Below are 57147 nucleotides of genomic sequence, written 5' to 3'. Positions count from 1 at the left end.
CCGTGGCCCGAATTGGCGAACTCGAAGCTGACATCCTCGAAGCGGACGTGGCCGGTGACGTTGGTCAACTCGCGCAATCCGTCGGGCTCGGCGGTCTCGGCAGCCGAATCCTCGAGGCGATAGAACTCCTCGAGCTTGGCACGAGCCTCGGAAATCTGAGTGGTGAAGGCCGACATCTGGTCGAGACGGGCGATCAGCATTCCGGCAAAGCCGGTGAAGGCAACGACATCGCCGACGCGGAGCTGGCCACGGGTGACGAGATAAGCGCCGATCGAGAGCACGATCATCATCGAGATGGTCGACGACAGACGGTTCAGCGCATTGGCGATCGCCCACCAGTCGAGCACCGGGTTCTGCGCGTCGAGCAGATCCTTCACATAGCGCTTCAGCGTCGCGGTCTCGTGGCCGATGCGATTGTAGCTCTGCAGCACGGCGACATTGCTGACGCTGTCGGTCACGTGGGCAAACACGGTGTGGTAGTGGCGTTCGACGGCAGTCTGCCCCGACTTGGTGCGGCGCATGACGATGCGTCCAATGCCAACGTAAAGAACGCCCAGGCCAAGCAGCACGACGGACATGCGGATGTCCATGGACAGCGCGGTTGGGACCAGCAGCACCAGCGCGATGGCCGTCGAGAGATGCACGCGCATGAATTCGAGCCACAGGCTGAACAGGGTCTCGACCGCGCGCAGCAGCGTGTGAAGGGAATTGGATGTGCCGCGCTGATGGTGCCAGGCAAGCGGCATGGTGATGACGCGCTCGAAGGACTGGCACAGCACTTCGGAGCGGCGGGCGTGGGCGAAGCGGTCGGCGCCGCGCGCCACCAGCACGAAGGCGACGACGTTGAAGGCACCAAGAGCGGCCCAGACGGCGAGCGTCGAAAACACCGCGCCTTTTTCGGAGATGGCACCGATCACCCGGCCCAGCAGGATGGGCTCAAGGATCGCGATCGCCGCGAGCGCGACGTTGGCGCCGCAAATCAGCGCAACGCGCTTCTTGTCGGACGCCAGATAACCCAGCGCTCTAAAGTAGATCTGCAGAAGTGACACTTCAGCTACTCCGCCAAACTCTTGTCTGTGCTCAATGCCCGAATTGTGCACCGCACCATTTTCTGACACGTATCGGTTAACGTGTCGCGAAACAATGCGTCGTCTATCGCTTCCGTTCCCATTTAGCGAACAAAAGATGACGACGGTACGAAATCTGACGTGATCACCTAACGGTTTGAGATAAAAGGTGAAATGTCAGGCTTGCGGCAAAATAATGGCACCTGCCTCACGCTGCCACATTTTTAATCACAAGCTGCTTGCTTAGGCTGCCCTAAAGGAAGGCGCGCGATCGGGCGCGAGAGGCCGCGCCAAGTAAAAAGGGCGTCGGCCGCGCACCCCGAAAGATGCGCGGCCGACGAACCAAACCTTTGATTTTACGCAGGTATCCTGACGACGACCTCGGTCTTGTCGCCGGCTTTCGGCTCGAAAGAGGCCGATTTTTTCTTCGAACCATCGACTTCTAGCGAGATCGACTTGGTCTTTTTGTCGCGGATAACACGAAGCTTGATCTCGCCGTCGAACATCTTGAGCGTCGCGGCGTAGCCGTCCCAGTGCCCGGGCAGCTTCGGCCTAAACGTGATCTCCTTGCCGCGCCGCTCGATGCCGAGAATGCCCTCCACCGCGGCGCGGTAAAGCCAGCCGGCCGAGCCCGTGTACCAGGTCCAGCCGCCGCGGCCGCCCTTGCCTTCGCCGGCATAGATGTCGGCGGCCACGACATAGGGTTCCACGCGATAGCGCTCGGCCGCCGCCTCGTCCGAAGCGTGGTTGACCGGGTTCAGCATCGAGAAGCAGCGATAAGCCTCGTCGGTGCGGCCCATTTCAGCCAGCGCGATGACGAACCAGGTCGCGGCATGGGTGTATTGGCCGCCATTCTCGCGCACCCCCGGCGGATAGCTCTTGATATAGCCGGGATCCTTCTCGCTTTTCGAGAAGGGCGGAGTGAACAGCTTGACGATCTTGAGCTCGTCATCGACCAGCATCTTGGTCGCCTGTTCCATAGCCGTCGTCGAACGGGCAGGATCGCCCTCGCCCGACAGCACGCTCCAGGACTGGGCGATGGAATCGATCCTGCACTCGTCCGAATTATGCGAGCCGAGCGGCGTGCCGTCGTCGAAGCTGCCGCGCCGGTACCACTGGCCGTCCCAGGCGGTGCTTTCCAGGGCCCGTTTCAGCGCGTCCGCATGCTTGGTCCAGGCCTGCGCCCGCTTGGTGTCGCCCTGCCCTTTGGCGACAGGCGCGAAGTCGGTGAGCGTCTTCAGCAGGAACCAGCCCAGCCACACGCTCTCGCCCTTGCCGCCCTCGCCGACACGGTTCATGCCGTCGTTCCAGTCGCCGCCAAGGATGAGCGGCAGGCCGGCGGGGCTGCTGCGCTTGATCGCGAGATCGAGCGCCCGCGCGCAATGTTCATAGAGCGGCGCGGTGTTCTTGGTGATCTCAGGCGTGAAGAACGCGTCATGCTCGCCCTCGCCGAGCTGCTGCCCGTCGATGAAGGGCAACTGCTCCTTGAGGATGCCGGCGTCGCCCGTCACCTCGATGTAGCGGGCCGTCGCATGCGCCAGCCAGACTACGTCGTCCGAGATCATCGTGCGCACCCCGGCATCGGTGCGCGGCAGCCACCAATGCTGCACGTCGCCTTCCGGGAATTGCCGGCGCGCCGCGTTGAGGATCTGGTCGCGCGCCAGCTTCGAGTCATGCGCCAAAAGCGAGAGCGTGTCCTGCAACTGGTCGCGGAAGCCGAACGCGCCGCTCGCCTGGTAGAAGGCCGACCGCGCGCGGATGCGGCAGGCCAGGCTCTGGTAAGGCAGCCAATGGTTGACCATGGCGTTCATCGCTTCGTCGGGCGTCTCGACCTGGATGGTGTCGAGGAAGCCGCGCCAGACGCGCTCGTTATCGGCCAGGCGCTGATCGAAATCCTTGCCGCGATGGGTCTGCACCAGCGCGCTTGCCTCGGCGGGCGTGGCCGCGTCGCCAAGCAGCCAGAGCAGCGTGACGTCGTCGCCGCCCGGAATGTCGATATCGCTGGCGACAACCGCGCAAGGGTCGTCGCCGGCCTCGATACGGCCCGAAAGCGCAAGCCCGCCAAGCACGGACTGCGGATATTCGGTCGTGCCGTGCCTGCCGATGAACTCGCTGCGGTCGGCGGTTACCGAATGGACAGGATGGCTGGCTGCCAGGAAGGCGACACGCTCGCCGAAGTCGAGGCCATAGGGATTCTGCGCCAGCATGGCGCCGGTGGCGGCGTCGCGCGACGGCACGATGGTCGCCGCCGTGCGCGAGCGATGGCCGCCCAGCACCCATTCGGCATAGGCGTAAATGCGCAACCGCGTCGGCGCCGGGCCGGCATTCTGGATGCGCAGCCGGGTGATCTTCACGGGATCGGTGGGATCGACCACCTGCGTCAGGTCCATCGACAGCGAACCGCGCTTGGAGCGGAAGGTCGAGAAGCCCTGGCCGTGCCAGGTCTCATAGGTCATCGATGGATCGCGAACCGTCGCAGCCATCGGCGAGAAGGCCTTGCCGCTCAATTGGTCGAAAATATAGAAGCCTTCGCCTGGCCGGTTCGACACTGGGTCGTTCGACCACGGCGTCAGCTGGTAGTCGCGGCTGTTGCGGCTCCAGGTGAAGCCGGCGCCTTCGGCCGAGACGTGGAAGCCGAACGAGGCGTTGGAGATGACGTTGATCCAGGGCTGCGGCGTCGAACGCCGGCCGGTCAGCCGCGTCACATAGTGGCGGCCGTCGCCGTCGAAGCCGCCAAAGCCGTTCCAGAGGCTGAGACCGCTGCCGTCGGCGGCGATATCGGCTCCGCTTCGGCTTGCCGGCACCGGCAAGGGGAGCGGCGGAACGGGCTCGCGCGGCGTGCCGCCCTCGGCCTGCATCAAGGCGTCGCGGGCCTGGAGCGCCGCCGTCTCGGCACGTTCGAGCTGATCGAAGATCGTGCCGTTGCGGGTGTGCAGCACGACCCGTGCCACCGACAGCAAGGTCTTGTAGGTCGGCTCGTCCATCAGGTCGCGGCGCACCGCGAAGATGTGCTGGCGGGGCCCGAGCTCACGGCCGCGCAGGCGGCTGTTCTCGCACAGCGTCTCCACCGCGCGCTGCAGGTCTTGCACATAGGACGAGGCCTGCTCGTTGACGACGACGAAGTCGATCATCATGCCCCGCGCCCGCATATATTCCTGGAAGCGGAGCGCCTGGGCGACGATCTCGAGATCGGCGACGTCGCCGATGCGCACGAGGAAGATCGGGAAATCGCCGGAGATGCTGGTCGGCCACAGGCTCGACTGGCGGCCGAGGCCCGACGCTATGGATTCCGCCGGCAGGCGCAGGAACGGATCGGGATAGATCAAATAGCGCGCCAGCTTCTGCACATTGGCGGCGTCGGTGAGGCTGAGCCCCAGATGGCGCGTCTGCACCTGGCTGCGCGTCCAGGCAAGCATGGCCTGGCGGGCGAAGCTCTCCTGGTGGTCGAGACGGGCGATCGCCTCGTCGAGCTCGCCGCGATTGGCGCCGACGGCGGTCCAGAAGGTCAGCGATATCTTCTTGTTGGCCGGAACGCGCACCTGGCGGCGCAGCGCCGCTACCGGGTCGAGGGTGAAGCCCTGGCTGCCCGAAAGCCTGACGCCGGGGTCGAAGGCGACGGCATCGGCGATGGTGCGGCCACGGCCGATGAAGGCGCGCCGGTCGGTCTCGGCCTCGGCATCGCGCGACGGGCCGGACGGGTCGGTGACGAAATGCACCATGGTGAGGTCGGGATCGTTGTTGTCGCGCTTGCGCCTTGTGGCGAAGATCGCGCTGTTGTTCGGCGCGATCTCGGTCTCGACGAACATCTTGGAGAACGCCGGATGCGCGTTGTCCGACGTCTCGTTGCCGAGCACCAGCTCGGCGAAGGAGGTCACTTCGATGTGCCGGTCGGTGGCGCCGTCATTGTAGAGCGTGATGCGGCGGCCTTCGCCATTGCCTTCTGAAATGACGATGCATTCGACTTCCGAACGCAGCGAACCCACCGTCTTGGTGAAGCTCGCCTTGTCGTCGCCAAACAGCGTCTGGACGCGCTCGCCCTCGGCGCGCTTCGGCTCCGCGGTGGCGGACCACCAGTCGCCGGTCGCCGCGTCGCGCAGGAAGATATAGGAACCGAGGCGATCCTCGCTCGGATCCGGCTGCCAGCGGGTGACGGCAAGCTCGCCGAAGCGGCTGTAGCCGGACCCGGTGGCGGTGACCATGACTGAATAGCGGCCGTTGGACATGACGTTGGTCGCCCGCAGCGCCTTGATCGGGTCGAGCACGACACGGCTGTCCGGGCTCTCGGCCTCGGTCTCGTCCTTGGAGCGCTCGTCGGCTTCCGTCCTGACCGTCGCCGTCGGAATGTCGCGCGGCGCCTTCTCCTGCAGCAGAAGCTCGGCCGATTCGATCACCGGGTCACTGTGGAAACGCTCGCGCAGCCGGCCCTCGAAAATTGCGTCGGCTACCGCCGCGATCGTCATGCCGGAATGGTGCGCCATATAGTTCTGCACCACAGCGTGGTCGGTGCCTTCGGGCACGCGTTGCGGCGTGAAATCGACCGCGTCGTAGAAGCCGTGGCGGCCGAGCGCGCCGATCGAACGTAGCCGCTGCAGGTTCTGCACCGCCTCGCGCGGATTGAACTGTGCGGCCAGGATCGTCGCGTAGGGCGCAATCACGGTGTTCTGGCCAAGGCCGCGCTTCAGGCCGAGCCCGGGCACGCCGAAATTGGTGTACTGATAGGTGAGCTCGCGGTCGCGGGCGTTGTAGGCCGCTTCCGAAATGCCCCAGGGCACGTTCTTGGAACGCGCATACTGGATCTGGCGCTTGATGATGAGCTTGCTGGTCTGGTTGAGGATCGAACCCTGCGGCTCCTTCATCACCAGCGGCGGCATCAGATACTCGAACATCGAGCCCGACCAGGACATCAGCGCCCCTTGGAAGCCGATCTCGACGATCGGCCGTCCCAGACGGAACCAGTGCTCGGTCGGCAGGTCACCCTTGGCGATGGCGAACAGGCTGGTGAGCCGCGCCTCGGAAGCAAGCAGGTCGTAGCAGCTCTCGTCGAGTTGGCGCTCCTCGACGCGGTAACCGATCGAGAGCAGCTTGCGCTCCTGCCGCATCAGGAAGGAGAAATCCATCTCGAAGGCGTAGCGGCGACAGCGCTCGCGCAAGGCGAGCAGCTTGGCGCGCAGAGCGGCAACCGCGCTGTCGTCATTGTGCGAGTCGTGCACATGCGCCTCGCAGGTAGCTTCCAGCCTGGCCGCCCAATCGGCGATGACATCGCTCTTCGGCGATGCCGCCTCGGTGTGGATGGCGGTGGCGAGCTTGCGGATTTCGCCGGCCAGCACCGCAAGGTTGATGGTGCGGATCGACGCCATCTCGGGCTGCGCCTTGATGGTCGCCACCGCGCGGCGCATGCCGTCGAGACGGTCGGCAAGGCGCTGGCGCAGCGGCCGCAGCTGCCGGCGGTCGTCCGGCAGCTCGTCCAGGCTCTCGTCAAGGATAGTGACGGTGTCGATGATGCCTTCGAAATCGCCTTGCAGATGCACGGAAGGCGCTTCGGCCCATTCGGCGCAGGACGCCGCCACGGCGACGAGATGTCCAGCGAGATTGCCGCTGTCGACCGCTGAGATGTAGAGCGGATAGAGCGGCTTCAGCGTCGTCGTATCATACCAGTTATAGAGATGGCCGCGATCGCGCGGCATGTTCTCGATGGTCGTCATCGTGGCGTCGATGCGGGTGATGGCGTCCGACAGGCTGATCCAGCCGAAATCGCGCGCCGACACCACCGAGAGCAGATAGACGCCGATATTGGTCGGCGAGGTGCGCGGCGCCACAACCGGCGCCGGGCTTTCCTGGAAATTATCCGGCGGAAGGTGATGCTGCTCGGCCGTCACGAAGGTCTCGAAATAGTGCCAGGTGCGGCGCGCGAAGGTGCGCAGCGCGTGGATGTCGGCGGTCAAGATGCGCAGCCTGTCCTCGGTCTCGGCCGAGCGGCTGATCCAGCAGGCGACGGCGGGCGAAGCGATCCAGAAGATGGCGAAGAAGAATGCGACGAAGGCGCCGGTGGAATCGGCCAGCACGGGAATGGCGAGGCCGACGACGCCGATGATCACCGCGCCGTACATCATGCCGTAATAGGCGCCGAGATCGTTGCCGCCCTTGGCGGCTTGCGAGGCGGTGCGCCATTCCAAAAGATTTTGCCGGCTGACGAAGAGCCGATAGATGGTGCGGATGATGGCATCGCCCATCATCCAGGCGAGATGCGCCATCAAAAGCACTTTCAATGCCACGAGCGCGGTGCCGAACACGGTATCGCGGGCCAAGGCGGAGAAATGGCCCCGCGGCGTCTGGTCGCCGCTCTTCGGCAGGATGCCGTTCACGATGTCGAAGGTCGGCGCCATGAACAGGCTGAGGATCATAAGAGCCTGCCACTGCGCCGCCTGGGTGAAGGGCAGCAGCGTCCAGCCGGCAACGCAGGCCATGACCCAGAAGATCGGGGTGACCGAGCGGCGCAGATTGTCGACCATCTTCCAGCGCGACAGCGCAGGCACGCCGGAGCGCGGGTCGAAGATGTAGCCGAGCAGCTGCCAGTCGCCGCGCGCCCAGCGGTGGTGGCGCGAGGCGTCGACCGAGTAGCGGGTCGGATAGTCCTCGACCAGCTCGACGTCGGTGACCAGCGCGGCGCGCGCCAGCGCGCCTTCGAGCAGGTCGTGGCTGAGGATGGTGTTTTCGTCAATGCGGTTCTTCAGCGCCGCCTCGAAAGCGTCGATATGGTAGAGGCCCTTGCCGGTGAAGGAGCCGTCGCCGAAGACGTCCTGGTAGAGGTCGGAGACCGCGAAGACATAGGGGTCGAGGCCGCGATTGGCAGAGAAGACGCGCTGGAAGAAGGAGGCGTCGTCGCCGCTGGTGAGCGAAGCGGTGATGCGCGGCTGCAGGATGGTGTAGCCGGCGGTGACGATGCGCTTGACCGGATCGAAATGCGGGCGGTTCAGGGGATGGGCGAGCTTGCCGACCAGGTCCGAAACCGCGTCGCGCGTGGTGCGCGTGTCGGCGTCGAGCGTCATCACATAGACGACGTTTTCCGGCAGCGGCACGTCGAGCGGCAGGAAGGTGGTATCGCTGTCGCCGCGCAAAAGAAGGTTCAGCTCATGCAGCTTGCCGCGCTTGCGCTCCCAGCCCATCCAGCAGCCCTGCGCCTGGTTGTAGAGCCGGCGGCGATGCAAGAGGTAGAAGCGCGGCGAACCTTCGGACGGATAGCGGGCGTTGAGCCTGGCGATCTCGTCGCGGGCATATTGCAGGATCTCGATGTCGGCGACGTCGATCTCGGTCTTGGAATCCGGCCAGTCGGACAACAGCGCGAAACGGATCTCGTCCGCCGTGTTGGCGAGGTGGTGCACCTCGATGTTGCGGATGTTTTCCTCCACGTCGTCGCGCGAGCCGATCAGCGAAGGCACCACGACCAGGGTGCGCGATTCGGCCGGAATGCCGTGTTTGTTGTAATCGTAGCCGACAAGCCTGGTCGGTTTCAGGAACAGCGCCACCACGGTGTTGAAGAAAGCCAGCGCGCCTTCGCTGGCCGGAACGGCAAACAGCGCCAGCATCAGCGTGATCGATTCCACCGACAGGCCGAGATTGGCGAGCGCTTTGCCCGACAGCACCAGCAGCAGCGCCGTCAACAGGAAAACCGGCACGACGATGCCCAGCCAGCCGGCGCTGGCAAAGCCTCGTTTGAAGGTCACATAGAAAGGCGGCCGGTAGCCGATCGCCCTTTCCAGCTCCTGCCGGCGCGGGCCGACCAGGAAGAAGCCGACATCGGTGTGCACGGCGGGGTCCGCTGTTTCCGGCACGCCGGACGCATCGGTGAGGCCGGGCGTGTGGCCGGCAAGCTCGATCGCCTTTTCGGCGACGCGGTACTCGGAAAGATGCGAGCGGCGCGCCAGCTGTTCGATCGCGGTGCGGTACTGGTCGCGCGAGAAGAAATCGAGGTTGGCGAAATCGGTCTTGTCGCGCAGCAGCGTGTCGATGCGGCTGACACCCTCGAACCAGACCGTCCAGTCGACGTCGTTGATGAGGCGGAGACCGCGAATGATGTTGCCGGTGGTGACATTGCCCGAGGACAGCGTCTGATGCTCGGAGATGATGATCTCCTCGGCGTCGGAGCCGGTCTTTTCGAGCTCGCCTTCCAGCCATTCCAGCGCGCGGCCGGCGTTCTGCGATCCATCGCGCAGGCGGTAGAGCAGCTGGGTGGCGAAGGTGGTGTCCTGCGCATGCGCGCTGTAGTTGGACAGAATCCTGGTGCGGTCGGCATTGTCGTCGGTCGCCAGAACCCGGTCGGCGACCTCGTTGGCGGTCTGGCGCATCTGCCTGGTGCGCTCGACGCGCACTGCGATGCGGCGCAGGTTCTCGATCAGCACGAAGCGCAGCAGCGACGGCAGCGCCCAGAGCTCGCCGATCTTCATCGGCTCGACCGACTGGAAACCCTCGACGATCGCCTTGAACATGTTGGCCGAGACGGAGCTGTCGGAATGCTCGACATAGCTCCAGGCAACGACGAAGGCGCGTGGCAGCACCGTGCCGTCGCCGAGCGTGAGCGTCGGCAACTGCCGGTAGAAGCGGCGCGGCAGGTCGCGCTTGACCTGGAAGATGGTCTCCTCGACGAGGTAATTGTTGTCCAGCAGCCATTGTGCGGCCGGCGTGATGGTCTCGCCCTTGGCCTGCGCCGCATTGGTCGAGCGGTAGACTTCGAGAATTTTCTTGGCGCTATCGCGGATGCGTGCCTGGAACTCGAACGGGGCGAGGCCGAACAATTCCTTGACCTCGCCCTTGGCGAGCGCGACGCCCAAGCCACGCAGCCGGTCCTCAGGCAGGAAATTGGAGCGTATCGGCGCGTCCGTCGCCGCCGGGAAGCCGGCGCTTGTCTGTTCGATCTTATTGGGATTGGTCTGAATGTTCATTGAAAATTCCGTAAGCGGGGGCGCAATGCGGCGTCACCGCCACGGCAATGGCCCTAAAACCGGTTCAATTGCAATTGGTTGCATCACTGATCGGCCGAAAGTTTGTTTTGCGCACCACAACCGGGGCGTGCCCTTTCGACAGCTCGTGGGCGAACGCCCCTCGCTCTCCGCCCCGGTTGGATCAGGGCAAGGATTCGGGCTTTTTCGTGGTACATGCAAGGGGCCGGGCGATAATTCGCCCAAGCCGCGATCATGTTTGGCAACAGCCGTTAATGGTTGGCGGCGAGGCGGTGGAGCCCGATCACGAAAAGCAGGCCCCGCCCCTTAGGCTGAAGCCGCAATTCCGGGCTGTCGCGGTCGAGGATCAGCGTGTCGAGCGGTCCGAGGCTCGGCCCATCGTGCGTGAGGAGCGTGGCGCCGGCACCGACGGCAAGAACGAGCGTGGTGTCGGCGCGCGGCGCAATCCGAATCTCGGTTGTGAAAGACCGGCGCTCGACCTCATGGGCCATGCGGCCACGCCGGGTCATGATGTTGAGATCGGTGATCGGGCCGCCGATCAGCGCTGCGCCAGTCGGCACATCGCCCGGAAAGGCGAGCGGCGCCGAGGCCATGGTCAACCGCGCCGGCGCCTGGCCGGCAATGTCGAGAATGATCCCCTCGCCTTCCAGCACCGACAGTGTTCGATTTATGCCTGCGAAGCTTGAGAACGGGCCGCTCGTCTCGACCCGGGCCATCGAGACGCGCCAGTCGAAATCCTCGAGCCCGGCGCCGCCGGGCGAAACGGCGATTTCGGTCGTCGTGCCGCCGCCATTCTTCCACGGCATGACGCGGTAATCGGCGGCGCGAAGGATGTGCATTTGGCTCAGACGCGGACGATTTCAAGTCGATTCGACCTGAAATCATCCGGCTCTGTCTTTTTGGTGAGGAGCATGATGTTGTCCGAAAACCGCTTCACACTTTTCGGCATCATGCTCTAGCCCAGGATGCCCAGCAGGTTCAGTTGGTGCTCCTTGGCGCACTGGACGGCGATGTCGTAGCCGGCATCGGCATGGCGCATGACGCCGGTCGCCGGATCGTTCCACAACACGCGCTCCAGGCGCTTTGCCGCGTCAGCCGTGCCGTCGGCGACGATGACCATGCCGGCATGCTGCGAGAAGCCCATGCCGACGCCGCCGCCATGGTGCAGCGACACCCAGGTCGCGCCCGACGCGGTGTTGAGCAGCGCGTTGAGCAGCGGCCAGTCGGAAACGGCGTCGGAGCCGTCCTTCATCGCTTCGGTCTCGCGATTCGGCGAGGCGACCGAGCCGGAATCGAGATGGTCGCGGCCGATGACGACAGGCGCCTTAAGCTCGCCCTTGGCCACCATCTCATTAAAAGCGAGGCCGAGGCGATGGCGATCACCGAGACCGACCCAGCAGATGCGCGCCGGCAATCCCTGGAACGAGATGCGCTCGCGCGCCATGTCCAACCAGTTGTGGAGATGCGTATTACCGGGAGTGAGCTCGCGCACCTTGGCGTCGGTCTTGTAGATATCTTCCGGATCACCCGAGAGAGCGGCCCAGCGGAACGGGCCGATGCCACGGCAGAACAGCGGCCGGATATAGGCCGGCACGAAGCCCGGGAATGCAAAGGCGTTCTCGAAACCCTCGTCCTTGGCGACCTGGCGGATGTTGTTGCCGTAGTCGAGCGTCGGCACGCCGGCGTTCCAGAATGCCACCATCGCCTCGACATGCTCGCGCATCGAGGCGCGGGCGGCCTTTTCGACGGCCTTCGGGTCCGAGATGCGCTTCTCGCGCCACTCGGCCATCGTCCAGCCCTTCGGCAGATAGCCGTTGATCGGGTCATGCGCCGAGGTCTGGTCGGTGAGGATGTCGGGGCGGATGCCGCGCCTGAATATCTCCGGCACGATCTCGGCGGCGTTGCCGAGAAGCCCGACCGATTTTGCTTCGCCGGCCTTGGTCCAGCGATTGATCATGTCCATCGCTTCGTCGAGCGTCTCGGCCTTCTCGTCGACATAGCGGGTGCGCAAGCGGAAATCGATCGAGTCCGGGTTGCACTCAATCGCGAGGCAGGAAGCGCCGGCCATGACGGCGGCCAGAGGCTGGGCGCCGCCCATGCCGCCGAGGCCGCCGGTGAGAATCCATTTGCCCTTGAGGTCGCCATTATAGTGCTGGCGGCCGGCTTCCACGAAAGTCTCGTAGGTGCCCTGAACGATGCCTTGCGTGCCGATATAGATCCAGGAGCCGGCCGTCATCTGGCCGTACATCATCAGGCCCTTCCTATCGAGCTCATTGAACTTCTCCCAGGTCGCCCAGTGCGGCACGATGTTGGAGTTGGCGATGAGCACGCGCGGCGCATTGGCGTGGGTCTTGAAGACGCCGACCGGCTTGCCCGACTGCACCAGCAGCGTCTCGTCCTCGCCCAGCGTCTTCAGCGACGCGACGATACGGTCGAAATCGTTCCAGGTGCGCGCCGCCCGACCGATGCCGCCATAGACGACGAGCTCGTTCGGGTTCTCGGCGACCTCGGGATCGAGGTTGTTCATCAGCATGCGCAGCGGCGCTTCCGTCGTCCAGTAGCGAGCATTGAGCTTGTCGCCGCGGGGGGCGCGCACTTCACGTATGTTGTGACGAGGATCGGTCATCATTGTCCCTTTCAAGCAAGGCGGGCGGCGCGGGTCAGCGCCCGGCCCAGTCAATGGCGGTTTCGAGGATTGTTTTCAGCGTGGCGCGGATCGGCGCGGCATAGCTTGGGTCGTAAGGCACCGGCCAATTTTCCGGCGAACCTTTTTCCGCAGGCTCGCGCATGTAGCCACGATTGGAGAGCTCCATCTGCAGCGCATGCACGCCGTTCCCGGGCTGGCCGAAGCTTCTGGTGATCCAGCCGCCCTTGAAGCGGCCGTTGACCACCCAGGTCTCGCCGGTCGCGGCCAGGATGGCGGCCACTTTTTCCTGCAGCACGGGATCGGTGCTCTTGCCGTCATTGGTGCCAAGGTTGAAGATCGGCAGCGTGCCGTCGAACAGGCGCGGCAGCACCGAGCGGATCGAATGGCAGTCATAGAGCACGATCTTGTCATGTATGCCGCGCAGCCGGTCGATCTCGGCCTGCAGGGCGGCATGGTAAGGCTCGAAATAGGTCTCGCGGCGCTGGTCGATCTCGGATGGGCTCGGCTCCTCACCCATGCGGTAGAGCGGATCGCCGTCAAACGTGTCTGTCGGGCAAAGGGTGGTCGTCGCCTGCCCGGGATAGAGCGAAACGCCCGACGGATCGCGGTTGACGTCGATAACGGTACGCGAGATGGCGGTGTGCACGACGGTTGCGCCGAGGTCGGCGGCGAAATCATAGAGCTTGTCGATCCACCAGTCGCAGTCGCGCCGCCCGAGCCAAGTCGAGACGAGGCGCGAGTCGAGGCCGGCGAGGTCGATGCCGGTGTGCGGGATCGAAACCAGCAGCGGCGCGGTGCCCTGGGTGACGGTGAGCCAATTGGGCGAGGTCATGAGAGACCTCCACACGTTGGCGCCCTACGGCGCCCCCCTCTGCCCTGCCGGGCATCTCCCCCTCTTGGGGGGAAATCAGATGTCACGACGGCTTTCGCCAATCGCCTGCGTTGAAGGAAGAGCGGCGCCAAAGCCGCTGCTGATCTCCCCCCTAGAGGGGGAGATGGCCGGCAGGACAGAGGGGGGCGCGAAGGAACTCGACCTCTCATAGCGTGAAGCCTCACGACGCGATCCCCGGCAGCTTCACGGCACCCGCCGCATTCACTGCGGCGCCGCTGCGGACCATGGCGATCGCCTTCTCCATGTCGGGATGGAAATGGCGGTCATTGTCGAGATGCGGGACTTCGGCCCGGACCAATTTGCGCACCGCCTCCAGCGCCTCGCTGGATGCAAGCGGCGCGTGAAAATCGCAGCCTTGCGCGGCGGCCAACAATTCGATGCCGATGACGGCGGTCGCATTCTCGATCATGCCGAGCAGCCGGCGCGCGCCGTGGGCGGCCATCGAGACATGATCTTCCTGGTTGGCCGACGTCGGAATGGAATCGACGCTCGCCGGGTAGGCCTTCTGCTTGTTTTCGGAAACGAGGGCCGCCGCCGTCACCTGCGGGATCATGAAACCGGAGTTCAGACCGGGCTTCGGCGTGAGGAAGGCCGGCATGCCGGACAATGCCGAGTCGACCAGCATGGCAATGCGACGCTCCGACAGCGAGCCGATCTCGCAGACGGCAAGCGCAATCATGTCGGCGGCGAAGGCCACCGGCTCGGCGTGGAAATTGCCGCCCGAAAGCGCGGTGTCGTCCTCGGCGAAGATCAGCGGGTTGTCGGTGACGCCGTTGGCTTCCGTCTCGAGCGTATCGGCGGCCTTGCGCAGCACGTCGAGCGCAGCGCCCATCACCTGCGGCTGGCAGCGCAGGCAGTACGGATCCTGCACGCGCTCGTCGCCGACACGGTGCGATTCACGAATGGCGCTGCCGGCCATGAGATTACGCAGCGCGTCCGCGGTCTCGATCTGGCCACGATGCTTGCGCAACAGATGGATGCGCGGGTCGAAGGGGGCGTCCGAACCCTTGGCGGCATCGGTCGACAGCGCGCCGGCGACCAGCGCCGACTGGTAAAGAACCTCGGCCTCGAACAGGCCGGCGAGCGCGAAGGCGGTGGAGAACTGCGTGCCGTTGAGCAGCGCGAGACCCTCCTTGGCGCCTAATGTCACCGCCTCCAGTCCATGCGAGACGAAGGCCACCTTGGCCGGGAACCGGCCATGCGGGGTAAAGCATTCGCCGACGCCGATCATGACGGCGGTCATATGCGAAAGCGGCGCGAGGTCGCCGGAAGCGCCGACCGAGCCTTGCGCGGGCACCACCGGAATGACGTCGTTGGCGAGCATTGCTTCCAGCAATTCTATGGTCTGAGGCCGCACGCCGGATGCGCCCTGGGCAAGGCTGGCAAGCTTCAGCGCCATCATTAGCCGCACCACGGCGACGGGCATCGGCTCGCCGACGCCGGCGGCATGCGAGAGCACGATGTTGCGCTGGAGCGTTTCGAGGTCGTTTGCCGGGATACGGACGCTGGCGAGCTTACCGAAGCCGGTGTTGATGCCATAGACCGGCTCGCCCTTGGCGAGGATGCGGGCGACCGCCTCGGCGCTGGCCTTGATCTTCGGCCGGCAGGCATCGTCGAGCTTTGGCACGGCGCCGCGATAGATGGCGCGCCAGTCGGCTAGCGTGGCGTTGCCGGGCGTCAGGGTAAGTTCCGTCATTGTCCTCTCCAGATACGGGCATGGAGCGGGTTGAAGCCCATGCGGTAGACGAGTTCGGCCGGGCGCTCGATGTCCCAGATGGCGAGATCGGCCGATTTGCCGGCTTCCAGCGTGCCGGTCTGTTCAAGCAAGCCCAACGCCCGCGCGGCTTCGCGAGTGACGCCGGCGAGGCATTCGTCGACGGTCATGCCGAACAGCGTCGCGGCCATGTTCATGGTGAGCAGCAGCGAAGTAAGCGGCGACGTGCCGGGATTGGAGTCGGTGGCGACAGCCATCTTCACGCCGTGGCGGCGAAAGAGATCGACCGGCGGCTTCTTGGTCTCGCGGATGAAGTAGTAAGCGCCGGGCAGGATGGTCGCCACGGTGCCGGCCTTGGCCATCGCGGCGGCTCCCTCCTCGTCCGTATATTCGAGGTGGTCGGCGGACAACGCGCCATAGCGGGCGGCAAGTGCTGCGCCATGCAGGTTGGAGAGTTGGTCGGCGTGGAGTTTTACCGGCAGGCCGAGCGCCTTGGCCTTATCGAACACGCGCGCGATTTGCTCCGGCGAGAAGGCGATGCCCTCGCAGAACCCATCGACGGCATCGGCGAGCTTTTCGGCAGCGACTTGCGGCAGGATCGTGCCGGCGACCAGATCGATGAAGGCGTCCTTGTCGCCCTTGGCTTCCGGCGGCAGGGCGTGGGCGGCGAGACAAGTGGTGCGGATCGTCACCGGACGCTCACCGGCCAGACGGCGGGCTGCGCGCAGCGATTTCTTCTCATTATCGGCATCAAGGCCGTAGCCGGACTTGACCTCGACAGTGGTGACGCCCTCGGCGATCAGCGCGTCAAGCCGCGGCAGCGTCTCAGCGACTAGGTCGTCCTCGCTCGCTGCGCGCAGCGACTTGACCGAGGAGACGATGCCGCCGCCGGCACGGGCCACTTCTTCATAAGTGGCGCCGGCCAGACGCATCTCGAATTCGTTGGCGCGGTTTCCCGCATAGACGAGGTGCGTGTGGCAATCGATCAGGCCGGGCGTGATCCAGCGTCCAGCGCAATCGACATTCTCGGCGCCCTGCCCGGCCGCGCCCGGTATATCGGCCTCGGGGCCGGCATAAACGATCAGCCCGTCGCGCGCGGCGACCGCGCCTTTCTCGACGATGCCGAGACCGGCCGCACCCTCGGCCATGGTCGCCAGGCGCGCATTGCGCCAAACCCGATGGCCGCTCCTGTTGTTTGCTCCACCCATCATCTTTTCCATTTGAAAGGATGCTGATTATGTATATACATATTGAAACGCGACGCAAGCAATATCGTCGCTCACGCATCGAGATTTGGAGACGCAGGTGACGGCGATCTTTGCGGAACAGGCGCTTCTGCCCGAGGGCTGGCAAAGCAATGTGAGGATCGCTTTCGACGGCGGCCGCATCTCGAAGGTCGAGGCCAGCGCCTCCGTGCAAGCCGGCGACGAGCGCCATGCCATCGTCATGCCCGGCATGCCCAATTTGCACAGCCACGCCTTCCAGCGCGGCATGGCGGGTCTGGCCGAATTGCGCGGACCTTCGGCCGACAGTTTCTGGAGCTGGCGCGAAGTGATGTACCGCTTCGCGCTGTCGATGACGCCGGACCAGGTCGAGGCTGTGGCGGCGCAGCTCTATGTCGAAATGCTGGAGGCCGGCTTTTCGCGCGTCGGCGAGTTCCATTACCTCCACCATGATCGCGACGGAAAGCCTTACGCCAATATCGCCGAAATGGCGGAGCGGATCGCGGCTGCCGCCGCAGATACCGGCATTGGCCTGACACTGTTGCCGGTCTTCTATGCCCATTCCGCCTTTGGCGGCGCCGCGCCCAACGAAGGCCAGCGGCGATTCATCAATGATGTCGAGCGCTTCGGGCGCCTGCTTGAGAAAAGCCGCGAGGGCGTTCGCTCGTTGGAGCAGGTCGTCGTCGGCGTCGCGCCGCACAGCCTGCGCGCCGCGACGCCGGACGAGCTCGATGCGGTCGCCGCGATGGCACCGGACGGACCGATCCACATCCATGTCGCCGAGCAGATGAAGGAAGTCGAGGACTGCGTCGCCTGGTCGGGCAAGCGTCCGGTCGAATTCCTGCTGGCCAACGCCAAAGTCGACAAGCGCTGGTGCCTGATCCACGCCACCCATATGACCGAAGCCGAGACGATTGCCATGGCCCGGACCGGCGCCGTCGCCGGACTCTGTCCGATCACCGAAGCCAATCTCGGTGACGGTACGTTCGCGGCGCCACTGTTCATCGAGCATGGCGGCCGCTTTGGCGTCGGCTCCGACTCCAATGTGCTGATCGGCCTGTCGGACGAGCTTCGGCAGCTCGAATATTCGCAGCGCCTCGCCCATCGCGCCCGCAATGTGCTGGCCCGCACCGGCGGCTCGACGGGGCGCGCCCTGTTCGACGCCTCGCTCGACGGCGGCAACCAGGCGCTCGGCGCCGGTCCGGCGCAAATTGCCGCCGGCTGCCCCGCCGATTTGGTCTCGCTCGACGCTGGCCATCCTTCGGTTGCCGGCAAGGCTGGCGACGCGATCCTCGACACCTGGATTTTCGCCAACGGCAGCAAGGTCGATTGCGTTTGGGTGCATGGCAAGAAGCAGGTCAGCGGCGGCAGACATGCCAAGCGCGAGGCGGTTGCCAAGCGGTTCCGCGAAGTCATGACCGCGCTGTCGCAAGGCTGAACAGGAACATCCGATGAGTCTTGTCGAACCGGATGACATCGAAGGCGGCGAGATCCTCTCGCTGCATCAACGCATCCTGTCGGATATCCGCGAAAAGATCCTGTCGGGCGCCTGGGCGCCGGGCCATCGCATCCCCTTCGAGCACGAGCTGACGGATCACTACAATTGCTCGCGCATGACGGTGAACAAGGCGCTGTCGCAGTTGGCCAAGGCCGGGCTGATCGAGCGCCGCCGCCGCTCCGGTAGTTTCGTGCGCCAGCCGCAGTCGCAAGCGGCGGTGCTTGAGCTGCATGACATCAGAATCGAGGTCGAGGCGCTCGGCCTGCCCTATCGCTATAAGCGGCTGGAACGCCTGAAGCGGCGCAGTGGCACCGAAGACCGCGCGCTGCTCGGGCTCTCCCAATCAGGTCCGGTGCTCGCGCTGGAGGGCCTGCATTTTGCCGGCGAACGGCCGTTCGCGCTAGAGCAGCGCCTGATCAATCTTTCAGCGGTGGCCGAGGCAGCCGAGGAGGAATTTCTCGACATCGCGCCGGGCCCGTGGCTGATCGGCCGCGTTCCGTGGAGCGAGGCCGAGCACCGCATCCGCGCCATGGCCGCCGACGAGACGATCGCCGATGCGCTGGATATCGACGTGGGCGCGCCTTGCCTGGTGGTCGAACGCCGCACCTGGAGCGCCGAGCATCCGGTGACCCATGTACGGTTCATCTATCCGGCGGAGAGCCACACGCTGGTGGCGCGGTTTACCCCATCGCAGGGGTGAGCTCTTCTCCTTCTCCCCTTGCTGCGGGAGAAGGTGGATCGGCGCGCAGCGCCGAGACGGATGAAGGGTGTTCCAGCGAAGTGAGACGCGGGCATTCCCTGGAGCACCCCTCATCCGGCCGCTTCGCGGCCACCTTCTCCCACAAGGGGAGAAGGGAAAGTCGGCGCCTCAGATCGCCGCAGTCACAATAATCTCGACCAGATATTCCGGGGCGGCGAGCTTGGCTTCGCCGGTGGCGCGCGCCGGGGTATGGCCTTGCGGCACCCACTTGTCCCATTCCGAATTCATTTCCGCGAAGGTGCCCATGTCGGCAAGCCAGATGATCGCCTGGACGATCTTGGTCTTGTCGGTGCCGGCCTTGGCGAGCAATTCGTCGATGGTCTTGAGGATGTCGCGGGTCTGCGAGGCGACGTTGCCGCCGGGCTCGCCGACCTGGCCGGCCAGATAGACGGTGTTGCCATGGATGACGATCTGGCTCATGCGCGGGCCGACATCGATGCGACGAATGCTCATTGGAGGTTCCTTCGTTATGGGGGTCGCTGCTCTTTAGAGTCCGGGCGGACGCGGGGCAAGGCCGGCGGACGCGAAACCAATTGAGCCAAGTGTCCGATCTCTGCCGCCCACCTACACGGCGAGTTGACCGGTCGTGACACAATTGCGCCAGCCTGGCGTGTTGACTAATGTAATAACATCACATATCGACAGCTCACTCGATTTCGCGGACCGCCGCCCGATGACCAATGCCTGCCTGACTTTCCGCGACCTGACGCTGGGCTACAACAGCCACGCGGCCATCCATCATTTGAACGGCACCGTCCGCAAAGGTTCGCTGACCGCGGTGGTCGGCGCCAACGGCTCGGGCAAATCGACGCTGATGAAGGGCATCGTCGGCGTGCTGAAGCCGATGGAAGGCGCGGTGGTCCGCATGCCGGGTGTCCGCACCGCCTATCTTCCGCAGCAGTCGGAGCTCGACCGCTCCTTTCCGGCGCGCGTCGTCGATCTGGTCTCGCTCGGCCTATGGCCAAAGCGCGGCATGCTCGGGCGCTACACCAAAGAGGACCGAGAATCCGTCAGCAAGGCGCTGATGGCGGTCGGGCTCGGCGGCTTCGAGAAGCGGCCGATCGACACGCTGTCCGGCGGACAGCTGCAGCGCACGCTGTTTGCCCGCGTGCTGTTGCAGGACGCCGACCTCATCCTGCTCGACGAGCCGTTCAACGCGGTCGACTCCAAGACCGTGGGCGATCTCATCCAGTTGATAAAGCGCTGGCATGGCGAGGAGCGCACGATCATGGTCGTGATTCACGACCTCGACCTGGTGCGGCAGAATTTCCCGGAGACGCTGCTGCTTGCCCGCCAGCCTGTCGCCTGGGGCGACACCAAGGACACGCTGCGGCCGGAAAATCTGCTCAAGGCAAGGCGCTTCCACGAGGCGTGGGAAGAAAACGCGCCGTGGTGCGAGCCGAGTGAGCATGAACACAGCCATGATCGCGCGCACGATCATGATCATGGGCATGACCACCGACACGACCATCATCACGGCTCCGGACCGAGCGCGGCATGATGGATTTCCTCTACGGCCTGTTCATCGCGCCCTTCGCCGACTTCGCCTTCATGCAGCGGGCGCTGTTCGGCTCGCTGATGCTGTCGCTCGGCGCCTGCCCGGTCGGCGTCTTCCTCATGCTCAGGCGCATGAGCCTGTCGGGCGACGCGATGGCGCATGCCATCCTGCCCGGCGCTGCCGCCGGCTTCCTGCTTTATGGCCTCGAAATCCTGCCGATGACCATCGGCGGGCTGATCGCCGGCATCATCGTGGCGCTCGGCGCGGGTGCCGTCTCTCGCTTCACCATCCAGCGCGAGGACGCCTCGATGGCGGCCTTCTACCTCATCTCGCTGGCCGTCGGCGTGCTGATGGTGTCGATCCGCGGCTCCAGCGTCGACCTGATGCATGTGCTGTTCGGCACGGTGCTGGCGCTCAACGATGAGGCGCTCATCCTGATCGGCGGAATCGTGGCGGTGACGCTCGCCTGTCTCGCCATCTTCTGGCGCGCGCTTGTCGCCGAGTGCCTCGACCCGCTGTTCCTGCGCTCGGTGAGCCGCATGGGCAGCCCGGTGCATTTCATTTTCTTGGGCCTTGTCGTGCTCAACCTCGTCGGCGGCTTCCAGGCGTTGGGCACGCTGCTGTCGGTCGGACTGATGATGCTGCCTGCCGCCGCGGCCCGCTTCTGGACGGCGCGCGTGGAGCCGATGTGCGCGCTGGCGGTGCTGATCGGCTCCGCCTCCTGCATCGCCGGGCTGCTCTTGTCCTATCACGCCTCGTTGCCTTCCGGTCCGGCGATCATCCTTTCGTCCGGCGTCGTCTATTTCTGCTCGATCCTGTTCGGCACGCGCGGCGTGCTGCGCGCCCGCATCGTGCATCACCGGCACCGCACCGCCTGACCCTCATTCCCACCCCTTAAAAGGAGACGTTGCCAATGCTGAAATCCTTCCGAGCCGCCCTGGCGTTGAGCGTTATAACATTAAGCGCCTTCGCAACCTCGTCAGCCTTCGCGGTGCCGCTCAAGGTCGTGGCGAGCTTCACCGTGATTGCCGACTTTGCGAAAAATGTCGGCGGCGACCGGGTCAACATCACCACCATTGTCGGGCCGGACGGCGACGCGCATGTCTATGAGCCGAGCCCGGCCGATGCGGTAGCAATGGCCAAAGCCGATGTCGTGCTGGTCAACGGCCTGCATTTCGAAGGTTTTCTCCAGCGCCTGGTCGATGCCAGCGCCACCAAGGCCGCGATCGCGACGCTGACCAAGGGCGTGACGCCGATCGACTTCAAGCCGGAATTCGCCGATGCGGACGCCGCCGAAGGTGCTGGCACCGGCGGCGGCAAGACCGTCACCGATCCGCATGCCTTCCAGTCGATCGCCAACGCCAAGATCTATGTGAAGAACATCGCCGACGCGTTCTGCACGGCCGATAGCGCAGGCTGCGACAGCTATAAGGCCAATGCCGCCGCCTATACTGCCAAGCTCGATGGGCTGGAGGGCGAAGTGAAGGCGGCGATCCAGTCGATCCCCCAAGCCAAGCGCGTGGTCATCACCTCGCATGATGCCTTCGGCTATTTCGAGCATGAATACGGGCTGACCTTCCTCGCGCCGGAAGGCATCTCGACCGAATCCGAGCCCTCGGCGGCCGATGTCGCCAAGCTGGTTAGCCAAGTGAAGCAGGACAAGGCGGCGGCGATCTTCGTGGAAAACATCACCAATCCGCGGCTCATCGAGCAGATCGCCGGCGAGACCGGCATCAAGGTCGGCGGCACGCTCTATTCGGACGCGCTGTCTCAGCCCGATGGTCCCGCCGCGACCTATATCGACATGATGCACAACAACATCACGCAGATCAAAGGCGCGATCCTGGGAAGCTGAGCGGCGAGGCATCAACCGGCCCGGCATCTTGGGTTGCCGCAGCGTCCATTGCGTATCCGAGAGGGACGCGGCGCTGCGGGAGCCGGTTGGATTTTCCGGCGCACATTCTCTATTTGGCAGAGAAATCCGCTCGTACGGATTGCCGCTCATGCCCCGGGGTGGCATGACTGCGCCAAAGAGATTGCGAGGACCACATCATGGAATACCGCCAGATCAGCGACGACTATTCGGTCTCCGGCCAGATCCAGCCGCAGGATATTGCCGCCATCAAGGACGCCGGCTTCAAAAGCGTGATCTGCAACCGGCCGGACGACGAGCAGCCGGGCCAGCCTTCGGCCGGGAGCGTTCAGGCCGCGGCCGAGGCAGCCGGGCTTGCCTTCCGCTACATTCCGGTGATCAGCGGCCAGATCACGATGGACAATGTCGAGGACCAGGCCGCCGCGCTCGACGAACTAGAAGGCCCGGTGTTCGCTTATTGCCGCTCGGGCGCGCGTTGCACCAACCTTTATGGGCTGATCCAGCAGCAGCGAGGGTGACGGATTTGCCGCGAAAGTGCGCTGAGATTCAGGTCAGGCCGAGCCGAAAATGGTGGCTTCCGAGAACCGGAGCGGAGCGTACTTAAGTACGTGAGCACCGGAAGCGCAGGAAGCCGCCGTTTGCAGGCCGGCCTCACCCGAATATCGGCACACTTTAAATCGGCAGCGCGCCGGTTTCCTTCAGCGTCTCCAGCACGATCGCGGTCTTCACATGCTGCACGGATTCGTGCGGCAGGAGCACGCCGTTGACGAACTCGGACAGTGACTTGAGGTCGGGCGTCACCACCTTCAGGATGTAGTCCATCTCGCCGGTCAGCGCGTGCGCCTCCTGCACTTCGGGCAGGCGGGCCACCAGCTCGCCGAAGCGGCGGGCATTGTCGCGGTTGTGGGTGGCTAAAGTCACCGAGATGACGTTGACCAGCGAAAAGCCCAGACGATCGCGGTCGAGCACGGCGCGGTATCCTTTGATGTAGCCATCATCCTCCAGCCGCTGGCGGCGGCGCGAGCATTGCGAGGGCGAGAGGTTCACGCGCTCCGAAAGGTCATTATTGGTATAGCGTGCATCCTCCTGCAGAAGCGCCATTATCTTGCGGTCAAATTGATCGAGACGCGTATCATCCACGAGCAATCCTCCATTCATGCATAATTTGCGCACATGATGACCATTTCAGGCGGTTGAATGCAAGCACCGTGCGGACACTGCGCGCTATCATCGTTGAAATTGGCCAAGCACGGCCGTGACAGCTTTCGGAGGACTCCATGGGCCCCTTCCCGCACGACGCCCCGCCTGCCAAGATCAACAAGCAAAACCCAGCCGGCACCGACGGTTTCGAGTTCGTCGAGTTCGCGCATTCGGAGCCCGAAAAGCTCGCCGAATTGTTCACCCGCATGGGCTATGTCGCGGTCGCAAGGCACCGCAGCAAGGACATCACCGTCTGGCGCCAGGGCGACATCAACTATGTCGTCAATGCCGAGCCCGGCTCGCATGCGATGAAGTTCGTTGAAAAGCACGGCCCCTGCGCCGCCTCGATGGCGTGGCGCGTGGTCGATGCCAAACATGCCTTCGACCATGCCGTCTCAAAGGGTGCCACGCCCTATGAGGGAAGCGACAAAGCGCTCGACGTGCCGGCGATCGTCGGCATTGGCGGCTCGCTGCTTTATTTCATCGAAGCCTATGGCGAAAAAGGCTCGGCTTACGACGCCGAGTTCGAGTGGCTGGGCGAGCGCGACCCGAAGCCCGAAGGCGTCGGCTTCTATTATCTCGACCACCTCACCCACAACGTCTATCGCGGCAACATGGACAAATGGTGGGATTTCTACCGCGATCTGTTCGGCTTCAAGCAGATCCATTTCTTCGACATCGACGGTAAGATCACCGGCCTTGTCAGCCGCGCCATCACCTCGCCCTGCGGCAAGATCCGCATTCCGCTGAATGAGTCCAAGGACGAGACCAGCCAGATCGCCGAGTATCTGAAGAAGTACAATGGCGAGGGCATCCAGCACATCGCGGTCGGCACCGATGCGATCTACGAGGCCACCGACAAGCTCGCCGCCAACGGGCTGAAATTCATGCCCGGCCCGCCCGACACTTATTATGAGATGTCGCATGAGCGCGTGCACGGCCACGACGAGCCGATCGAGCGCATGAAGAAGCACGGCATCCTGATCGACGGCGAAGGCGTCGTCGACGGCGGCACGACCAAGATCCTGCTGCAGATCTTTTCCAAAACCGTGATCGGCCCGATCTTCTTCGAGTTCATCCAGCGCAAGGGCGACGAAGGTTTTGGCGAAGGCAATTTCCGCGCGCTCTTCGAGTCGATCGAGCAGGACCAGATCAAGCGCGGCGTTATCAAGCTGGGCGGCAAGGCGGCTTAGACGATCCGATTCGGATAGCTTGCGACGCGATCAATTATGACCTAAATTATGGTCATAAAGGATCGCATCCATGAATGTCTCCATCGCCGAAGCCAAGGCCAAATTGTCGGAACTCGTAAGCCGCGCCGAAGCCGGCGAGGAGATTGTGCTTACGCGCCATGGCAAGGTTGCCGCGCGTATTGTACCTCCGGAGGTGGTCGAGCCGCTTCCGCGTATCGGCGCCCTGAAAGGGAAGATATGGATTGCGGACGACTTTGACGAACTCGGTCCCGAATGGGACGAGTACGTCAAATGACGACAGGTCCGTTTCTCGCCGATACGCACATTATCCTCTGGTCGATTTCGGACGACCGACGTCTCAGCGAACAGCACCGCGCCATCCTGAACTCGGAAGCCATGGTGTTCGCGAGCGCGGCAAGCGTTTGGGAAATCGCCATCAAACGGTCAATTGGAAAACTTCAGGCGCCAGATGACCTGCCGGGATTGCTTCCGAGGATGCGGTTTCAGCCCCTCGCCGTTACCTTGCAGCATGCGCACGCCGTCGGCGACTTACCTCCGCACCACGGCGATCCATTCGATAGGTTGCTGATTGCGCAAGCACAGGTGGAGAACCTGACCATCCTGACATCCGACTCGCATTTCGCTCGATACAGCATTGCGCTTGCCTAACTTTCCAGCCCTAGCCGCTCCACCTCGTCCTTCCTCAGCTTGACGTCGTAGTCGAGCAGAAACTCATCCAATTGCGGCGGCGCCACCGAAGTGCCGGAGAGCATCGCATGCACTTGGCCGCGATGGTGAATGTCGTGCAGGAAGACGTGGGCGAGAATGTCGCCGATCCGTTCGGGGATCATGCCGTCCTCGCGCCGGTCGGTGACGACGCGCCGGTCGAGATCGGCTTCCGACAGGCCGTCGCAGAAAGCGATGAGCTTGCGGTCGAAATCGGCCTGTGCCGCTGCCAGGCTTGCGGCGGCGTCTAACGGTATGAAGTCGTCGTAAGCCGCGGCACCCATGCCGCCATCGGTCAGGAAGTCGAAATAGAGAAGGTCGACCGCCAAGATGTGATTGAGCGTCTCCCTGATCGAAGGGAAGAAGCTGACGCGCCCGGCCTCGAACTCGCCGGGCTTGAGCGCGAGCACCGCGCGGTAGAGCCGGTCGTTCGACCACAGATTGTTGCGGGCCATGCGGCGCAGGTGCTCGAGCAAGGTCACCGTCGGGTTCTCACCCCCCGTATTTCTCGACCTTCTGCTCGATGGCGCCGAAGATCGAATGGCCGGTTCTGTCCTTCATCTCGATGCGCACCGTGTCGCCGAAACGCAGGAAGGGCGTCTTCGGCTCGCCGCTCTCGATAGTCTCGATCATGCGCAGTTCCGCAACGCAGGAATAGCCGGCGCCGCCCGCCGAAACCGGCTTGCCAGGGCCGCCGTCGAGCTTGTTGGAGACGGTCCCCGAGCCGATGATACTGCCGGCGGCGAGCGGTCGGGTTTTCGCGGCATGCGCGATCAGCGTCGGGAAATCGAAGGTCATGTCGACGCCCGCATTGGCGCGGCCGAACGGCTTGCCGTTGACGTCGACCAGCAGCGAGAGATTGACCTTGCCGCCGTCCCAGGCATCGCCCAACTCGTCGGGGGTGACGGCAACCGGAGAGAAGGCCGACGATGGTTTCGACTGGAAGAAGCCGAAGCCTTTGGCCAGTTCCGGCCCGGTGATGGCGCGCAGCGTGACGTCGTTGACCAGCATAATGAGGCGGATTGCCTCCTTCGCTTGTTCCAGACTGGCGCCCATCGGCACATCGTCGACGACGACCGCGACCTCGGCCTCCATGTCGATGCCGAAGGCCTCGTCGGCCATGCGGATCGGGTCGCGCGGCGCAATGAAGGAGTCCGAGCCGCCCTGATAGATCAGCGGGTCGGTCCAGAAGCTTGCCGGCATCTCCGCGCCGCGTGCCTTCCGCACCAGCTCGACATGGTTCACATAGGCGGAGCCGTCCGCCCATTGATAGGCGCGCGGCAGCGGGGAATGCGCGTCGTGCTCATGGAAACGCGCCGAGGGAACCGCGTTGGTCTCAAGCGATTCGGCCATGGCCGCCAGATGCGGCGCAATGCGGCGCCAATCGTCGAGCGCAGCCTGCAGCGTCGGCACCAGGAAGGAAGCGTCGGTGAACCGCGTCAGATCGCGCGAGACCACGACCAGTTTTCCGTCGCGCGTCCCGTTCTTCAATGTGGCAAGCTTCATGCGGTTTCCTCTCCTGAAGCGGCCTTCTGACCGCCTAGCCCCACAACAAGGCCGTCGCGGGCAATCGTCAAGTCGCCGAACCAAGTTTTCCTGACGGCGTCGATCCAGTCGTCCTCGCCGATCGCCGGATCGTCGGCTGGAATGAGATGGTTGAGCACCAGCCGCTTCACCCCGGCATCGCTGGCGATGCGGCCTGCTTCGTCGGCAAAACTGTGGCTCGCTAGGAGATGCTCGCGCAGCCGCGCGCCGTTGCCGGTCCGGGCGACCAGTCGCTCCACGCCCTCCTCCAGCATGGCCTCATGGACGAGGATGTCGGCAGCTTTGGCAAACTCAGCCAGTGGCGGAAAGAAGGCAGTGTCGGCGGAAAACACCACGCTCTTGCCGCCCTGCTCGAAACGCAGCGCAAAACAGTCGGTGACCGGCGGATGGTCGACGCGCAACGAAGTCACCGTCAGACCTCGCTCGTCCAAAATCGAGCCTTCGCCGAACTCCTCGACCGTGATCAGGTCGCGGATGTCCGGCCTGCCTTCGTCGATGATGCGGATCTCGATGTCGAACTCCATCGCCTGGCAGAAGCATTGCCAGTAATGCCCCGTGCCGGGTGGGCCAAAAACGGTCACCGGCGTCGCCAGACCCGCCGTCCAGGCCGTGTGGATCAGCGGCCCGAGTTCCAGAACGTGGTCCGAATGAACGTGCGTGACGAAGATCAGATCGAGCGCTTTGAGGCTGACGCCGGCATCAGTCAGCGCACGCGTGACGCCCAGCCCGCAATCGACGACGATGGTGCGCCCGCCGATTTCAAGCAGCGACGAACTCGGCCAGGGTCCGCCCGGCCGGACTGCCGGGCCACCCTTGGAGCCGAGCAGGACGAGCCGATCCACGTTTTCGGTATTCAAGACCGGTCGCCTTCCGGAGTGCCGTTGAAACGCTTCTTCAGGTCGGCCCAGCAGTCGATGTAGTTCTCCTGCAAGGTGCCGAGCTCGGCGGCGTAGCGCGTCAGCATCTGCGGAAAGCGCGTCTCGAACATGAAGGCCATGGTATTGTCGAGCTTGACCGGCTTCAGGTCGGCGCGCGTCGCCTTCTCGAAGCCGGAAGCGTCCGGCCCATGCGCCAGCATCTGGTTGTGCAGGCTGATGCCGCCGGGCACGAAACCTTCCTCCTTGGCGTCGTACTGGCCGTGGATCAGGCCCATGAACTCGCTCATGATGTTGCGATGGTACCAGGGCGGCCGAAACGTGTTTTCCGCCACCAGCCAGCGCGGCGGGAAGATGACGAAGTCGACGTTGGCCGTGCCCTCCTCGCCGCTCGGCGCTGTCAGCACAGTGAAGATCGATGGATCGGGGTGATCGAACAGGATGGCGCCGACGGGCGAAAACGTCGCCAGATCATATTTGTAGGGCGCGTAGTTGCCATGCCAGGCGACGACGTCGAGCGGCGAATGGCCGAGTTCGGTAACGTGGAAGGCGCCGCACCATTTGACGATCAGCCGGCAGGGCGTCTCCTTCTCCTCGAACCAGGCGCAGGGCGTTTTGAAATCGCGCGGATTGGCCAGGCAATTGGCGCCGATCGGGCCGCGGTCGGGCATGGTGAACTTGGCGCCGTAATTCTCGCAGACATAGCCGCGCGCCTCCTTGTCGGCGAGCTCGACCTTGAAGACGAGGCCGCGCGGCAGCACCGCGATCTCGCCGGGGCGAAGCTCGATCACCCCCATCTCGGTGACGAAGCGCAGCGCGCCCACCTGCGGCACGACCAGCAATTCGCCGTCGGCGTTAAAGAAATGGTCGTCCACCATCGACCGGTTGGCGACATAGACATGCGCGGCCATGCCCGACTGGCCGACCGCATCGCCGGCCGTGGTGAAGGTACGCATGCCGGAAATGAAGTCGGTCGGCTCGGTCGGCATTGGCGTCGGGTTCCAGCGGTATTGGCCGAGCGCGAGCTCGTGGTCGCCGATACTAGGCCCGGTCTTCCACAAGGGGTAGCTGGCGCCCTTGAATCGGCCGGTGTGCTTCACGCTCGGACGGATGCGGTAAAGCCAGGAGCGCTCGTTGGTGCCGCGCGGCGCGGTAAAGGGCGAGCCGGACAGTTGCTCGGCATAGAGGCCATAGGCCGGCCGCTGTGGTGAGTTGCGGCCCTGCGGCAGCGACCCGGGCAGCGTCTCGGTTTCAAAATCATTGCCGAAACCCGGCATGTAGGAAAAGGCCATCCGATCCTCCCTGATCCTGGCTTGCCAGCGTCCTGACAACGCGGCGCTGCCGGCGATGTTGACCAAACTGGTTTCATTTGTAACCATCGAAAATGTAACTATCAACGGCCGCGCGGCATCCCGGGAGCGCTTCATGGAACCGGATATCCTCGAGTTGGAAAGCTTCCTGCCCTACAGACTCTATCGGTTGGCGGATACCGTCAGCCGCGAATTTTCGCGCATCTACAAAGAGCGCCACGGTCTGACGCGACCGGAATGGCGCACGCTGTCGGGGCTTGGCGAGCGGGGCACGATGACGGCGACCGAACTCGGTGAACAGTCGGCCATGCACAAGACGAAGGTGTCGCGCGCGGTGGCGGAGTTGGAACGGCGGCGGTGGTTGACGCGGACGCCGGATGAGAATGATCGCCGCGTAGAGCGCCTGGCGCTGACCAAGACGGGTTTAGCCGCCTATCGCGAGATGGTGCCGCTGGCGAAGGCGTTTGAAAGGGAGTTGCTGGGGAAGCTGAGTGTGGAGGAGCGCGCGGCGATTGCCAGGGGGGTGGCGGCGCTGGAAGAGGCTTTGGAGAGAAAGTAGATGAGAGGCCGGCGGGACAGCGCCCCCCTCTGTCCTGCCGGACATCTCCCCCTCTTGGGGGGAGATTGGCAGCTTTGGCGACGGCGCTCGTCTTGCAACGTCCGCGATTGGCGAAGGCCGATGTGACGGCTGATCTCCCTCCTTGAGGGGTAGATGTCCGGCAGGACAGAGAGGGGGGCGAAGGAACTCGACATCTCTCCAGAGGCTCTCACCAATCCATCACAACCTTCCCAGAACTCCCACTCCTCATCGCATCGAACCCCACCTGGAAATCGTCAATCCCGATGCGATGGGTGATCAGCCCCGAGACATCCAGCGGGCCTTGCACCAGGGCGATCATCTTGTACCAGGTCTCGAACATCTCGCGGCCGTAGATGCCTTTGAGATGCAGCATCTTGAAGATGACCTTGTTCCAGTCGATCTCGAAGCCGGTCGGCGCGATGCCGAGGATGGCGATCTTGCCGCCATTGTTCATAGTGTCGATCATGTCGCGAAAGGCAGGGGCCGCGCCTGACATCTCCAGCCCGACGTCGAAACCCTCGCTCATGCCGATCGACGGCATCACATCGCGCAGCTTTTTCTTCGAGGCGTCGACGACATGCTGGACACCGAGTTTTCGCGCCAGATCCAGCCGGACCGGGTTGATATCGGTGATGACGACCTTTCGCGCGCCGACGCATTGCGCCACCAGCGCACCCATGATGCCGATCGGCCCGGCGCCGGTGACCAGCACGTCCTCGCCGACCAGATCAAAGGACAAGGCTGTGTGCACGGCATTGCCCAGCGGATCGAAGATAGCGGCGATCTCGTCCGGCACATCGTCGGGGATCGGCACGACATTGTGCTGTGGGATCGCCAGATACTCGCCGAAGGCGCCGGGACGGTTGACGCCGACGCCGAGCGTGTTGCGGCAGAGATGCCCTCGCCCGGCGCGGCAGTTGCGGCAATGGCCGCAGACGATGTGGCCTTCGCCCGACACGCGCTGGCCGACCTTGTATTCGGTGACCGCGGAGCCGAAATCAGCGACCGTGCCGGCGAATTCGTGGCCCGTCACCATCGGCACGGGCACCGTCTTCTGCGCCCACTGGTCCCAATTGTAGATATGGACGTCGGTGCCGCAGATCGCGGTCTTCTTGACCTTGATCAGCACGTCGTTGGGGCCGATCTCCGGCACCGGCACCTCTTCCATCCAGATGCCCGGCTCGGCCTTGGCCTTCACCAGCGCCTTCATCATGTTCGACATCAGACGCTCCTCAAAAATCTTGCCTGTCTTGATGGGATCGGTTTCATCAGTGCGCCGCCTCCAGAATGTTCTTCAGCCTGAGCAAGTCTCGATTGGTCGAACGCCGAACGGCCAGGGCGATAAACGGCGCCACAAGACGGGAAAAGCCTGTCGGGGTACCGCGGTTCCGGAGCGCCATATGGGTAGCGCCTTCTCGGGTATCGCGCCATGCATAACTCGTTTCCATGGGAAACGGTCCTTCGGCGGTTCGCATCACCAGCCGCTCGCCCTGCACGAGATCGACAATTTCGTAGGTGTAAACAAGCCGCCGTCCGAGGAACTGCGCTACGAATGCAATTCTCGATCCTACCTGAACCGGTCGGGGCGTCTTCCATTCGACCGATTTGATATTGACGTACCAGCGGGGCACGTTGTCCGGATCGGCGGAAAAGGCGGCGACGACCGCGCGGGGCCTGGCGATCTCGATCCTGCTCGTGACATCGATCGTCATGGCCGACTTCTGTTTTCCTCGGCGTGGGTCAAGCGATTACACCCAGTTCTTTTCCCACGTCGCCGAAGGCCGCGACGGCCCTGTCGATGTCGGCGCTGGAATGGGCGGCAGACATCTGCGTGCGGATGCGCGCCTGGCCCTTCGGCACCACCGGAAAGGAGAAACCGATGACATAGATGCCGCGCTTCAGCATGCGCTGCGCCATCTCCTGCGCCAGTGCCGCATCGCCCAGCATCACCGGGATGATCGGATGATCGGCGCCAGCCAGCGTGAAGCCCAGTTTGCCCATGCTGGAACGGAACCGGTCCGCATTGGCATATAGTCGCTCGCGCAACGCGTCGCCATGGCGGATCAGGTCGAAGACCTTGATCGAGGCGCCGGCGATCGCCGGCATCAGCGTGTTGGAGAAGAGATAGGGGCGCGAGCGCTGGCGCAGCCAGTCGACCACCTGGCTTTTGCCCGACGTGTAGCCGCCGGAGGCACCGCCCAGCGCCTTGCCAAGCGTGCCGGTAATGATCTCCACCCTGTCCTCGACGCCGCAATGCTCGGCCGAGCCACGGCCGTTCTTGCCGACGAAGCCGACCGCATGGCTGTCGTCTACCATGACCATGGCGTCGTATTTCTCGGCGAGGTCACAGACGCCCTTGAGATTGGCGATGATGCCGTCCATCGAGAACACGCCGTCGGTGGCGATCAGCCGAAAGCGGCAGTCCTTGGCCTCCTTCAGCCGGGCCTCGAGATCGGCCATGTCGTTGTTGGCGTAGCGGAAACGTTTGGCCTTCGAGAGCCGCACGCCATCGATGATCGAGGCGTGGTTCAGCGCATCCGAGATGATGGCGTCCTCCTCGCCGAGCAGCGTTTCGAACAGGCCGCCATTGGCGTCGAAGCAGGAAGAATAGAGGATGGTATCGTCCATGCCCAGAAAGGAGGAGATGGTCGCCTCGAGCTGCTTGTGTTCCTCCTGCGTGCCGCAAATGAAGCGCACGGAGGCCATGCCGTAGCCGTAGCGGTCGAGCGCGTGCTTTGCCGCGTCGCGCAGATCCGGGCTGTCGGCGAGCCCGAGATAGTTGTTGGCGCAGAAATTCAGCACCTTTTCGCCGCCGACCTCGATCTCGGCGGATTGCATCGAGGAGATCACCCGCTCGGACTTGTAGAGTCCGGCCGATTTCAGCCCTTGAAGCTCGCTATCGATATGGGAAAGGAATGCTTTGCTCATGGTCGGCCCTGTTCGGTTCGAGGCCGGACTGTCGCGCTACGGGCACGAAAAATCCATCGCAAAAGCGACCGCTTCGGTGGCGCTGAGAAAGCCCGGTCGCAATCCCTGCGATGGCGTGGCGGCAATAGGATCAAAAAAGAGATGTGCGAGAAAGGACGTGATAACCATCTTGCGAGCTTTTCCGCGCTGCCGCGATCACCTTGCCGACCCGTTAACCCTTTCAAGTTAATCGTTTTCCCGCCACGAATCCTTGGCAGGTATCCGTCGACCGGAGGGGTCACCCAGTTATGTCGCAGCAGCCAGTGCCGAGCGTTTCGCGCAAGCTGATCCTGCTCATCAAGACCGGCTACTGGCTGGCGCTGACGATTATCGCCGCCATGGTGATCGCCTCCTTCATCCTTCTGCAGCAGTTGATGGCGCAGCAGCAGCATAATGATGCGCTGCTCGACATCGTCCAGACGCAGAAGGCGCTGTCGCAGCGCATCGTCTTCCTGGCCAGCGCCACGGGTGCTGCCTCGCGCGACAAGCAGCCGGCGCTGGTGACCGCGCTCAAGCAGGCGACCGGCGAGTTCGAAACCAATTACGACCGGCTGCTCACCGAGACCGGCGCCGACCCGCTGTCGCCGGCGCGCAACGATCCCAAATCGATCGAATACGTGCTGTTCAGCAAGCCGTTCCATCTCGACTATTTCTCCGTCGGTCTGGTGGCCAACGGAGAGCGACTGGCCTCGTCCTTCGGATCCCAACTCGGCATGCAAAGCGATGGCTACAAGGGCGGCACCGAGCGCGCCGGCCTCGACGCCTCCCTCGCCAATGCGACCTTGTCCGGCTATGCCGCGCTCGGCCAGCGCATCAGCGCCTTTGCAGACGAACGCTCCGGTCAATTGCTCAACCTGCACCGCACCCTTTTCTTTGCCACCCTTGGCGTCATCGTGCTGGTCGCGTTGTTCATTTTCCGGCCGATGTCCAACGCCATCCTGCGCAAGACACGCGAGCTGGTCGACGCGCGCAACTCGATGGCCTTCATCGCCGTGCATGACGGCCTGACCGGGCTGCACAACCGCACCTTCCTTACCGACCATTTCGAAACGCTGATCAAAGGCGCTCACCGCCGCCGCGAGCGCCTGGCGGTGATCCAGCTCGATCTCGACCGCTTCAAGCAGATCAACGACACGCTTGGCCATGCCGCCGGCGACTACGTGCTGGTGGTGACCGCGCAGCGCATGCGCGATTCCTGCCGCGCGTCGGATCTGTGCGCGCGGCTTGGCGGCGACGAGTTCGTCATGATCCTCAACGGCGCCGGCAGCACCGAGGACATCCATGCGCTGGCCAAGCGCATCCTCGGCGAGATCAACGAGCCGATCACGTTCCAGGGCACGACCATCATGCCCGGCGCCAGCGCCGGCATCGCCGTCTATCCGGTCGACGCCGACAACGCGCAGGACCTGCTCGTCCATGCCGATCTCGCGCTTTATTCCGCCAAGAAGCTCGGCGGCGGCAACTTCTCCTTCTTCTCCGAGGAACTGCGCCGCGAGCTAGACTACCGCAAGCAGCTCGAACAGGACATCCGCACGGCGATCGCCAACAAGAGTTTTGAGGTCTATTTCCAGCCGCAGGTATCGCTGACCAGCGGCAAGATCAGCGGCATCGAGGCGCTGGTGCGTTGGAAACACGCGACGCGCGGTATGATCTCGCCCGGCGAATTCATTCCCGTCGCCGAAAAATGCGGCTTCATGCCGGATGTCGGCCGCATCGTTATCGCCAAAGCGATCGAGGAAGCCGCCGAATGGAACCGCGCCGGCATCGATTTCGGGCGCATCGCCGTCAATGTCTCGGGCACGGAGCTGCGCGAGCTCGATTTCGACGCCTTCTTGTTCGGCACGCTGGAGCGGGCAGGGCTGCCCCCACAGAAGCTGGCGCTGGAGATCGTGGAATCCGTCATCCTCGATGACGAGAAGACCGGGATCGCCGCCAAGCTGCGCCACATCCGCGCCGCCGGCGTGCATCTCGAGCTTGACGACTTCGGCACCGGCTATGCCTCGCTCAGCCACGTCAACCCCAACGAGATCGACCGGCTCAAGATCGACCGCCGCTTCGTCCAGAACATCAACGAGAACGGCGACAACTCCAAGATCGTGCGCGCCATCACCGAGCTTGCCCGCGGGCTCGGCATCTCGATCGTCGCCGAGGGCGCCGAAACCGAGGCCGAGCTCGACTCGCTGATGGCGATCGGCTGCGACCAGGTGCAAGGCTATTCCATCGCCTTCCCGATGCCGCAGGACAAGGCGCGCGAATGGCTTTTGGCGCGTAGCCCGAAGAAGACGAAGCTGAAGGTGCTGCAGGGCAGCTTGGCCTAAGGTCAGTTGCTATTCGGGTGAGGCCGGCCCGTGAACAGCGGCCTTCTGCGCTTCCTGCGCTCACGTACGTTAAGTACGCTCCGCTCCGGTTCTCGCCGGCCGAAGCCCTCATAAGTGTCTCCGCCCTATGAAGGGTACGGCGACGCTACATCTTCGGCGCGACATCGGACTACGACTGAGGCGGCTGGCGCGCGGCCCCTACAAAAAGCAAGCCGCTATGTTGTAAGCCCTGCGGCGATCGGGATGGGGAAAAAAGCGGGGCGCATTGGGGAAGGCGCCCCGGTAAGCGGAGTTCCGCGCTCTTATTTGGTGCTGTTGCCAGGCCCAGTCGTCGTGGTGGTCGTATCGCAATTGTTACAGTCGAGCTTCCCATTGTTTATCTGACCGCTTGGTCCGGTCGTTGTGGTGGTCGTGGTCGTCCCATTGTCATTGTTTGGCGGGTTCCCGCTATGTCCCTGTTCAGACGTGGTCGTCGTAGTGCTGCCTTTAGGGTCCGCAAGCGCGGGAGCGGAGGCTGCGAATGCAAGTGCCGTCGTGACGATAAGAAGGGTTCTCATGGTTTTCCTCCCTAAGACGCTTTGTACGCCGCATCATTGGAGGCAGGGCCCTCTGTGCCTAATATAAGCATACTCTAATAAAACTTGAGGACAATCTATAATCGGATTATAGGCGCTGGAAGGCCTCCTAGAGGTGAGCAATTTCAAACTGACCCACTACCCAGTGTTCAGCCAACTTGACACGTCGGTTCAGCCATGGCGGCCTGAGAGATCGCAACCGGATCTCGCGGATGCCGCTTCGCCTTATCCTGCCACTGCTGTTGTCGATCGCATGGCCGGCCTTGGCCGCCGATCGCACCATTTACGTCACCTTCGACGACGGTCCGCTGAACGGCACCAGCAACATCCTCGACGTGCTCTTTTGACGGCAAGGCGAAACTGACGGCGTTGATCGCGGCGCTCAAGCTGCGCCACTACGCCTTCGGCGCGATAGCCGGTTACGACTGAGGCGGCTCGGCGTTGCGCCTAAGGGCCGCAAGCACCTGCGTGAATTCGGCGAGCTTGTCATCGGGGATACCAGCCCGCAGACGCTTGTCGAAGGCTACCGCCGCGAGGCGCAACTTTTCGAACAGCGCTTCGCCGGCTTCCGTCAACGCCACCTGATGGACCCTGCGGTTTTCCGGATCGCGGCGGCGTGTCAGCAATCCTTGCGCCTCCATGCCGTTGAGATGATGGGTAAGCGTCGCACCCTGGATGCCGATCATCCCGGCAAGCTCGCGCTGGTTCGCCAGTTCCTTCGACTTGACCGACAGCAAAGTCACCCAGACCGGCAGCGTGCCACCGGCCTCGACCATCGCGGCATCGAAAGCCTGCGCCACCACTTTCGAGGTACGAGCGAGAGTCATGCCGACGGGCGGACGGTCAAACGGTGTCATGACCTGACAGTAGAGCAAAGCGATTGGAACATGAAACCTGGCTTCATGATTGACATCTAACCGTTAGATATCTAACTTTGTCTTATTGATGGCGTCGGCATGCTGCGACGCGCGGCGGCGGCAGAGAGGAATGCGGTCATGCAATATGTCTATATCGTCACCATCGGCCTGCACGTCATGGCCGGCGTGTTCTGGGCCGGCACAACCATTGCGGTTGCCCGCGATCCGGAGATCAAGGCGGAGCGCTTCATCCGGCCGCAGCTCGGCGCCTCCGGCCTGGCGTTCCTGACTGGCATACTGCTCTGGTATTTCTTCCACGAAGGGGCTTTCGGCTCAATGGAGAAGGTGCTGGCGCTGGGCATTTTGACGGCGCTGGTCGCCGCCGGCGTGCAGGGTGCGCTTGTCGCCTCCGCCAGCAGACAGCTGGCCGGCGCAGATCAAGCGAGGCAAACCCAGCTGCGGGCGAAAATGACCAGAGGCGAACGCATTGCCGGCGGGCTGCTGGTTATCACCGTGTTTTGCATGGCGTCTGCCAAGCTGTTTTGAAATCGCACGGCCGGCAAAACCGACCGGGCGCGGCGCGCAACGGACCAAAGCGGCAGGTGGCTCTCCTTGCAAAGGTCCGTTGCGCGTCACAACCCTCAGATCCTGATCCCAAACCGGATCCCGTCATAGATGGCGGCGTGGATGTTGCGCGAGGCGACAGCGTCGCCGATGCGAAACATCACGAAGCCGCCTTCGGCATTGCGAGCGGGGAAGATGTCGCCGCCGCTCACCAGCCGCTCATAGTCGACCGCGCCGCCGTTCTTCGACAGGGGTTTGAGCGACAGATAAAGATCGTCGAGCGGCACGGTGCCGTGCTCGACCACCACCTGGTCGATGCGCCGCTCGCCGCGCCAGCCGTCGGCGAAGTCCGACGCCAGCTCGGCGACGAGCTGGTTGCCCTCGCGGCGAACCGAACGCAGGCGGGTGTTGATGGTGACGGTGACGCCCTTCTCATGGAAGGCGCGCATATAGGGCACGTGGTTCAGGCCGCCCATTTCCGGCGCGAAGAAGCGCTCGGGCGAAACCAATTCCAGCTTCGAGCCACTGTTGGCGATCAGCTCGGCAGCGCCCATGCCCTGATGGCCGCCATTGTCGTCGTAAAGCAGCACGTTCTCGGCCGGCTTGACGCTCCCGGCCATGATGTCCCAGCTCGAGGTGACAAGATTGTCACCGGCCGTCAGCGGCGGGTTCTGCGGCATGCCGCCGGTCGCCACGATCACCACATCCGGCGCCAACGCCAGCACGTCATCCTTCTCGGCCCAGGTGTCGTAGCGGATCTCGACGCCGAGACGGTCGAGCTCGGCCAATCGCCAGTCGATGATGCCGATCAGTTCCTTGCGGCGCGGGTTGTGGGTTGCGAGCCTCACCTGGCCGCCTGCCTGGCTGGAGGCTTCGAGCACAGTCACCTGATGGCCACGCTCGGCCGCCACGCGGGCGGCCTCCAGGCCGCCGGCGCCAGCGCCCACCACCACGACTTTCTTCTTCGGTCCCTCGCTCTTGGCGATGACGTGCGGAATGGTCGCCTCGCGGCCGGTCGCGGCGTTGTGGACGCACAGCGCCTCGCCGCCTTCATAGATGCGGTCGAGACAATAGGTGGCGCCGACGCAAGGCCGGATCTCGTGCTCGCGGCCCTCCATCACTTTGCGGACGATATGCGGATCGGCGATATGCGCGCGGGTCATGCCGACCATGTCGAGCTTGCCGGTGGCGATGGCGTGGCGGGCCGTTGCGACATCGGAAATGCGCGCCGCATGGAAGGTCGGGAATTTCGTCGCCGCCCTCACCTCGCCGGCGAAATCGAGATGCGGCGAGGACCGCATGCCGGCCACCGGGATGACCTTGGTCAGCGACGCGTCGGTCTCGATCGTGCCGCGGATGATGTTGAGAAAATCGACCTTGCCGGATGAGGCCAAGCGCCTGGCGATCTCGACGCCAACTTCCTTCGAGATGCCCTTTTCGACATCCTCGTCGGCGACCATGCGGATGCCGACGATGAATTCTCTACCGACCGCGGCGCGCACGGCGTCGAGCACCATGTCGGTGAAGCGCAGCCGGTTGTCGAGCGAGCCGCCGAACTCGTCGTCGCGATGGTTGGTCAAAGGCGACCAGAAGCCGTCCATCAGATGGCCATAGGATTCGAACTCGATGCCGTCGAGCCCGGCTGCCTGGCAGCGCTGCGCGGCGGAAGCATAGTCGGCGACGATGCGCTCGATATCCCACTCCTCGATGGTCTTCGGGAACGCGCGGTGCGCCGGCTCGCGCACCGGCGAGGCCGAAAGCACCGGCAGCCAGTCGGCCTTGTTCCAGCCCGTGCGGCGGCCGAGATGAGTGATCTGGATCATCACCTTGCAGTCATGCTCATGACAGGCGTCTGCCAGTTCGGCCAACCACGGCACGATACGGTCGTCATAGACATGCAGGTTGCCGAAGGCAGCCGGGCTGTCGCGCGAGACGATCGCCGAGCCCGCCGTCATGGTCAGCGCCATGCCGCCCTTGGCCTTCTCGGCATGGTAGAGCCGGTAGCGCTCCTTCGGCATGCCGTCCTCGGAATAGGCCGGCTCATGGCTCGTCGACATCACCCGGTTCTTCAGCGTCAGGTGCTTGAGCTGATAGGGTTGGAGAAGCGGGTCGTTGCTGGTCATTGTCTTCCTGCCGTTTCAAATTGTGCGGGAGCGGAGCGCTCCCGCTTCCATTTCACGCATCGGATTCATCCGAAAACCGCTGCGCACTTTTCGGTCCGATGCTAATGAGCGGTCAAACGCGCTGCGCCCGAGAGGACTGCAACGCTTCTTTCAACCTTCGTTTCGCGCCCGCCGCATTGAACTGCGCTTCTAACGGCCGGGAGCAAGGAGCCCGCCCATGACCGACGCCAAAAACCTCACCCAGCTCGGCAAGCACGTCGAGACGCCACAGAGCCCCGAACAGGCGGTCCTGGAGACCGTGCCGTTCCAGCGCGGCGACGGCCCGCCGGCGATCGTGCGCTTCACCTGCCCCGAATTCACCTCGCTGTGCCCGGTCACCGGCCAGCCGGATTTCGCGCAAATCGTCATCGACTACGCGCCTGACCGGACCCTGGTGGAATCGAAGTCGCTGAAATTGTTCATGACCTCGTTCCGCAACCACGGCGCCTTCCACGAGGAGTGCACCGTGATGATCGGCCGCCGCATCGTGGAGGCCACGAAACCGCTCTGGCTGCGCGTCGGCGGCTACTGGTTCCCGCGCGGCGGCATTCCGATCGACGTCTTCTGGCAGACCGGCGCGCCGCCCAAGGACGCCTGGCTGCCGGATACTGGCGTTGCGCCCTATCGCGGAAGGGGTTGAGATTTGTTGCGAAAGGCTGGCGGGACAGCGCGCGAAGGAACGCCAGCCCTGATCTTCAATCACCATTATCATTCGCACTGATACTGGCTGAGCGCCCACTCGCCGGTGACCGACAGAAGGTCGGAGACCTTCCAGGCGCCGCCGACCTTCTTCAGCTTCCATTCCAGCCGGTGCTGGTGGCCTTCGACGGCGAAGGCGACGACCACCTTGGCCTCGTCGCCATTGACGGCTTCGATGGTGCGCAGGCTCCGGTCGATGGCGAGCTTGTCATAATCTGCATTGTCGAGCGCCATGTTGGGGTCGAGGCACTCGCCCTGCCCCGAGACGCGTAGCGCATCGCTCTTGTCGAGCACGGTTTTCGCCGGATCGATGAAATTCTTGCGCTGAGAAGGGTCGAGTTCCAACCCGACATGTTCGTAGAACGGCTTCACCACCGCGGTCGGCGATCCGGGCAGGACAGGTGCGACGGGCGCCGGTTCGGCTGGTTTGGTTTCCGGCGCCGCGGCAGGCGGCGACTTGTCGGTCTCGGGCGCTTTGTCGCCTGAAGACGCGTTCGGGGGCGGCGAGCCGAAGAGCGCCTGCGCCGAGACTCCGCCGCTCAGCCCCGCGGCCAGCATCGACAAGCTCGACAGCACGAGGACGGACCAGCGAAGCACGGCGTCACTCCGTCGAGGCGCCGCATTCCAGCGCGCTGAGCTTCCAGTCGCTGGTCTTGGAGGTGATATCGGCGATCTTCCACTTGCCGTCCACTTTCTTCAGCGACCACACCATTTCGCGTTTGGAGTCATCGCCTTCCGGGAAAAGATTGAAGCTTGCCGTCACCTCGGCGGTGTCGCCGTTGACGGCTTCGGTGAGCTTCAGCGTCTTCGACAGGGTCTTCTGGTCGAAATCCTGGGCGTCGAGGCCGGGGTCGAAGTCGATACAGGATACCTCGTCGGGCTTCTCCTTCTGCGCCTTGTCGTTGGCTTCGAACAGCTTGGTCACCGGCTCGGTGAAGCGGTCGCGGTATTTGGCGTCCGCCTCGAACTTCACCTCCGGCACATAGAAGAACTTCACGGTGTTGGAAGCCGGCCCGGCAAGCGCGGCGCCGGGCAAGGCTATCGACATGGCAGCGGCAAGCATTGTCGGCTTCATGCAGGATCTCCGAGGTTCGGTGCGTGGCGGCAAGCTCGCTGCCACGCATCCTGCATACCGGCTTTTTTGCGGCTCATGAAGTCCAGTCGCGCTCAGGCATCCAGCCAGACGTTCTGGAAGTCCATTTCGTAGGTCTGGTGCATCGAATAGTTCTTCACCTTCTTGTTCATGTGGCAGTAGAGCTTCTGCCAGAAGGGCTGGATGATGACGCCGGAATCCTGCAGGATCGCCTCGACATCCTTCATCACCTCCTTGCGCTTGGCGACGTCGATCTGCGACAGCGCATCCTTGAGCTTGGCGTCGAACTCCGGGTTGGAATAGGCTGTCTCGTTCCAGGCCTCGCCGGTGCGGTAGCCGAGCGCCAGCACCTGCACGCCGAGCGGGCGCATGTACCAGATGGTCATGGAATAAGGATATTTCGTCCAGTCGTTCCAGAAGGTCGAGCCGGGCAGCACCGTGCGCTTCACCTTGATGCCGGCGTCGCGCAGCTGGCCGGCAATCGCATCGCCGGTGTTCTTCTGCCATTCGTCCTCGACCGTGATCAGCTCATGCTCGAAATCGGCCTGACCTGCCTCCGCCATCAGCTTCTTGGCGCCGGCGGCGTCGCGCTCCTTCTTGGGCAGCGGGTAGTATTCAGGATGGATCGGGCTGACATGGTGGTTCTCGCCGACCGTGCCGCGGCCATTATAGCCGAGCTGCATCACCTGGTTGTTGTCGACCGCCATCTGCAGCGCGTTGCGCACCCGCTTGTCGTCATAGGGCTTATGCGTGATGTTGGTGCGGGCAACGAGCGTGGTCGCCGTCGCGACCTCCGACTTCACCAGATCCATCTTGTCTAGCGGGTCGATGTAGTCGGCCGGCGTTTCGAAGTCGAGGTCGATCTCGCCGGAATCGAAGGCATTCAGCGTAGCGTTGAAGTCGGTGCCGTAGTCGATGAACTCCACGCCGTCGAGCGGCGCTTCGCCGCCCCACCACTTGCCGTTCTCGCGGCGCTTGACGACCGCCTTCTGACCAACCGAATAGGACACCAGCTCGAAAGCTCCGGTGCCGATCGGCTTCTTGATCGGGTCGGCGCCGTCCTTGTCGAAGTCGCGGTGCACGACCAGGGCCGGATAGTCGGTGAGGCCGGGGATGATGGCGATGTCGGCTTCGTTGAGCTTCAGCTTGACCGTGTGGTCATCGACCTTGGTGATCGCGCCGTCCTTGGCCTTGCCAGTCTTGGCATCGATAAGCGCGCCGACACGAGCCGCCATGGAATTGCCGGACGCCCCCTTCTCGCACCAGCGGTTCAGATTGAAGACCACGTCATCTGCGTTGAAGGCATCGCCATTGTTCCAGGTCACGCCCTTGCGCAGGTGCAGCGTGTATTCGGTGGCGTCGTCATTGACGTCCCAGCTTTCGAGCAGCACCGGCTCGAAAGTGAACTGGTGCGTGTAGCGCACCAGCGGTTCCAGCCACGTGCGGGTGACGTTTGCCATCTCCGTCCAGTCATAGGTGCGCGGATCCTTCTGCGCCTTAACCGACATCGCGACATGCAGCGTACCGCCCTTCTTGGGCTCATCGGCAAGGGCCTTGGTCGGCGCGCCAAGGCCGAGCATGCCATAGGCGAAAGCCGTCGATGCACCGAAGGCGCTTGCCAGAGCCAGGAATTCGCGCCGGTCGACACGCCCTGCCCGCGCCTCCTCGGCCATCGCTTCGATAGCGGCTGGAACCCGGTCGCCATTGCTTCTGAACAGTGTCATTCTCTTTCTCCCATTGGTTTGAGCGGGTCTTTTGCCCTTTTGCTTGAACTTTCGTCTATTAACTAACGCTGTCCGGCAGCTTTTCCTCACGCCGGGCGATCAAATCCCTGAGACCTTCGGCGATGCCTTCGTCGAGCTTCGGCTCCTGGTAGTCGGCGAGCATGGCGCGCGCCTTTTCTCGGCCGCGCGTGTCATGATCCTTGGCGCCTTCGGCGCTCCACTGCTCGAAGGAATTGAAGTCCATGATGTTGGGCATGAAGAAGGCGCTCTCGAAATGCTCGAGCGTGTGCTGTGTGCCGAGGAAATGCCCTTGCGGGCCGACCTCGCGGATTGCCGCCATCGCTTCCTTGAAATCGTCGAAGGGAACGCCGCCGGCATATTTATACCAGCCGACGAGCTGCTCGCAGTCGGTGGCGAATTTCGAATAGCCGCAGGTGAGGCCCGCCTCCAGCCAACCGGCGGAATGCCAGATGTAATTGGCGCCGGAAAGGATCGCGGCATGCATCAGCATGTTCGCCTCGTAGCCCGCCTGCGCGTCGTTGAGCTTGGAGCCGACATGGAAGCCGGAGGTGCGCCAGGGCAGCTTGTATTTCCTGGCCAGCGCGCCCATCAGATACATCATCTGCGCGGCTTCCGGCGTGCCGCCCATCGGCGCACCGGTCTTCATGTCGACGGTGACCATGAACTGACCGTAGAGCTGCGGCGAGCCGGGCCGAATGAGCTGCGTGAGCGCCACGCCGGCGAGCGCCTCGGCGTTGACCTGCGCCACCGCGCCGACGGCGGAGGCCGAGGTCGAGGCGCCGCACAGCGCGAAAGGCGCCAGGATCAGCGGCTGGTTATGGCTCGCATAGACCCGCATGGCGTCGATCATGGTGGCGTCCCACACCAGCGGCGAATTGCAGTTGGTAATCGCCACCAGCACGGAGTTGTCGCGCACGAACTCCTCGCCGAAGACGATGCCGGCCATCGCCATCGTGTCCTCGGCGCGCTCCTTGGATGTCACGATGCCCATGAACGGCTTGTCGGAATGTTTCAGCGCCGAATGGATGATGTGGAGATGCCGCTTCGGCACCGCGATTTCCATCGGCTCGCAGATGACGGAGCTCGAGGAATGCAGCGCCGGCGCCATATAGGCCATCTTGTGGAAATTGTTGAGGTCGGCGAGCGTGCCGTAACGGCGCTTGTTGTCGAGGTCGCGGATATAGGGAGCGCCATACATCGGCACGAAGATCGAGTTCTTGCCGCCGACGCGCACCGTGCGCTCCGGATTGCGCGCGTTGAGCGTGAACTCAGGCGGAACTTTCGAGACGAGTTCCATCAGGAGCGCGCGGTCGATGCGGACGCGCGTTTGCCTGACATCGGCGCCGGCCGCTTTCCAGAGCTCTATCGCCCCGTCGTCGCGGAATTCGCAGCCCACCTCCTCGAGGATCTTGAGCGATTCCTCGTGGATCAGCTCCACCGCCTCGTCGGGCACGATCTCATAGGCGGGGATCTTGCGCACAAGGGTCGGGAAGGACGCGATCGGCGCGCTTCTCAGCGCCTTGCGGCCAAGACGGCCGCCGCCGCGGCGGTGGGTCTGTTCGGTCAATTCAACGGCCGGTGCGTTCATGGAGGCTCCTTCTTCCCGCCACTCACGTTAGCGAGGCAAAATATGGCTGTGACGCTGGAAAATCCTGATCTTCTGTATAAGTTCACCTTATGCGAAGCCTGCGCCACCTCCTGCCCTCGGCCGGCAGCCTCATCGTCTTCGAAGCCGCCGGCCGGCTGTCGAGCTTCACCGCCGCCGGACGCGAGCTCGGCATGACGCAGGCCGCCGTTTCCTATGCCGTGCGCGGGCTGGAGGAGCAGCTCGGCGCCAAGCTCTTCCAGCGGCGCCATCGCCAGGTGCTTCTGACGGAAGCCGGCGAGCGCTTCCATGCCGACGTCTCGCTCGGCCTGTCGCATATCCGCAAGTCGGCAGAGGACCTGCGCCTGCAGGCAACCGGCGGGCATGTGACTTTGGCCGCCTCGACGGCTTTCGGCTCGTTCTGGATGATGCCGCGCCTGCAGCAGTTCCGCGACGAACTGCCGGGTATCGACCTGCGCATCCAGACCGCCGACCGCGACCTCGACATCATCGCCGAAGGGATTCCGCTCGGCGTGCGCGGCGGGGTGCCGCGCGACTGGCCGGACTACCACTCGCTGTCGCTCTCTGACGAGGAGATCTTCCCGGTCGCCGGCCCGAGCTACCTCGCCAAATTCGGCAAGCCGAAGACGGTCGAGGAACTGGCAACGCACCGGCTGATCCATCTCGAGGAACCCTATCGCGAGGCGCCGAACTGGGACGAATGGTTCGCGTCGGCCGGAACCAGCCTGCGCAATGCGGAGCGCGGGTTGCGCATCAACGATTATGCGCTGGTGATCCAGGCGGTGATGGAGGGACAAGGCATCTCGCTCGGCTGGCGGCATCTGGTCGAGCGGCTGGTGGCATCAGGGCTGCTGGTGCCGGTGACCGATCATGTGATGCGGACCGGCATCGGCTTCCACGTCATCTGGCCGAAGAACCGCGACCTCAGCGAGAATGCGCGCAGGGTCAGGGACTGGCTGGTGGCGCAGGCGTGAACTGACCCCTCCCCTACGCCGTTCGAATCCGCCTATAATCGCCTCATGCCTATCCGCCAGCTTTCCGAAACGATGATCAACCAGATCGCCGCCGGCGAGGTCATCGAGCGTCCGGCGAGCGTGGTGAAGGAACTGGTCGAGAATGCGCTCGACGCCGGCGCCTCGCGCGTCGAGATCGTCACCGCCGGCGGCGGGCTCAATCTCATCCGCGTCACCGATGACGGCTCGGGCATTCCCGAACAGGAATTGGCGCTGGCGGTCGCGCGGCACTGCACCTCGAAGCTCTCCGACGACATCCACGATATCCGTTCCCTCGGCTTCCGCGGCGAGGCGCTGCCCTCGATCGGCTCGGTGGCGCGGCTGTCGATCCGCTCGCGCACGGCTGGCGGCGACAGCGCGGCCGAGATCGGCATCGACGGCGGGCGCGTCTCGGCGGTGAAGCCGGCGGCGGCAAACCGGGGCACCACGGTTGAGGTGCGCGACCTTTTCTTCGCCACACCGGCCAGGCTGAAATTCATGAAGGGCGAGCGCGCCGAAAGCTCGGCCACCAGCGACGTGGTAAAGCGCATCGCCATCGCCTTTCCCGCTGTCCGCTTCACGCTGGCCGGCGCCGACCGCTCGACGCTGGAACTGCCCGCAACCAGCGACACGCCGGAGGGCCGGCTTGCCCGCGTCGCGCAAGTGATGGGCAAGGATTTCCCGGACAATGCCATTGCCATCGATGCCGCGCGGGAGGGAGTTCACCTTGCCGGCCACGTCTCGATCCCGTCCTACACGCGTGCCAATGCGCTGCAGCAATATGCCTATGTCAATGGACGGCCGGTTCGCGACAAGCTGATCGCCGGCGCGATCCGCGGCGCCTTCGCCGACGTGCTGCCGCGAGACCGGCATGCGGTGACGGTGCTCTTCCTGTCGCTCGATCCCTCGACCGTCGACGTCAATGTCCATCCCGCCAAGGCCGATGTGCGCTTCCGGGATCCCGGCCTGGTGCGCGGGCTGATCGTCGGCGCCATCCGCGAGGCGCTGGCCGGCGCCGGCATCCGCGCGGCGACGACGGGCGCCGCCGGCATGATGGCGGCATTCCGGCCGGGCGCGGCGCCCTACTCGCATCCCGGCCCGGCCAACGGCCATCGCAGCTACGAGGCCGCTTATCACGCTTCCGCCTCCGGAGGCTTCGACCCGTTGCGCTCAGCGCAGCGGCCGCTCGACATGGGCGAGGCACGGGCGCCACGAAACGGCTTCGCCGAGAACGAGCAGGCGGCCTTCGACACCGGCCCGCTCGCCAGCACCGATGTCCGCGCCGGGATGGCCGAGCCGACCGAGGCGCTGCTCGGCATGGTGCTGGGCGCGGCGCGCGCGCAGGTGCATGAGAACTACATCGTCGCCCAAACCAGGGATTCGCTCGTCATCGTCGACCAGCATGCCGCGCATGAGCGGCTGGTCTACGAGGCGCTGAAGAATGCGCTGCATTCTCGCGCCGTGCCGTCGCAGATGCTTCTTCTGCCCGAGATCGTCGACCTGCCGGAAGAGGATGCCGAGCGGCTGGCGATGCATTCCGAGACGCTCGCCAAATTTGGCCTAGGCCTCGAGCGCTTCGGCCCAGGCGCGGTGGCGGTGCGCGAGACGCCGTCGATGCTGGGCGAAACCAATGTGCAGCAGCTGGTGCGCGACCTTGCCGACGAGATCGCCGACAACGACACCGTCGAGACGCTGAAGGAGCGGCTGGACAGAATAGCCGCGACCATGGCCTGCCACGGCTCGGTGCGGTCAGGGCGCCTGCTCAAGGCCGAGGAGATGAACGCGCTGCTGCGCCAGATGGAGGCGACACCCGGCTCCGGCACCTGCAATCATGGCCGCCCGACCTATATCGAGCTCAAGCTCACCGATATCGAGCGGCTGTTCGGGCGGCGGTGAGCGTCCCCTGGCTCGTTGCAACAGCAAGGGTCGGCGCCATACGCTAAATATCATTTCTTGAGGTGGTATTTTCCTGTCTTCGGGTTGAGAACATAGTCGTTCGCGCCTGCGAATTTGCCGTCTCCAAATTCCACCGAAATGATGTCCTTGCCTGCCTCCACCCATTTTTGCACGTTCATATAAATGGGCGTCGTCGACATACCGGCGTTGCAGTCCTCATCGTCGAAGCCGATCTCCTGAACGGCCGTCTTTTTCTTCTTGTTGATCACCAGCATTTTCGTCATGCAGATGCCGGCGTCGGACTTCGTATAAATCCCCGCAAATCTGTCGCGGGTCGTCTCAGCCCAAAAGGGAATTTCGACGGTCCCGTCGATCTTCAGGTCGCCTGTATTGTCAAGACTCGCGACCTTCCTGAGCGTAACGGGAAATTTGTCCACGCCTTTGCTCCAGCTTCCCGCCGCGCCGCTTTCACTGATCTCGATAGAGAAAGGACATCCGGTGGTGTCGACGGGTGTTTTCGACCCCATGACGAGGACGCGTTGAAATTCCTGGTCGTCCGCGATCTCGCACAGCGTGAGCTTTGAGCCCTCCGCCTTGCCGTAGATCGCGATTGGGCTTTGCTTGGCGTCGTAGAAATAGCTTCCCTTGACACTGATGCCGCTGCCGAAGCTGGCATAGCGCTGCAGGGAGACGTGAACCGGGTTCGGTCCGATGGAGCCTTCGTAGTTTTCCACCTGGTACCAGCCCGCGAAGGCTTTCCCGCTTAGCATCAGCAGGCAGAAAACCGTGGCAATGAAGCCTCTTCCCATCCCGATCCCCTCCATCAAAGGCGGATCAGATAGCTTGCCTCACGTCCGCATCACAGGGGGCGCCCGGTTACCGAGTGCAACTTGTCAATTTGAGTCTGGAAACGATCGCAACCCTTGATTTACCGCTTCAAATTCACAACCATCACGCCGCTCAGCGCCAGCGCGCCGCCGAGGATGCCGAGCAGCGACGGCACTTCGCCCAGCCAGAAGAAGCCGATCAGAGCGGAGGTCGGTGAGACGAGATAGAGAAAGTTCGAGGCGCGCGCGGCAGGCAGGCGGGACAGTGCGGTCGCCCAGGCGGCATAGGCGATCAACGAGGAAACGATGCCGAGATAGATGACGGCGCCGAGACCGGCGCTGTCGGCGACCGCTGCCTGCGAAAGGGCCTCCGGCAGGAAGGGCGACAGGCAGAGCGCGCCGAGCACCATGTTGGAAGCGGATATCGTCAGAGGATGATGACGGGCAAAGAGCGGCTTCTGCACAATGGTATTCACGGCGGAGCAGAGGGCGGAGCCCAGCACCAGCAGCGCGCCGGCGTTGAAATGAAGGCCGTGCCCGTCGGCCACCGCGATGATGCCGATGCCGGCGAAGGAAATGACAGTGCCCAGCCAGGCAAGCCCCGAGAAGCGCTCGCCGAGCAGCGCCATCGCCATGATAGCGGTGAAGATCGGGCTGACATTGATGATGAAGCCGGCCGCACCCGCCGAGACGGTCAGCTCGCCGAAATTGAGCATGGCGGTGTAGAGCGCGACGAAGATGGCGCCTCCGAAGCCGAAGCGCCACAGCTCGTCCACCCGGGGCAGTGCCGGGCGTTTCACCGCGAGGAAGATGGCGGCCGGAACCGCCGCGATGGCAAAGCGCAGCGCGCCGAGTTCCAGCGGCTGGAAGGCGGCAAGGCCGGCGCGGATCGCCGGGAAAGCCGAAGCCCAGCCGATGACCGTCAGCGTCACCGCGATTGCGGCCGCGGTGTCCATGCGCTGTGCCTCATTCAACGTGCCGGTGTAAGCGCTCATTGCCGTAGCCTCGTCTTTCTGCGTCATGGATGCAGAGAACGCCATTGCCGGCCAATTGACAAACGACCAATTCGAGGGTCAGCTGTGAGCATGGATCACAGCTCTGACCAGATACTGCCGCTTGAAACCCTGCGCGCCTTCGATGCGGCGGCGCGCATGGGGAGTTTTTCCGCGGCGGCTGAAAAGCTCAACCTCACCCATGGCGCGGTGAGCCGCCAGATCGCCAAGCTGGAGGACTGGCTTGGCTTGAAAGTGTTCGAGCGCAACGCGCGTGGCGTGACGCTGACGATCGAGGGCAACCGGCTGCATTTGAGGACCGCCGAGGCCTTCGCGCTGATCTCGTTCAACTCCGATCGCTGGGTCGAGCCGCGCGGTACCGCCGTGGTGCGGCTGGCCTCGATCCCGTCGGTGAGCGGGCTATGGCTGATGCCGCGCATGGCCGCGCTGGAGAATCATCCGACCAAGCTGCGCATCGTGCTCGACGTCGACAACCGCCAGGCCGATCTCGCCGACGAAGGCATCGATCTTTCGGTGCGCTGCGGGCGCGGCCGCATTCCGGGTCGCGTCTCGGTGCAGCTGTTCGAGGAGCATATTTTCCCGATCGCCTCGCCGGAACTGGCGAAGGAGATCGGACGAGGCGACCCTGCCCGGCTGCTGAAATTCCCGCTGATCAACGATTCCGACGCATCCGCCTGGCGCGCCTGGCTCGCGGCGCAGGACATGGACTATCGCCCGCGTCCGCAGGACCGGCGTTTCGAGGACTATAATCTGGTGCTCGATGCGGCCGCGCATGGGTTGGGCATAGCGCTGGCGCGGCCACCGCTGACGGCAGACCAACTCCAATCCGGCCGCATCGTTGCCGTCGACGAGCGCGTCGCGCTCAATCCGGTGTCTTACTGGATGGACCGCCCGGTCGGCCGGCCGCGCGCGGCAGCGGCGGACCTTGCCAGGCGCATCGCCGAACAGGCAGGGCTTGCTCCGGAAAAGCTCGAGGCTTTCCTTCAGGACGGCGTTTGAGCGGGCTTATCGAAGCAAGAGCACCATAATCGTTGCCGTCACCGCCGAGACGACGGCCGTGACGACCGAGATCGTCCAGAGCGATACCGCAACAGAATCGGATCGCGGCGCGTGACCAGCCGGACGAACCGCGGCGCCGCGAGGCTGCGGTGCATTGGCGTTGGCCGCGACCAGCATCGCGGCGGAAGCGACGGCCGGCGAAAATGTGGACAATGGCGGAGTGACCGCGGCCCTGGGCGCATTGTCGGCGACCGCTGCCTGCGGTGAGGCGAAGCCGCGCGGTGCCTGATCGGTATCTGTCGCCGCCCTGCCCGTCGAAGATCTTGCCGGCGCATCGCCTGAGGCGGCATCGGGCTCCATGACGGCCCGGTAAGCGTCCTCGGCCTCGGAGGACGACAGGCGTTGCGATGCCTGGACGGCAGGGCGCGGCTGTGCGCTCTGCAGCGCCTGCGCAGCGAACTGCGCCGCCTGCATCATTGATGGCGCCGGCGGCTGGACCAGCGTCTTGATCAAAGCCGCCGTCGCCGGATCGGCCTTCGGCGAAGGCATCGCATGCGGGGTGAGCGCCTCATTGATCAGCGTGTTCAAGCGGGGCGGAGTGATGTTCATGCCGGGGCTCCGGGAACCATTTGTCGCTGCAGCCATACCGGATGAGCATTGCGTCGAGCTTGACGTTGCTTGCGATTTATGGCGATTGAAACTCGATGAACTGCAGCGTCCTTTCATGATGAACCGTTTCGAAGGCCCGGGCGGCAGGGAAGCCCGGATCCGTTATCTCGACGGCGACTTCCAAGTCACCAGTCCCGGCTCCTTCGTGCGCTGTGCGGTGACGGGCGAGAACATTCCGCTCGACGAGCTCAAATATTGGAGCGTCGCCCGGCAGGAGCCCTATGTGAACGCCGCGGTGTCGCTTGCCCGCGAGATCGAGATGCACCCGGAATTGCGCAAGCGCGGATAAGCCTTGCGAGCCCATGGCGCTTGGCAGCCAAGCTCGACCGCTCAGGGTACTACATTGAAAAACTTCAGGAAATCTCTCAAGACACTTCTTCGCATGCCGCTTGTCATGCGCGCGAGATGGCGCGATCGGGCGGTGTCGAGGGCGCCCCGATTCAAGCTGACGGCCTGCGCCATCTTCCGCGAGGAAGCGCCGTTCCTGGCCGAATGGATCAGGTTCCATCAGAATGTGGGATTCGAGCATTTCTATCTCTACAACAACTTCTCGACCGACGACTTCAAAGCCGTATTGAATCCGTTCATTCAGGAGGGCCTGGTTACGCTGGTCGACTGGCCGCGGCCGGTGGGGCAGCTGTCGGCTTATAGGGACTGCATCCGCAGGCGCTGGCGCGAAGCGTTGTGGATCGGATTCTTCGACATCGATGAGTTTCTTTTCGCGCCCGACGGACGTGACGTACCCTCGGTTCTGAGGGACTATCGCGACCTGCCAGGCGTTTGCGTCTGGCAAGCTTTCTATGGCTCCTCCGGCCAAGCGGAGCGACCAGAACGGCCGGTGGTCGAGGCCTATACGATGCGAGCCGGGCCGGACATCACGACGGTCAAGACAATCCTCAACCCGCGCATGGTCTACAGAGTGGGCGTCCATCAGTCGAAATTCCTGTCCGGCGAAGGGATGGACACCCGTCGACGGACCATCGCGCCCGGCATGCCTCCCCAGTTCGATATCCTGAGGATCAATCACTATTGGTCGCGATCACTTGCCGACCTCGACCAGAAAATCCGGCGCGGCGACGCCTCGACTTCCGCGCTGCGCGACAGGGATTGGCATTTCGACTTCGAAAGCAAGCTCAATGTCGAGCGCGACGAGGCGATCCTGCAGGCGATGCGGCGCGCAGGATAGCCGTAGCCACTTCTTCCCTCCCCATCGATGGTCCCACTCCGTCGTTTCAGTGCTGACACTTTCGCCTTTCTGGGGCTATAGACAGCAAAGGGCGACGGGTACGGGGGTTTGTTGTGAAGGTTCTTGTGACGGGTGGGGCCGGCTTTATCGGCTCGCATCTTTGCGACCTGCTGCTGGCACAAGACCGGCAGGTACTATGTGCCGATAATTTTTCCACCGGCTCGGCGCAAAATATCGGTCATCTTCTGGGCAATCCACATTTCGAGTTTCTGAGGCACGACGTTACCGTGCCTCTCAAAGTCGAAACGGATGAAATCTTCAACCTCGCCTGCCCGGCCTCGCCTGTTCACTATCAGCGCATTCCGATCGAGACGACCAGGACCTGCGTCTATGGGGCGATCAACATGCTCGATCTTGCACGCGCTTCCGGGGCCAGGATCCTTCAGGCATCGACATCCGAGGTCTACGGCGATCCGCAAGTCCATCCCCAGACCGAGGCCTATTGGGGCCACGTCAATCCGATCGGGCCGCGCAGTTGCTACGACGAAGGCAAGAGATGCGCCGAGGCGCTGTTCTTCGACTACCGGCGTCAGTCGAAATTACCCATCAAGGTGGTGCGCATATTCAATACATACGGGCCTCGCATGCACCCGTCGGACGGACGGGTGGTCAGCAACTTCATCGTCCAGGCCTTGCAGAACGATCCCATAACCATCTACGGCGACGGTAGCCACACCCGCAGCTTCTGCTATGTCGACGATCTCGTCGATGCGATGGTTCGGATGATGGCTACGCCCGACGATTTCGTGGGCCCCCTCAACGTCGGCAACCCGACGGAAGTCACGATCCTGGAACTGGCCGAACTTGTATTGAGCCTTGTGGGCGGCAAGTCCAAAATCGAGTTCAAGCCCCTGCCGCAGGACGATCCCCGCCAGCGCCAACCCGACATAGGTCTGGCGCGGTCGACGCTGGATTGGTCTCCTCGCGTCGCTCTCGAGGATGGGCTCGCCGAAACGGTTCGCTACTTCCGCCGCCTCATCAACGGCAATTGACGGTGGGCGCGCCGCTTTAAGTCTTTGTCTTCATGCATGTCGTTATCGCAAAACCGCTGCACATTTTTTGCGCGACATGCATTAGCCCCGCATCTTGCGCAGGCGCCAGGCGTCGAGCGTCTCGTCGACGATGCGTTCGGGCACATGATCGAGCTCGAACACGGCCTCGATGTCGAGCACGTCCAGCTGGGCGAGGAAACCGGCAGGCGTCTCGCCATGGCGCAGCCGCGCGGCGTCCTTTGCGGTGGTGACGAGGCGCAGCCCCTCCTGCCGCGCTAGCGCCAGCAGGTCGGCAAGCTCGTCCTGGGCGTAGAAATGATGATCCGGAAAAGCGCGCGACTGAGCCACTTCGCCGCCCGCGCCGCGCACCGTGTCGAAGAATTTCTCCGGATGACCGATGCCGGCAAAGGCCAGGAAGCGGCCGCCGGCGAAACGCGACGGGTCGGCCGGCTCGACATGCGCCAGGAAGATCGGCCTCCCGGCGCGCGCCGCCTGGCGCACGACGCCGTCGGCGGCGGTCCCCTCGCCCATCTTCAGCAAGCCGCTGGTGAAGACCAGTTGGTCGACGACCTTGGCGCGGAGAGGCCCGCCCGGGATGACTCGGCCGTTGCCGATGCCGAAGCGGGCGTCGACCACGACCAGCGCATAGTCGATATGGATGCGCGCCGACTGGAACCCGTCATCCATGATCAGGAAATCGCAGCCACGTTCTTCGATGAGCAGCTTCGCACCGGCGGCGCGGTTGGCCGTCACCGCGACGGGCGCATGCTCGGCCAGGAGCAGCGGCTCGTCACCGACATGCTTGGCGGCGTCATGATGCGCATCGACGACATGAGGCCTGGCGAACGAGCCGCCATGGCCGCGCGACAGGAAGCCTGGCGTGAGCTGCATGCGCTTGGCCTGCTTGGCCAAAGCGATGGCGACCGGTGTCTTGCCGCTGCCGCCGACGGTAAGGTTGCCGACGCACAGGACCGGCGCTGCGACCTTCTCGCGCGGCGCGTGGCGCATGCGACGGCCGGCGACCAGCCCATAGATCGCCGATGCGGGCGACAGCGCAAGCACGCGCCAGTCCGGCTTTTCCCACCAGAAGGGTGGCGCTTCGCTGGTCATCGCGCCTGCTCCATGCGTCTCGGTTTCGCGCATGGACTTCTCCAAAAATCGGATCCGATTTCTGGGGTCATGATCTAGCGCCCGTTTGCGCCTTTCAGGCGCGCCTTGACGACCAGAGGCTGGATATAGGGCTCCAGCGATTTCAGCGTGCGGGCAAGCGCGCCGCGCATTTCGTCGACGGTGGCGGCACCCGCCGCCATCATCTCGTGGCGCGCCACTTCGTTGGTCAAAAGGAAATTGACGGCGCCGGCCAGCATGTCACGGTCGCGCACCAGCTTGGCGCCGCCGCTGTCGAGCAGGCGCTGATAGGCCTCGCGGAAATTCTGCACGTTACGCCCGGCCAGCACGGCGGTTTCGAGCATCGCCGGCTCGAGCGGGTTCTGGCCGCCTTGCGAAGTCAGCGAGCGGCCGACAAAAGCGATCTCGGTCAGCCTCAGATAAAGGCCCATCTCGCCGATCGTATCGCCGAGCAGGATGTCGGTATCGTGGGAGATGCGGTCGCCCTTGCCGCGCCTTGCCACGGACAGGCCCATGCCGGAAATCTGCGCGGCCAGCGCATCGGCGCGATCGGGGTGACGCGGCACGACGATGGTCAAGAGCCCGTGATGGCGCCTATGCAGGCTGGCATGGACCTCCGCGGCCACGACCTCCTCGCCATCATGAGTCGAGATCGCAGCCCAGGTCGGACGGCCGCCGATCTGGCGCTGCAGGGTGGCTAAGGCCCGCTCGTCGACCGGCGGCGGATTGGTATCCACCTTGAGGTTGCCGGAAACGGTGACCGGCCGGGCGCCCAGCGCGCGGAACCGCTCGCCGTCGACATCCGACTGGGCGATGACGTGGGCAAGATTCTCGAACAGCGCCTCGGCAACGCCGGCGCGCTTCTTCCAGGACATGAAGGAGCGGTCCGACAGCCGGCCGTTGACCAGAACCTGCGGCACGTTGCGGGCGCCAAGTTCCAGGATGGTCATCGGCCAGATTTCCGATTCGGCGATAATCGCCAGTTCCGGCCGCCAGTGATCAAGAAAACGGCTTACCGCGGGCTTCAGATCGAGCGGCACATATTGGTGGATGATGCGGCTGCCGAGGCGCTCTTCGGCGACCTTGGCCGAGGTCACGGTGCCCGTGGTCAAAACGATGTTGACGCCATAGTCGAGGATGCTCTCGACCAGCGGCACCACCGCGATCGTCTCGCCCACGCTTGCGGCATGGATCCAGATCACCGGTCCTTCCGGACGGGGACGGCCGGCGATGCCATAGCGTTCTCGGCGGCGGACACGATCCTCCTTGCCGCGCGAGGCGCGCCAGGCGACATAGGGGCCAATCAGCGGATAGGCGGCCGCCCCCGCATAGCGATAGGCAGTCAGGGCCGCACGCGCCCAGCGCTCGCTCATTTGCCGCCGTCCACGAGGCGATAAGCCTCAGCCGTCGCGGCGTTGAGGGAGGCCGTGACCTCCTGGCGCTTGCGCTCCATCTCGGCGTCATCGGCATCGGCGGGCACGAAAACAGGCTCGCCCACGATGACCGCGGAGCGGCCGAACGGCAGGTTGATGGTGGTCTTGTCCCAGCTCTTCTCCAGCACCTTGCGGCGGCTGGTGGCGATGGCCGATGGCAGGATCGGCCGGCCGGAAAGCCTTGCCAGGAGAACGATGCCAAGCCCAGCGTCGCGCGGCGTGCCATTCGGAATATCGGCGATCATGGCGACGTTCTTGCCGGTGGCAAGCGCCTTCCTCAGCGCGATCAAGGCCTTGGCGCCGCCCTTGTCCAAATGCCTCGAATTGTCGCGGCCGCCGGAGCCGCGCACTGCCTCGATGCCGAATTTCTCGATCATCAGCGCCTGGAGCTCGGCGTCGGCGCTGCGCGAAACCATGGCGACCAGCGGCCGGCCCTCGGGGTAATAGGCAGGGGTCAAAAGGTGCTGGCCGTGCCAGAGCGCGATGATGCCCGGCTCAAGATGCGCATAAGCGCCGCCGGCTACCCGGGTCGAGCCTTCGACGAGCGGGCTGGTGACGCGAATCAACCGCAAGAACCAGGCGAACAGGCTGGCGATGAAGTTCTTGACGAAACTCGACTGCGCCAAAGGCTCGCGGATGCGCCGCCACAGCGTGCGCGTTCCGCCGCGTCTGGCGGCGCGCGGCCGGGTCGCCCCTTTCACCGCTTCATGCTCCATCGACGTCAACCGCCGACCTTCGATTCTGGATCGAGCAAGCGGTGCAGATGAACAACGAAATAGCGCATATGAGCATTGTCGACACTTGCCTGCGCCTTCGCCTTCCAGGCGGCGTGCGCCGATTGATAGTCGGGATAGATGCCGACAATGTCGAGCGCGTCCAGGTCGCGAAACTCGGTTCCACCCAGCTTTTTCAGCTCGCCACCGAACACCAGGTGCAAAAGCTGCTTCTTTCCGTCTTCCACGGCCATGCCGATCCTTCGCAGATTCATGAATTTTGTGAAACGTTTAGCCCAAAGCAGCCGATTTTGGAACTGCGGGCCGACTCACCCTTGGTCAATCCCCGCGATCACCCTGGCGAGCACGCCGAGCAGCTCGCCGCTGCCTGCGGCGAGCGCACCATGGTTGATCACCTCGCCGGCATAGCGCGGCGGCTTGCCGGTGCGGTCGAGCAATGCTCCGCCCGCCTCGGCAAGGATGAGGTCTGCGGCGGCGATGTCCCAGTCATGCGCGCTCTGCTTGACGAAGGTCGCATCGAGCTTTCCGGCGGCGATCATCGCCAGCCGATAGGCAAGCGAAGGGATGTAGGCCGTCCGCCGCAGCCTGTCCTGCCATGCCGGCGGCATCAAGTCGACCAGCGGCTTGGGTCCGCCGATATCGACGCTTTCGCCCAGCGGGCGCACATAGATACGCTGGTCGTTGAGATAGGCGCCCTCGCCCGGCAGCGCCCAATAGGTCTCGCGTTTGGCCGGGCATTCGAGCACGCCGGCGAGCGTGCGCCCGTTCTCGACCACGGCGACGCTGACGCACCAGGAATGCAGGCCGTCGAGAAAGCCGCGCGTGCCGTCGATCGGGTCGACCACGAAGGTGCGGCGGGCCGACAGCCTGGCATGGTCATCGGCAGTCTCCTCCGACAGCCAGCCATAATCCGGACGCAGCCGGAGCAAGGTCTCGCGCAGGTAGGTATCGGCAGCGTGATCGGCCTCGCTCACCGGCGAGGTGCCGCCCTTCATCCACACCTGCGGATTGTTGCCGAAATAGCCCATGGCGATGGCGCCGGCCTCGCGGGCGGCGTCGCGCAGCAAAGCGAGGTCG

The 57147-nt window shown here is 64.0% G+C and carries 51 protein-coding genes (2 of these 51 only partly in view); 21 read left to right on the top strand and 30 right to left on the bottom strand.

Going from position 1 to position 57147, the window contains the following annotated elements; genetic code table 11:
• From LB525_RS12110 to hutI, 7 genes are all read right to left on the bottom strand, one after another.
• A protein-coding gene (locus LB525_RS12110; protein WP_224544783.1) for a glucan ABC transporter ATP-binding protein/ permease crosses the window boundary here: on the bottom strand, positions 1 to 1049 show its 5' portion. 721 nt of this gene lie to the left of the window's left edge; the window shows 1049 of its 1770 coding nt (coding positions 1-1049); it begins with the start codon at positions 1047 to 1049; the stop codon falls past the left edge of the window.
• Positions 1050 to 1423: 374 nt separating this feature from the next.
• A complete protein-coding gene (locus LB525_RS12105) occupies positions 1424 to 10003 on the bottom strand; it encodes a GH36-type glycosyl hydrolase domain-containing protein (protein WP_224544782.1) in 8580 nt (2859 codons plus the stop codon).
• Positions 10004 to 10272: 269 nt separating this feature from the next.
• Positions 10273 to 10860 carry a HutD family protein gene (locus LB525_RS12100; RefSeq protein ID WP_224544781.1) on the bottom strand — a complete coding sequence of 196 codons (588 nt, stop codon included), beginning with the start codon at positions 10858 to 10860 and terminating at the stop codon, positions 10273 to 10275.
• Positions 10861 to 10976: 116 nt separating this feature from the next.
• The gene (gene hutU, locus LB525_RS12095) at positions 10977 to 12650 is read right to left on the bottom strand and encodes a urocanate hydratase (protein WP_224544780.1); all 1674 of its coding nucleotides are present in this window, start codon (positions 12648 to 12650) and stop codon (positions 10977 to 10979) included.
• 31 nt (positions 12651 to 12681) lie between these two features.
• On the bottom strand, positions 12682 to 13500 hold the full coding sequence (hutG, locus tag LB525_RS12090) for an N-formylglutamate deformylase (protein ID WP_224544779.1): 819 nt from the start codon (positions 13498 to 13500) through the stop codon (positions 12682 to 12684).
• 220 nt (positions 13501 to 13720) lie between these two features.
• Positions 13721 to 15256, bottom strand: a complete 1536-nt coding sequence (gene hutH, locus LB525_RS12085; RefSeq protein WP_224544778.1) for a histidine ammonia-lyase — start codon at positions 15254 to 15256, stop codon at positions 13721 to 13723.
• A complete protein-coding gene (gene hutI, locus LB525_RS12080; protein ID WP_224544803.1) occupies positions 15253 to 16482 on the bottom strand; it encodes an imidazolonepropionase in 1230 nt (409 codons plus the stop codon). The genes hutH and hutI overlap by 4 nt, the downstream gene beginning before the upstream one ends.
• Positions 16483 to 16579: 97 nt before the next feature.
• Between hutI and LB525_RS12075 the strand changes: the two genes are divergently transcribed.
• Positions 16580 to 17935 carry a formimidoylglutamate deiminase gene (locus tag LB525_RS12075; RefSeq protein ID WP_224544777.1) on the top strand — a complete coding sequence of 452 codons (1356 nt, stop codon included), beginning with the start codon at positions 16580 to 16582 and terminating at the stop codon, positions 17933 to 17935.
• Between the two features lie 13 nt (positions 17936 to 17948).
• Positions 17949 to 18695: a histidine utilization repressor gene (gene hutC, locus LB525_RS12070; protein WP_224544776.1), complete on the top strand. Its 747-nt coding sequence runs from the start codon at positions 17949 to 17951 to the stop codon at positions 18693 to 18695.
• Between the two features lie 168 nt (positions 18696 to 18863).
• Here the strand turns inward: hutC and LB525_RS12065 are convergent, their stop codons facing one another.
• A complete protein-coding gene (locus LB525_RS12065) occupies positions 18864 to 19208 on the bottom strand; it encodes a RidA family protein (RefSeq protein ID WP_140697768.1) in 345 nt (114 codons plus the stop codon).
• Positions 19209 to 19428: 220 nt separating this feature from the next.
• Here LB525_RS12065 and aztA point away from each other — a divergent pair, with 220 nt between their 5' ends.
• The 4 genes from aztA (at position 19429) to LB525_RS12045 (ending at position 22644) form a co-directional block, all read left to right on the top strand.
• Positions 19429 to 20256 carry a zinc ABC transporter ATP-binding protein AztA gene (aztA, locus tag LB525_RS12060; protein WP_224544775.1) on the top strand — a complete coding sequence of 276 codons (828 nt, stop codon included), beginning with the start codon at positions 19429 to 19431 and terminating at the stop codon, positions 20254 to 20256.
• Entirely contained in the window at positions 20256 to 21131 is an 876-nt protein-coding gene (gene aztB, locus LB525_RS12055) for a zinc ABC transporter permease AztB (protein ID WP_224544802.1), read from the top strand. Before aztA ends, aztB begins: the two co-directional genes overlap by 1 nt.
• Positions 21132 to 21166: 35 nt before the next feature.
• Positions 21167 to 22108, top strand: coding sequence for a zinc ABC transporter substrate-binding protein AztC (aztC, locus tag LB525_RS12050; RefSeq protein WP_224544774.1), 942 nt, complete (start codon positions 21167 to 21169; stop codon positions 22106 to 22108).
• 197 nt (positions 22109 to 22305) lie between these two features.
• On the top strand, positions 22306 to 22644 hold the full coding sequence (locus LB525_RS12045; RefSeq protein ID WP_095767791.1) for a TIGR01244 family sulfur transferase: 339 nt from the start codon (positions 22306 to 22308) through the stop codon (positions 22642 to 22644).
• A 154-nt stretch (positions 22645 to 22798) separates the two neighbouring features.
• Here the strand turns inward: LB525_RS12045 and LB525_RS12040 are convergent, their stop codons facing one another.
• Positions 22799 to 23266 carry an Lrp/AsnC family transcriptional regulator gene (locus LB525_RS12040; protein WP_095767792.1) on the bottom strand — a complete coding sequence of 156 codons (468 nt, stop codon included), beginning with the start codon at positions 23264 to 23266 and terminating at the stop codon, positions 22799 to 22801.
• Between the two features lie 137 nt (positions 23267 to 23403).
• Between LB525_RS12040 and hppD the strand changes: the two genes are divergently transcribed.
• The 3 genes from hppD to LB525_RS12025 all read left to right on the top strand — a co-directional run bounded on the left by hppD (position 23404) and on the right by LB525_RS12025 (position 25188).
• Positions 23404 to 24519 (top strand): 4-hydroxyphenylpyruvate dioxygenase, encoded by a 1116-nt coding sequence (hppD, locus tag LB525_RS12035; protein WP_224544773.1) that lies wholly within the window; start codon positions 23404 to 23406, stop codon positions 24517 to 24519.
• A 70-nt stretch (positions 24520 to 24589) separates the two neighbouring features.
• A complete protein-coding gene (locus LB525_RS12030; RefSeq protein ID WP_128259409.1) occupies positions 24590 to 24814 on the top strand; it encodes a type II toxin-antitoxin system Phd/YefM family antitoxin in 225 nt (74 codons plus the stop codon).
• On the top strand, positions 24811 to 25188 hold the full coding sequence (locus LB525_RS12025) for a type II toxin-antitoxin system VapC family toxin (protein WP_140841003.1): 378 nt from the start codon (positions 24811 to 24813) through the stop codon (positions 25186 to 25188). The genes LB525_RS12030 and LB525_RS12025 overlap by 4 nt, the downstream gene beginning before the upstream one ends.
• On the opposite strand, the gene LB525_RS12020 is transcribed toward LB525_RS12025, so the two are convergent.
• Genes LB525_RS12020 through hmgA form a run of 4 tightly spaced genes read right to left on the bottom strand, consistent with a single transcriptional unit; the run spans position 25185 to position 28957 of the window.
• A complete protein-coding gene (locus tag LB525_RS12020) occupies positions 25185 to 25727 on the bottom strand; it encodes a DinB family protein (RefSeq protein ID WP_140841001.1) in 543 nt (180 codons plus the stop codon). The genes LB525_RS12025 and LB525_RS12020 overlap by 4 nt on opposite strands.
• A 10-nt stretch (positions 25728 to 25737) precedes the next feature.
• Positions 25738 to 26751, bottom strand: a complete 1014-nt coding sequence (locus LB525_RS12015; protein WP_224544772.1) for a fumarylacetoacetate hydrolase family protein — start codon at positions 26749 to 26751, stop codon at positions 25738 to 25740.
• Positions 26748 to 27647 (bottom strand): MBL fold metallo-hydrolase, encoded by a 900-nt coding sequence (locus LB525_RS12010; RefSeq protein WP_224544771.1) that lies wholly within the window; start codon positions 27645 to 27647, stop codon positions 26748 to 26750. Before LB525_RS12010 ends, LB525_RS12015 begins: the two co-directional genes overlap by 4 nt.
• On the bottom strand, positions 27644 to 28957 hold the full coding sequence (hmgA, locus tag LB525_RS12005; protein ID WP_224544770.1) for a homogentisate 1,2-dioxygenase: 1314 nt from the start codon (positions 28955 to 28957) through the stop codon (positions 27644 to 27646). Before hmgA ends, LB525_RS12010 begins: the two co-directional genes overlap by 4 nt.
• A 133-nt stretch (positions 28958 to 29090) precedes the next feature.
• Between hmgA and LB525_RS12000 the strand changes: the two genes are divergently transcribed.
• Positions 29091 to 29534, top strand: a complete 444-nt coding sequence (locus LB525_RS12000) for a MarR family winged helix-turn-helix transcriptional regulator (RefSeq protein ID WP_224529342.1) — start codon at positions 29091 to 29093, stop codon at positions 29532 to 29534.
• 208 nt (positions 29535 to 29742) lie between these two features.
• Here the strand turns inward: LB525_RS12000 and tdh are convergent, their stop codons facing one another.
• The 3 genes from tdh to LB525_RS11985 are packed head-to-tail and all read right to left on the bottom strand — an operon-like array spanning position 29743 to position 32483.
• Positions 29743 to 30777 carry an L-threonine 3-dehydrogenase gene (tdh, locus tag LB525_RS11995; RefSeq protein WP_224529090.1) on the bottom strand — a complete coding sequence of 345 codons (1035 nt, stop codon included), beginning with the start codon at positions 30775 to 30777 and terminating at the stop codon, positions 29743 to 29745.
• Positions 30778 to 30823: 46 nt separating this feature from the next.
• Positions 30824 to 31267, bottom strand: a complete 444-nt coding sequence (locus LB525_RS11990; protein ID WP_224529094.1) for an SRPBCC family protein — start codon at positions 31265 to 31267, stop codon at positions 30824 to 30826.
• Between the two features lie 28 nt (positions 31268 to 31295).
• The gene (locus LB525_RS11985; RefSeq protein ID WP_224529097.1) at positions 31296 to 32483 is read right to left on the bottom strand and encodes a glycine C-acetyltransferase; all 1188 of its coding nucleotides are present in this window, start codon (positions 32481 to 32483) and stop codon (positions 31296 to 31298) included.
• A 287-nt stretch (positions 32484 to 32770) separates the two neighbouring features.
• On the opposite strand from LB525_RS11985, the gene LB525_RS11980 reads away from it, so the two are divergent.
• Both LB525_RS11980 and LB525_RS28540 read left to right on the top strand, forming a co-directional pair.
• Positions 32771 to 34840, top strand: coding sequence for a putative bifunctional diguanylate cyclase/phosphodiesterase (locus tag LB525_RS11980; protein ID WP_224544769.1), 2070 nt, complete (start codon positions 32771 to 32773; stop codon positions 34838 to 34840).
• 787 nt (positions 34841 to 35627) lie between these two features.
• Positions 35628 to 35762 (top strand): hypothetical protein, encoded by a 135-nt coding sequence (locus tag LB525_RS28540; RefSeq protein ID WP_263482482.1) that lies wholly within the window; start codon positions 35628 to 35630, stop codon positions 35760 to 35762.
• A gap of 72 nt (positions 35763 to 35834) precedes the next feature.
• Here the strand turns inward: LB525_RS28540 and LB525_RS11975 are convergent, their stop codons facing one another.
• The gene (locus LB525_RS11975) at positions 35835 to 36242 is read right to left on the bottom strand and encodes a MarR family winged helix-turn-helix transcriptional regulator (protein ID WP_224529100.1); all 408 of its coding nucleotides are present in this window, start codon (positions 36240 to 36242) and stop codon (positions 35835 to 35837) included.
• A 168-nt stretch (positions 36243 to 36410) separates the two neighbouring features.
• Between LB525_RS11975 and LB525_RS11970 the strand changes: the two genes are divergently transcribed.
• Positions 36411 to 36818 (top strand): hypothetical protein, encoded by a 408-nt coding sequence (locus LB525_RS11970; RefSeq protein WP_224529102.1) that lies wholly within the window; start codon positions 36411 to 36413, stop codon positions 36816 to 36818.
• A gap of 95 nt (positions 36819 to 36913) precedes the next feature.
• Here the strand turns inward: LB525_RS11970 and LB525_RS11965 are convergent, their stop codons facing one another.
• Positions 36914 to 38959, bottom strand: coding sequence for an FAD-dependent oxidoreductase (locus LB525_RS11965; protein ID WP_224529104.1), 2046 nt, complete (start codon positions 38957 to 38959; stop codon positions 36914 to 36916).
• Here LB525_RS11965 and LB525_RS11960 point away from each other — a divergent pair.
• Entirely contained in the window at positions 38949 to 39152 is a 204-nt protein-coding gene (locus LB525_RS11960) for a hypothetical protein (protein WP_140840977.1), read from the top strand. The two genes, LB525_RS11965 and LB525_RS11960, sit on opposite strands and share 11 nt — an antisense overlap.
• Before the next feature lie 24 nt (positions 39153 to 39176).
• Complete coding sequence (gene queF / locus LB525_RS11955) at positions 39177 to 39638, top strand: preQ(1) synthase (protein ID WP_140840967.1); 462 nt, start codon at positions 39177 to 39179, stop codon at positions 39636 to 39638.
• 68 nt (positions 39639 to 39706) lie between these two features.
• Here queF and LB525_RS11950 read toward each other — a convergent pair whose 3' ends face one another.
• The 4 genes from LB525_RS11950 to LB525_RS11935 form a co-directional block, all read right to left on the bottom strand.
• On the bottom strand, positions 39707 to 40294 hold the full coding sequence (locus LB525_RS11950) for a hypothetical protein (RefSeq protein ID WP_224529106.1): 588 nt from the start codon (positions 40292 to 40294) through the stop codon (positions 39707 to 39709).
• A gap of 4 nt (positions 40295 to 40298) precedes the next feature.
• Positions 40299 to 40772, bottom strand: coding sequence for a DUF3828 domain-containing protein (locus LB525_RS11945; protein ID WP_224529108.1), 474 nt, complete (start codon positions 40770 to 40772; stop codon positions 40299 to 40301).
• A gap of 92 nt (positions 40773 to 40864) precedes the next feature.
• Positions 40865 to 42514, bottom strand: a complete 1650-nt coding sequence (locus LB525_RS11940; RefSeq protein WP_224544768.1) for an ABC transporter substrate-binding protein — start codon at positions 42512 to 42514, stop codon at positions 40865 to 40867.
• Positions 42515 to 42572: 58 nt separating this feature from the next.
• Positions 42573 to 44123: a trimethylamine methyltransferase family protein gene (locus LB525_RS11935; protein ID WP_224544767.1), complete on the bottom strand. Its 1551-nt coding sequence runs from the start codon at positions 44121 to 44123 to the stop codon at positions 42573 to 42575.
• A gap of 89 nt (positions 44124 to 44212) precedes the next feature.
• Between LB525_RS11935 and LB525_RS11930 the strand changes: the two genes are divergently transcribed.
• Complete coding sequence (locus tag LB525_RS11930) at positions 44213 to 45115, top strand: LysR substrate-binding domain-containing protein (RefSeq protein ID WP_140634096.1); 903 nt, start codon at positions 44213 to 44215, stop codon at positions 45113 to 45115.
• Positions 45116 to 45160: 45 nt separating this feature from the next.
• On the top strand, positions 45161 to 47029 hold the full coding sequence (gene mutL, locus LB525_RS11925; protein ID WP_224544766.1) for a DNA mismatch repair endonuclease MutL: 1869 nt from the start codon (positions 45161 to 45163) through the stop codon (positions 47027 to 47029).
• 50 nt (positions 47030 to 47079) lie between these two features.
• Here the strand turns inward: mutL and LB525_RS11920 are convergent, their stop codons facing one another.
• Both LB525_RS11920 and LB525_RS11915 read right to left on the bottom strand, forming a co-directional pair.
• The gene (locus tag LB525_RS11920; RefSeq protein WP_224544765.1) at positions 47080 to 47838 is read right to left on the bottom strand and encodes a hypothetical protein; all 759 of its coding nucleotides are present in this window, start codon (positions 47836 to 47838) and stop codon (positions 47080 to 47082) included.
• A 119-nt stretch (positions 47839 to 47957) separates the two neighbouring features.
• On the bottom strand, positions 47958 to 48851 hold the full coding sequence (locus LB525_RS11915; RefSeq protein ID WP_224544764.1) for a DMT family transporter: 894 nt from the start codon (positions 48849 to 48851) through the stop codon (positions 47958 to 47960).
• Positions 48852 to 48941: 90 nt separating this feature from the next.
• Here LB525_RS11915 and LB525_RS11910 point away from each other — a divergent pair, with 90 nt between their 5' ends.
• Entirely contained in the window at positions 48942 to 49868 is a 927-nt protein-coding gene (locus tag LB525_RS11910) for a LysR substrate-binding domain-containing protein (protein ID WP_224544763.1), read from the top strand.
• Positions 49869 to 49874: 6 nt separating this feature from the next.
• Here the strand turns inward: LB525_RS11910 and LB525_RS11905 are convergent, their stop codons facing one another.
• Positions 49875 to 50477 carry a hypothetical protein gene (locus tag LB525_RS11905; RefSeq protein ID WP_224544762.1) on the bottom strand — a complete coding sequence of 201 codons (603 nt, stop codon included), beginning with the start codon at positions 50475 to 50477 and terminating at the stop codon, positions 49875 to 49877.
• 115 nt (positions 50478 to 50592) lie between these two features.
• On the opposite strand from LB525_RS11905, the gene LB525_RS11900 reads away from it, so the two are divergent.
• The 3 genes from LB525_RS11900 to LB525_RS11890 all read left to right on the top strand — a co-directional run bounded on the left by LB525_RS11900 (position 50593) and on the right by LB525_RS11890 (position 52775).
• Positions 50593 to 50826 (top strand): DUF2093 domain-containing protein, encoded by a 234-nt coding sequence (locus tag LB525_RS11900; protein WP_040986608.1) that lies wholly within the window; start codon positions 50593 to 50595, stop codon positions 50824 to 50826.
• A 93-nt stretch (positions 50827 to 50919) separates the two neighbouring features.
• Positions 50920 to 51723: a glycosyltransferase family 92 protein gene (locus tag LB525_RS11895; RefSeq protein WP_224544761.1), complete on the top strand. Its 804-nt coding sequence runs from the start codon at positions 50920 to 50922 to the stop codon at positions 51721 to 51723.
• A gap of 113 nt (positions 51724 to 51836) precedes the next feature.
• Positions 51837 to 52775 carry a UDP-glucuronic acid decarboxylase family protein gene (locus LB525_RS11890; RefSeq protein ID WP_224544760.1) on the top strand — a complete coding sequence of 313 codons (939 nt, stop codon included), beginning with the start codon at positions 51837 to 51839 and terminating at the stop codon, positions 52773 to 52775.
• A gap of 81 nt (positions 52776 to 52856) precedes the next feature.
• Here LB525_RS11890 and lpxK read toward each other — a convergent pair whose 3' ends face one another.
• The 5 genes from lpxK to LB525_RS11865 all read right to left on the bottom strand — a co-directional run.
• Positions 52857 to 53885: a tetraacyldisaccharide 4'-kinase gene (lpxK, locus tag LB525_RS11885; RefSeq protein ID WP_095767916.1), complete on the bottom strand. Its 1029-nt coding sequence runs from the start codon at positions 53883 to 53885 to the stop codon at positions 52857 to 52859.
• Between the two features lie 74 nt (positions 53886 to 53959).
• Positions 53960 to 55276, bottom strand: a complete 1317-nt coding sequence (waaA, locus tag LB525_RS11880) for a lipid IV(A) 3-deoxy-D-manno-octulosonic acid transferase (RefSeq protein ID WP_095767820.1) — start codon at positions 55274 to 55276, stop codon at positions 53960 to 53962.
• Positions 55273 to 56052 carry a lysophospholipid acyltransferase family protein gene (locus LB525_RS11875; RefSeq protein ID WP_224544759.1) on the bottom strand — a complete coding sequence of 260 codons (780 nt, stop codon included), beginning with the start codon at positions 56050 to 56052 and terminating at the stop codon, positions 55273 to 55275. Before LB525_RS11875 ends, waaA begins: the two co-directional genes overlap by 4 nt.
• A gap of 5 nt (positions 56053 to 56057) precedes the next feature.
• The gene (locus LB525_RS11870; RefSeq protein WP_041002569.1) at positions 56058 to 56303 is read right to left on the bottom strand and encodes a DUF4170 domain-containing protein; all 246 of its coding nucleotides are present in this window, start codon (positions 56301 to 56303) and stop codon (positions 56058 to 56060) included.
• Between the two features lie 75 nt (positions 56304 to 56378).
• On the bottom strand, positions 56379 to 57147 hold the 3' portion of the coding sequence (locus tag LB525_RS11865; RefSeq protein WP_224544758.1) for a 3'(2'),5'-bisphosphate nucleotidase CysQ. Its footprint extends 41 nt past the window's final position; the window shows 769 of its 810 coding nt (coding positions 42-810); its start codon lies off the right edge, out of view; it ends in the stop codon at positions 56379 to 56381.

Source organism: Mesorhizobium sp. CA16, assembly GCF_020165175.1.
Taxonomy (GTDB): domain Bacteria; phylum Pseudomonadota; class Alphaproteobacteria; order Rhizobiales; family Rhizobiaceae; genus Mesorhizobium.
The sequence above is the reverse complement of the archived record's forward strand: the minus strand, read 5'-3'. Positions and strand labels throughout refer to the sequence as shown.

Bases quoted from the DNA above. Each gene is read 5' to 3' on its own strand.
- LB525_RS12105 (WP_224544782.1), bottom strand. From the start codon at position 10,003: ATGAACATTCAGACCAATCCCAATAAGATCGAACAGACAAGCGCCGGC.
- LB525_RS12100 (WP_224544781.1), bottom strand. From the start codon at position 10,860: ATGCACATCCTTCGCGCCGCCGATTACCGCGTCATGCCGTGGAAGAAT.
- hutU (WP_224544780.1), bottom strand. From the start codon at position 12,650: ATGATGACCGATCCTCGTCACAACATACGTGAAGTGCGCGCCCCCCGC.
- hutG (WP_224544779.1), bottom strand. From the start codon at position 13,500: ATGACCTCGCCCAATTGGCTCACCGTCACCCAGGGCACCGCGCCGCTG.
- hutH (WP_224544778.1), bottom strand. From the start codon at position 15,256: ATGACGGAACTTACCCTGACGCCCGGCAACGCCACGCTAGCCGACTGG.
- hutI (WP_224544803.1), bottom strand. From the start codon at position 16,482: ATGGGTGGAGCAAACAACAGGAGCGGCCATCGGGTTTGGCGCAATGCG.
- hutC (WP_224544776.1), top strand. From the start codon at position 17,949: ATGAGTCTTGTCGAACCGGATGACATCGAAGGCGGCGAGATCCTCTCG.
- LB525_RS12065 (WP_140697768.1), bottom strand. From the start codon at position 19,208: ATGAGCATTCGTCGCATCGATGTCGGCCCGCGCATGAGCCAGATCGTC.
- aztA (WP_224544775.1), top strand. From the start codon at position 19,429: ATGACCAATGCCTGCCTGACTTTCCGCGACCTGACGCTGGGCTACAAC.
- aztB (WP_224544802.1), top strand. From the start codon at position 20,256: ATGGATTTCCTCTACGGCCTGTTCATCGCGCCCTTCGCCGACTTCGCC.
- aztC (WP_224544774.1), top strand. From the start codon at position 21,167: ATGCTGAAATCCTTCCGAGCCGCCCTGGCGTTGAGCGTTATAACATTA.
- LB525_RS12045 (WP_095767791.1), top strand. From the start codon at position 22,306: ATGGAATACCGCCAGATCAGCGACGACTATTCGGTCTCCGGCCAGATC.
- hppD (WP_224544773.1), top strand. From the start codon at position 23,404: ATGGGCCCCTTCCCGCACGACGCCCCGCCTGCCAAGATCAACAAGCAA.
- LB525_RS12030 (WP_128259409.1), top strand. From the start codon at position 24,590: ATGAATGTCTCCATCGCCGAAGCCAAGGCCAAATTGTCGGAACTCGTA.
- LB525_RS12025 (WP_140841003.1), top strand. From the start codon at position 24,811: ATGACGACAGGTCCGTTTCTCGCCGATACGCACATTATCCTCTGGTCG.
- LB525_RS12015 (WP_224544772.1), bottom strand. From the start codon at position 26,751: ATGAAGCTTGCCACATTGAAGAACGGGACGCGCGACGGAAAACTGGTC.
- hmgA (WP_224544770.1), bottom strand. From the start codon at position 28,957: ATGGCCTTTTCCTACATGCCGGGTTTCGGCAATGATTTTGAAACCGAG.
- LB525_RS12000 (WP_224529342.1), top strand. From the start codon at position 29,091: ATGGAACCGGATATCCTCGAGTTGGAAAGCTTCCTGCCCTACAGACTC.
- tdh (WP_224529090.1), bottom strand. From the start codon at position 30,777: ATGTCGAACATGATGAAGGCGCTGGTGAAGGCCAAGGCCGAGCCGGGC.
- LB525_RS11990 (WP_224529094.1), bottom strand. From the start codon at position 31,267: ATGACGATCGATGTCACGAGCAGGATCGAGATCGCCAGGCCCCGCGCG.
- LB525_RS11985 (WP_224529097.1), bottom strand. From the start codon at position 32,483: ATGAGCAAAGCATTCCTTTCCCATATCGATAGCGAGCTTCAAGGGCTG.
- LB525_RS11980 (WP_224544769.1), top strand. From the start codon at position 32,771: ATGTCGCAGCAGCCAGTGCCGAGCGTTTCGCGCAAGCTGATCCTGCTC.
- LB525_RS28540 (WP_263482482.1), top strand. From the start codon at position 35,628: ATGCCGCTTCGCCTTATCCTGCCACTGCTGTTGTCGATCGCATGGCCG.
- LB525_RS11975 (WP_224529100.1), bottom strand. From the start codon at position 36,242: ATGACTCTCGCTCGTACCTCGAAAGTGGTGGCGCAGGCTTTCGATGCC.
- LB525_RS11970 (WP_224529102.1), top strand. From the start codon at position 36,411: ATGCAATATGTCTATATCGTCACCATCGGCCTGCACGTCATGGCCGGC.
- LB525_RS11965 (WP_224529104.1), bottom strand. From the start codon at position 38,959: ATGACCAGCAACGACCCGCTTCTCCAACCCTATCAGCTCAAGCACCTG.
- queF (WP_140840967.1), top strand. From the start codon at position 39,177: ATGACCGACGCCAAAAACCTCACCCAGCTCGGCAAGCACGTCGAGACG.
- LB525_RS11945 (WP_224529108.1), bottom strand. From the start codon at position 40,772: ATGAAGCCGACAATGCTTGCCGCTGCCATGTCGATAGCCTTGCCCGGC.
- LB525_RS11940 (WP_224544768.1), bottom strand. From the start codon at position 42,514: ATGACACTGTTCAGAAGCAATGGCGACCGGGTTCCAGCCGCTATCGAA.
- LB525_RS11935 (WP_224544767.1), bottom strand. From the start codon at position 44,123: ATGAACGCACCGGCCGTTGAATTGACCGAACAGACCCACCGCCGCGGC.
- LB525_RS11930 (WP_140634096.1), top strand. From the start codon at position 44,213: ATGCGAAGCCTGCGCCACCTCCTGCCCTCGGCCGGCAGCCTCATCGTC.
- mutL (WP_224544766.1), top strand. From the start codon at position 45,161: ATGCCTATCCGCCAGCTTTCCGAAACGATGATCAACCAGATCGCCGCC.
- LB525_RS11920 (WP_224544765.1), bottom strand. From the start codon at position 47,838: ATGGGAAGAGGCTTCATTGCCACGGTTTTCTGCCTGCTGATGCTAAGC.
- LB525_RS11915 (WP_224544764.1), bottom strand. From the start codon at position 48,851: ATGAGCGCTTACACCGGCACGTTGAATGAGGCACAGCGCATGGACACC.
- LB525_RS11910 (WP_224544763.1), top strand. From the start codon at position 48,942: ATGGATCACAGCTCTGACCAGATACTGCCGCTTGAAACCCTGCGCGCC.
- LB525_RS11905 (WP_224544762.1), bottom strand. From the start codon at position 50,477: ATGAACATCACTCCGCCCCGCTTGAACACGCTGATCAATGAGGCGCTC.
- LB525_RS11900 (WP_040986608.1), top strand. From the start codon at position 50,593: ATGATGAACCGTTTCGAAGGCCCGGGCGGCAGGGAAGCCCGGATCCGT.
- LB525_RS11895 (WP_224544761.1), top strand. From the start codon at position 50,920: ATGCCGCTTGTCATGCGCGCGAGATGGCGCGATCGGGCGGTGTCGAGG.
- lpxK (WP_095767916.1), bottom strand. From the start codon at position 53,885: ATGACCAGCGAAGCGCCACCCTTCTGGTGGGAAAAGCCGGACTGGCGC.
- waaA (WP_095767820.1), bottom strand. From the start codon at position 55,276: ATGAGCGAGCGCTGGGCGCGTGCGGCCCTGACTGCCTATCGCTATGCG.
- LB525_RS11875 (WP_224544759.1), bottom strand. From the start codon at position 56,052: ATGGAGCATGAAGCGGTGAAAGGGGCGACCCGGCCGCGCGCCGCCAGA.
- LB525_RS11870 (WP_041002569.1), bottom strand. From the start codon at position 56,303: ATGGCCGTGGAAGACGGAAAGAAGCAGCTTTTGCACCTGGTGTTCGGT.